Genomic DNA, 56,283 nt, shown 5'->3' with positions numbered 1-56,283 from the left:
AACCCGGCGCCCGGCTTCCCCGACGCGAAGACACGGGCGGCGATCCTGGCGGCCGGCGACGCGGCGAGGAAGGCCGCGCGCTTCACGGTGAAGTCCGATCCCGCGAGCGGCGTCGTCATCGGCGTCCCCGAGCGGCTGCTGGCCAGGCGCAGTCCCCAGGGCGGCGGCACCCGTTGGCAGAGCGCAGACGGCCACGTCACCCTCGACACCAAGTCCTTCGGGACCGGGGAGGCCGATCTCGACGCCCTCTTCGCCCGCGTCACCGCACCGGGCCCCGACCGCAAGGTGACCTACAAGATCAAGCGTGCGGACTTCCTCGTGGTCACCGGCGAGACGGCGACGGGCAAGTCCTACATCCGCTACGCGGCCGGGGCGACGGGGATACGCGGCTTCACCATCGGCTACGACAAGGCCCTCGGGCCGGATGTGGACCGGCTCGTCATCGCCATCGCCAACAGCTTCGTGCCCTTCCCCGATGCGGCGGAGGCGGCGCCCGCCCAGGTGGCGGCCAGATCCGAACCGGGCTCCGCCAAGCCCGCGTCGAGCCCGCCCGCCGGGGCCGTATCGCTCCCCGGACGGGGCGCGGCGCCGATCGCCATCGGCCTCGTCGTCGCGCCGGGCCGCGTCCTCTCCAGCGCCTCCGCCCTGGAGACCTGCGCGACGCCCCGGATCGCCGGCATGGCGGCGAGACCGGTCAAGTCGGATGCCGGCCGAGGGCTGGCGCTGCTGGAGGTGGCCGGCCTGAAGGCGCGTGCCTCTGGGCTGACCGCGCGCGACTCCGCTCTGGCGCCGGGCGATGCGGTGGTGGTTCTCGGGGCCGATGCCGGGGGCGGCATCGCCGTGTCGTCCGGGCAATCCGGTGCGGGGCCGGCCGGCGAGACGCTCTACGCGCCGCTCCAGCCCGGCTCGTCGGGCGCCGTCGTGCTCGATCGCGAGGGACGGCTGGCCGGTCTCGTCGCCCTCTATCCCTTGGCGCCGCGTCTCGTCGCCGGTGTGGCGCCGCCGATGAGCTATCCGCTGGTCGGAGGCCGCGTGGCGGCGGGGTTTCTCGCCGAGAACGCGATTCCGCCGGGTCCGTCAGGCGGAAGTTCGGGCTCGACCCTTGGTGCGGTCGCCCACGGGGCGGCCGGTTCGGTGGTCACTCTCACCTGTCCGTAGAAGCACCGGCCGGTCCCTCCGGAGGGCACCGGCCCGGGCCCGAGCGGCGGGGAGCCGGAACACCCCGCCGCCGGTCGCAATGCGCGGTCAGATTCGTCCCGTGACCAGCAGCACGATCAGGATGATGATGAGAATGCCGCCGAGACCGAAGCTCTGGCCACGATAGGCGCCGCCACCGAGGAAGTTGCCGCCGCCGAGAACGGCGAGGATCAGGATGATGATGAGAATGGTGGTCAGGGTCATGGGAAGGAAACTCCGGTCACGCCCAACCAACATTGCTTGAGCTTGACCGGTGAAACGTCCTGGCGTGGATTCCGTTCAACGTTCCGTTCCGTCATTGATGCAAAAAGATGACGGTGTGGCTCAAAGGCCAATACGGTGATGCCGCTCACGCTCTCCAGTCGGGTAGATCCTCCGGTGTCGCCGTCAGCCAGGCGGGAACCGGCAGGCCGCGCTCGGTGAGGAAGGCCGGGTTGAACAGCTTCGAGGCGTAGCGCGCCGCCCCGTCGCACAGGATCGTCGCGATGGTGTGGCCGGGGCCGAGGACCCGTGCCAGCCGGATGGCGCCGGCGACGTTGATCCCCGACGAGCCGCCCAGGCTCAGGCCCTCCTCGCGCATCAGGCCGAACACGATCTCCAGAGCCTCGGTGTCGGGGATGCGGAACGAATGGTCCGGGCGGAAGCCTTCGAGATTGGCGGTCACCCGTCCCTGGCCGATCCCCTCGGTGATCGACGACCCTTCCGCCTTCAGGGTGCCGGTGGTGTAATAGGCGTGCAGCGCGGAGCCCTCGGGATCGGACAGGGCGATGGTCACGCCGGGCTTGAGTGCCCGCAGCGCCTGGGCGGTGCCCGCGAGCGTGCCCCCGGTGCCGGCTGCGCAGACGAAGCCGTCGATCCGCCCCTCCGTCGCGGCGAAGAGCTCGGGGCCGGTCGTGTCCACATGCGCCTGCCGGTTGGCGACGTTGTCGAACTGGTTGGCGAAGAAGGCGCCGGCCGGCTCGGTGGCGGCCAGCCGCTCGGCGAGCCGGCGCGCCACGTGGACGTAATTGTCCGGATTGGAGAACGGCACGGCCGGCACCTCCACGAGGCGGGCGCCCGCGAGCCGCAGGGTCTCCTTCTTCTCGGCGGACTGGGTCTCGGGGATGACGATGACCGTGCGGTAGCCGCGCACCGAGGCGACGAGGGCGAGGCCGATGCCGGTATTTCCGGCCGTGCCCTCCACGATGGTGCCGCCCGGCCGGATCAGCCCGCGCCGCTCGGCATCCTCGACGATGGAGAGCGCCGCCCTGTCCTTCACCGACAGGCCGGGATTGAGGAACTCCGCCTTGCCGAGGATGGTGCAGCCGGTGAGCTCCGAGGCGCGCGCCAGACGGATCAGCGGCGTACCGCCGATGGCGGCGAGGACGTCGCCGGAGAGGGAAGCGTTGCGCGTGGTCATGGCGGGCCGGGCGTATCCTGCGAAGCGAGCGATCGCCGGGGGTGATCGGCGAAGCGCGAACATGACCGAGACCGCGCGCTCCGGCCACCCTCCATCGGGCTGATCGCAGAAAGGTTCGCCGTGGGACCGGGAAGGGGTTGCCAAGCTGAAAAGGAGATTCTAGACACCCCCACCGACGGCGGAGCGCACAGCTCTCCCCCGGTCAGGTCGGCGCCCGTAGCTCAGCTGGATAGAGCACCAGACTACGAATCTGGGGGTCAGAGGTTCGAATCCTTTCGGGCGCGCCAATCTTTTCCGAGCCATTGCTCGGTCGTACGATATCTCAAATTCAGGCTTCGTTCCGCTGCCGGCCACATGTCCGGCGGTGCTATCGTTCATGGGCTTAATGCCCCCCTCACCTCCGCGCCAGTCGCGTCCGAAGAGAGGGTCGATGCGCCGTCGAGGCTGGACGCCAGACCTCCCTACGGCTGGGCCGGCGCCGATCCTCCCCTCTCTCCGAACTTCCTCACACTCGCGTCGCGGCGGCCATACGGCCCCTTGTGCGTGACCTCCGGTCGTCTTACCTCAACAGAAAAATCAATGATTACAGTACATTATTCCATTTAAAAACTACACCCGCCATGGGGCCGGGAGGATGAGGACGCCGGGAGGATGAGCGTTGCCGCTGTTCGGAACGAGCCTATGTCGCTCCAGGCGGCGGATCGCGAGCCGATCCGCGGGCTCGTCACGCGTCGATCGAAACTGCTCCCCGGGGCGGTCTTGGTGAGCGGGGCCGGCAGGACGCTTCGGCGCGCATGATCGCTCATCCGCTCGATCGCCGGTCTTCCCTGCTCGCCTGGGCGCGGCCCCTGCTGCCGTTCTTCAGCCTGTACGTCACCTTCGGGACGACCCTCGGCTTCCTGTCGAGCGGCGCGCCGCTGATCCTGCGGGCGCGCGGCGTCGACCTTGTCGAGATCGGGCTGCTGCAGCTGATCAACCTGCCCGTCGGCCTGACGTTTCTCTGGGCCGTCGCCGTCGACAGGCTCCGCCTGCCCGGCCTGCCGCATCGCATCGGCTGGATCGTGCTGATGCAGGGCGCGATCATCGCCCTGCTGGTGGTGCTGAGCCGGGGCGAGGCCTGGGCGCTCCCCGTGCTCCTGGGCCTCGCGGTGGCGACCTGCTTCTGCGTCGCCACCATGGACATCGCCCTCGAAGCCCTCGTGGTCGAGACGGTGCCCGCCGACAGGCGGCCCTTCGTCGCCTCGGCCAAGCTCTCCGGCGCGTCCCTGGGCGGGATCGCCGGAGCGGGCCTGCTGGTCGGATATTACGACGTGATCGGCTGGCGGGCCGTCATCCTCGGCGTCGCCGCCCTCAACCTCCTCTGCCTCCTGCCGATGCTGCGGTATCCGGAGGCCCGGCTTCGCCGCCATGCCGCGCCGTCGGAGCGCGGGAACGGCTCCCTCGAACGCCTGCGCGTCCTGGCGCCGCGCATCCTGGTGCTGGGCCTCTACTTCGCCGCCATGTTCGCCCTCACGGGCCTGAACAACCTCGTCCTGCTCGATCTCGGCGTGCCGCTGCACGAGGTCGGCTTCGTCACCGGCAGCCTCTCGCCGGTCATCAACCTCGTCATGGCCCTGGTCTCGGGCGGCCTCGTGCGCCGGGTCGGGACGCTGCGCCTCATCACGGTCTCGGCGCTCGGCATGGTCGCCAGTGGCGTCTTGATGATCGCCGCCAGCGCGATCGGATCCGCCGGGCTCGCCATCGCCGCGACGCTCCTCGGCATCGTCGGCGGCGGGGGCCTGGGCGTGCCGGTGTTCAACATGATCTATCGCTGGGCACAGGGGCCGCGCGCCGCCACCGATTACGCGCTCCTGTTCGGCGCGGCCTTCTTCGCGGCGATGCCGCTGCGGGTCGCCGCCCCGGCTCTGGCGGCGCATGCGGGCTGGCCGGCCTATTTCGCCGCCGCGATCCTGTTCTACCTCCTCGCCTTCGCCGGCCTGCATGCGGCCATCGGCCGGACCCTCGCGGCGGACAGGGCCGCGGGGCGCGCATGATCGACCGGATCGCCGCACTGGTCCCGCCGTCGCTGCAGGCCTTCGGCTGCCGGATCGCCACGACCCCGTCGCGGCCGGGGACCCGGCCGCTCTCGGTCCTGACCGGCAAGGCCGCCTTCGACGAGGTGGTGGACGGGTTCGGCAGGGCCTACGGCAAGGCGGCGGGCGAGGGACAGGGCGAGACGTTCGAGACCGCCGACCGGCGCGCCCTGGTCTCGCTCTGGACCCAATACTACCTCCCCGCCCTCATCGTCCCCTATTTCACGGCGCTCAGCCGCCTCGGCCGGGCCCTGCCGATCGGCTTCGACCGCGTCCATTTCGAACTCGACGAGGCCGGCACCGTCTCCCGCTTCATCGTGGCCGAGGAGGACGCGTCTCGCGCCGACCCGGAGCCGGGTCTCGATCCCCTGATCGAGGGCCACCTGCGGCCGTTCTTCGACCTGTGCCATGCGCATTACGGACTGTCCCGCCACGTGCTCTGGTGCAATGCCGGGGTGACCGCCGACGTCGCCCTGCGCGCGCTGAGCGGCGGTGCGGTGCCCGAGCCGCCGCTGGCCTCCCGTGCGGAAGCCTGCCTCGGCCGGTGCGGCGGGGATGCGTTCGGCCGCTGCCCCCTGGCGAAGGCCTTCAGCGGCGGCGAGGAGCGGCGCCGGCGCGTTTGCTGTATGCGCTACCGGCTGCCGGGCGTTCCGTCCTGCGGCGCCCTCTGCCCCGTCGATCATCCGAAAGCATCATGCTGAAGGCCTTCCTCGCCTATTACCGCCCGCACCGGACCCTGTTCCTCGTCGATTTCGGCTGCGCCGTCCTGTCGGGTCTGCTCGAACTCAGCTTCCCGATGGCGGTGAAGGCCTTCGTCGACGTGCTGTTGCCGCGCCAGGATTGGCAGCTCATCCTGCTCGCCGCCCTCGGCCTCGGGCTGATCTACGTGGCCAATGCCGGCCTGATGGTGGTGGTGACCTATTGGGGGCACGTGCTCGGCATCAACATCGAGACCGAGATGCGCCGGCGCGCCTTCGACCACCTGCAGAAGCTCTCGTTCCGCTATTTCGACAACCAGAAGACCGGCCACCTCGTCGCCCGCGTGACCAAGGATCTGGAGGAGATCGGCGAAGTCGCCCATCACGGCCCGGAAGACCTCTTCATCGCCGTGATGACGCTGGTGGGTGCCTTCGCCCTGATGGTCTACGTCCACCCGCCGCTGGCCTTCCTCACCGCCGGCATCCTGCCGGTGATCGCCTTCGTCACCCTGCGCTACGGCGGCCGCATGACCCGCAACTGGCAGGCGCAATACGGCCGCGTCGCCGCCTTCAACGCCCGGATCGAGGAGAATGTCGGCGGCATCCGCGTGGTGCAGGCCTTCGCCAACGAGCCGCACGAGCGGCGCCTGTTCGCCTCCGACAACCGTAAGTATCGCGAGACCAAGCTCGAAGCCTACCGGATCATGGCGGCCAGCCTGTCGATCAACTATCTCGGCATGCGGCTGGTGCAGATCGTCGTCCTGCTCGGCGGGGCCGCCTTCGTCGTGCGCGGCGATCTCTCGCCCGGAGGGTTCATCGGGTTCCTGCTGCTGGTGGGCGTCTTCTACCGGCCCCTGGAGAAGATCGGCGCCGTCGTCGAGACCTACCCCAAGGGCGTCGCCGGCTTCCGGCGCTACGCCGACCTCCTCGCCACCGAGCCCGACATCGTCGATCGTCCGGGCGCCATCGACGTGCCGGCATTGAGGGGGGACATCCGCTTCGAGGGCGTGAGCTTCGGCTACACCCCCGGCCAGCCGGTCCTGTCCGGCCTCGACCTCGACATCGCGGCCGGGGAGACCATCGCCTTCGTCGGCCCGTCGGGCGCCGGCAAGACGACCCTGTGTTCGCTGATCCCTCGCTTCTACGAGGTCGAGAGCGGCAGGATCACCATCGACGGGACGGACATCCGCGACCTCACCCTCGCCTCCCTGCGCCGGCAGATCGGCATCGTCCAGCAGGACGTCTTCCTGTTCGCGGGCACGATCCGCGAGAACATCGCCTATGGCCGGCTCGATGCCGGCGAGGCCGAGATCGCGGAGGCCGCGCGGCGAGCCAAGCTCTCCACCCTGATCGAGAGCCTGCCGAACGGGCTCGACACCGTGGTCGGCGAGCGCGGGGTGAAGCTCTCGGGCGGCCAGAAGCAGCGCCTCGCCATCGCCCGGGTGTTCCTCAAGAACCCGCCGATCCTGATCCTCGACGAGGCGACCTCGGCCCTCGACAGCGAGACCGAGCAGGCGATCCAGGCCTCCCTCGTCGAATTGTCCGAGGGCCGCACCACCCTCGTCATCGCCCACCGCCTCGCCACCATCCGCCAGGCGGACCGGATCGTCGTGGTCGGGGCGGACGGCATCGTCGAGCAGGGCCGGCACGAGGCGCTTCTCTCGGCGGGCGGGGCCTACCGCCGCCTCTACACCGCCCAGTTCTCGCAGGGTCGGGACGGTGGATCGGCGGCCGATGTCGCGGCCGAGTGAGGAATCCCGAGCCCATCCCCGCCGCGGGAGAGGCCGCCGAGACGTCGATCGGGGGGCGCTGCCGGGAGTTGTCCTGCCTCGAAGTTGTCCTGCCTGGAAGTTGTCCTGCCTCCTCACGCCTGCCATGGTCGCGCCATGGCACATCCCCTCCCCGCGCGTTACTCCCCCGACGAACTGATCGAGCAGCTGCGGGAAGCCGCGGAAGAGATCGCTCCCGAACTACCCGGCATCCGGGCGGAAGAGACGTTGGAAGGCGAGGCCGCCCAGACGATCGAGGAGCTGGCGGACGCCCTGAGGCGGATCGCCGGCGGTGCGCCGCGGCCCCAGGATCTCGCCCGCGCCGCCTTGGAGGCCAAGGCTCCGCTCAAGCCGATCGGCCGCCCCAAGAGTACCGTCGTGAAGCTGCAGAAGCCCCGCCGGTAGGGCCCGCGAGAGCGGGGCGGGCGACGCCCCTGCGCCTTCAGAACAGGGCCGGTACGAACATTTCCGGCGGTACCGGCTGACGGGCGTAGTCGTCGTGGCGCATGCGCTCGGGCAGGTGCACCGGCGGATGCTCGACGTCGCCGTAGGGAATCTGCGCGAGCAGGTGGCTGATGCAGTTGAGGCGGGCCTTCTTCTTGTCCACGGCCTCCACCACCCACCACGGCGCTTCCGGAATATGGGTGCGCGCGAGCATCACCTCCTTCGCCTTGGTGTAATCCTCCCACCGGCGGCGGGATTCGACGTCCATCGGCGAGAGCTTCCACTGTTTCAGGGGATCGTGGATGCGCAGGTTGAAGCGCAGTTCCTGCTCTTCGTCGGTGATCGAGAACCAGTATTTCAGCACGATGATGCCCGACCGGACCAGCATCCGCTCGAATTCCGGCGCCGACTGGAAGAACTCCTCGTACTGATCCGGGGTGCAGAACCCCATCACCCGCTCGACGCCGGCGCGATTGTACCAGGACCGGTCGAACAGCACGATCTCGCCGGCGGCGGGAAGGTGCGCGACGTAGCGCTGGAAATACCATTGCGTGCGCTCGCGCTCGCTGGGTGCGGGAAGGGCGGCGACGCGGCAGACGCGGGGGTTCAGGCGCTGCGTGATCCGCTTGATCGCGCCGCCCTTGCCGGCGGAATCCCGGCCCTCGAAGACCACCACCACCCGCAGCTTCCGGGTCTGCACCCAATCCTGCAGACGGACCAGCTCGTGCTGGAGACGGAAGAGCTCGCGGAAATACACCTTCCGATCCATCGAGGGCGCGCGCGGCTTGGCACCGATTTCGCTGGCGAGCTGTTCCATACGCTCGTCCTCGAGTTCCATCTCGAGTTCTTCGTCGAAATCGTCGGCCATTTCTCGACGTATGGCCTCGATATCGAAAGGGCGTGTCCCGGCGCGCGTGCCGTCCATAATATTACCTTCCTGATGGAGGGGAATCATCGGGATGCTTGGATCACAGCTGCATGACAGTAAGGAGACCCCGGCGTCACCAGCACCGAGTTGCTCATATTCAGTCCACAGGTTCGGCGTTGGCTGCCGAAAGCTGGAGAATCACTGGACTCTCGGCCTGCTTCTGATATCCGCCGTTTATTGAATCGATACGATTCTTGCTGATAATGAAGCGGTCGGGTAGTGAGACGAACTGAATTATAAAGCGAAACTCGCTAGTGATCTGCAGTAAATACCCTGTCGCAAGCTAAAACAGCCCTTCGACGGCCTCGTACTAGGAGATAAAGTGCAATGGAACGCTATATCGTTCGCTTCATCAAGCCGGTCTCTTTGGCTGTCATCACGTTCTTTTCGGTCTACTTTCTGACGGGCAGTTCGTTCATCGGACTCGCCGTGAGCAGCATTCCGCTCCTGCTCGGATGGCTCGGAATCATGGAAATGTTCGCCTACGGCATGGCCGCCACGGTGTTCATCTTCGCCGTCATCTGGGCGGTGGTGCCGGTCGGCATGAAGAGCTTCGTCGGCACCCAGGCGACGGCTTTCGCGGAGGAGCTTCGCCGCGAGGCGGACAAGGGAATGAATCCGCAGGACGCGAACAAGACCGTCAAGGACGGCGACAAGAGCATGGCCGTCCGCTGAGGCCGAGCCATCGGCCGGCGAGTACGCGGGGTCGCACGAGCCGCCGGCCCGTCATCGATCGGCGCAGGCCGCGACTCGGTCGTCACCGCCTCGCGTGATCGCCTCTTCCGTCATCACACTGTCGCCCGGCGTTGCGATCCAGCGCGAGAGTGGGCCGGTACTTTGCCGGCCACGATCGCCGCGATCGCACCATGCAGCACCTTCTCATCGAGGAATCGTCCCTGCCGGGGCTGATCTTCGCCCTGCGCTTCGGCTCCGACGGACGGGGACGCCGTATCGAACCGGGGGATGACCTCCCCTCCCTCGACGGGGCGGAAGACGGCTTCGTCTGGCTCCATATCGATCTCGTCGATGCCCGTACCGAGGCGCTGATCACCGAGGGGCGTCTCGGCCCGCCCCGCCTCGCGGCGGCGACCTTCGCCCGGGACGAGCATCAGCGCGTCGTGGTGGACGGCGCCCATGCGGGATTCGTGATCGCCGACCGCGAGCGCGCCTTCGACGGCTCGTCGAGTGAGGAACCGAACGGACGGCTCCACTGCGTCCTCGGCCCGGGCTATCTCGTGAGCGGGCGTCGCCACGCCACCGCCTGCGCCGTCACCGCCCGCGACGCGGTTCTGGCCGGCGCCCTGGTTCCGGGACCGGCGAAACTGCTGGAGCGGTTCGTCGGCAGTACCATCGAATCCCTGAACGCCACGGTGGAGCGGCTGTCCTCGGCGCTCGATGCCATCGAGGACGACATGCTCGACGAGGCCAGAGCGGAGGATCCGAGGCCGCTGGGCCCGATCCGCCGCCAATCCGTGCGCTCCCACCGGCAGCTCGCCGGCTTGCGCGCGGTGTTCCACCGCCTCGAGGACGAGGCCGGCACCGAGGGCGACCAATTGCCCGAGGCCGTGGCGGCCATGGCCGCGCGGGTGGTCCAGCGCCTCGATTCGCTCCACCGCGACATGCATGTCCTGTCCGAGCGCAGCCGCCTGTTGCAGGACGAGATCGCCGCCCGCACGACGGCCCTCACCAACCGCCAGCTCTTCACCCTCTCGATCCTGACGGCCCTGTTCCTGCCGCCGACCCTGGTGACGGGCGTGTTCGGCATGAACACCAAGGGCCTGTTCTTCTCCGATTCCGACAGCGGATCGCTGATCGCCCTCGCCATCGGCCTCGCCGCCGCCCTCGCCGTCTACCTCGTCATCCGCCGCCTCGGGCTTTCCGGCCGCCCCGGTTGATCCGGGGCGCGAACACGCCCACACCGCCCTCCAACGACCCGACAATCCGGAGCCTTCCCCCGCATGGACTTCTTCCGCCGCTTCACCGTGCTGATGTGCGCGCCCAATTTCGACCCCGACGATCTCGAGGGCGTGCGCGTCCAGCAGATCCTCACCTCCATCGAGAAGCTCGGCTTCGAGGTGGTCCGCGCCCGGCGCGTGGAGGATGCGGCCATCGCGGTCCAGACCGATGCGGCCATCGGCTGCATGGTGGTGGATTGGGGCAAGCGCGGCCTCGACGGCAAGGCGGCGGCGCTCATCAACCTCATGAGGAAGCGCGGGCTGGAAATGCCCATCGTGATCATGGTCCGCCGCAAGCGCCTGGAGGACATCCCCGTCGAGGTGCTCGACTTCATCGACGGCTACATCTTCCTCGCGGAAGAGACGCCCGATTACATCGCCCGCGGCCTGGTGAGCCGCGTGAAGCAATATGCCGAGACCCTGAAGACGCCGTTCTTCGGCGCGCTCGTCGATTACGCCGAGCAGGGCAACCAGCTCTGGACCTGCCCGGGCCATAACGGCGGCATCTTCTACAACCGCTCGCCGATCGGGCGCATCTTCGTCGAGCATCTCGGCGAGGCGGTGTTCCGCGACGATCTCGACAATTCGGTCCTCGATCTCGGCGATCTCCTCGTCCACGAGGGCCCCGCCCTCAAGGCGCAGAAGGAGGCGGCCGTCATCTTCGGCGCCGAGAAGACCTATTTCGTCCTCAACGGCACCTCGGCCTCCAACAAGATCGTGCTCTCGGCTCTCGTCGCCGAGGGCGACCTCGTCCTGTTCGACCGCAACAACCACAAGGCGGCGCATCACGGCGCCCTGTTCCTCGGCGGCGCGGTCCCGATCTTCCTCGAGACCGACCGCAACTGCTTCGGGCTGATCGGCCCGATGTACCACGAGGCCCTCGACGAGGCGGCCATCCGCGAGAAGATCCGCACCAACCCGCTGGTGACCGACAAGGAGGCATGGAAGCGCGAGCGCCCGTTCCGCGTCGCGGTGGTCGAGCAATGCACCTATGACGGCACGATCTACAACGCGCAGATGATCATGGAGAAGATCGGTCACCTCTGCGACTACATCCTCTTCGACGAGGCCTGGGCGGGCTTCATGAAGTTCCACCCGCTCTTCGCCGGCCGCTTCGCCATGGGGCTGAAGAACCTCGACGAGACCTCGCCGGGCATCATCGCCACGCAATCGACCCACAAGCAGCTGGCGAGCTTCTCCCAGGCCTCGCAGATCCACACCAAGGACAGCCATATCCGCGGCCAGACCCGGCGCATCGAGCACCGGCGCTTCAACGAGACCTTCCTCGTCCACGCTTCGACCTCGCCGTTCTACCCGCTCTTCGCCTCCCTCGATGTGGGCGCGCAGATGATGAAGGGCCGCTCCGGCGTGGTCCTGTGGGACGACACGATCCGCCTCGGCATCGAGTGGCGCAAGAAGGTCCGCGCCATCCGCCGCGAATTCGAGGAGAAGGAGGGCGATCCCCTGCGCCGCTGGTTCTTCGACCCCTTCGTGCCGGACACGGTGAAGGGCCCGGAGGGCAAGGTGCCGTGGGAGAGCATCTCGACGGACGAGCTCGCCAGCGACGCGAAATACTGGGAGCTGACGCCGGGCGCCGCCTGGCACGGCTTCACCCATGTGGCGCCGAACTACGCCATGACCGACCCCAACAAGCTCACCGTGCTGACCCCCGGCTTCGACCGGCGCACCGGGCAGTATGCCGAGCACGGCGTCCCGGCCCCGATCGTGGCTCAGTACCTGCGCGAGAACCGCATCGTCGCCGAGAAGAACGACCTCAACTCGCTGCTCTTCCTGCTGACGCCGGGCGTCGAATCCTCGAAGGCCGGCACGCTGATCTCCGGCCTCGTCGCCTTCAAGCGCCTGCACGACGAGAACGTGCCCCTCGAAGAGGCGATGCCGGAATTCGTCCGGCGCCGGCCCAACCGCTACAAGGGCGTGCGCCTGCGCGACCTCTGCGCCGATTTCCACGCCTTCCACCGCGAGGCCGGCACCAGCACCCTCCAGCGCAAGCAGTTCGAGCCGGGGCACCTGCCCGAGATGGTGATGACCCCCAAGGAGGCGGTGCAGCAGCTCACCCGCAACAACGTCGATTACGTGCCGATCGCCGAAGCCGAAGGGCGCGTGGCGACGACCTTGCTTCTGGTCTACCCGCCGGGCATCGGCACGGTGCTGCCGGGCGAGCGATTGGACGAGCGGGCCAAACCCATGCTGGACTATTTCAAGATGTTCGAACGCTCGGCGAACCTGTTCCCGGGCTTCGAGGCCGAGATCCAGGGCGTCTTCCGCGACGTCGCGGCGGACGGCACCATCCGCTTCTACACCTACGTCATGCGCGAGAACCGCGCATGATCCCGGAGGGTCCGCCGGCGCCGTCCGAACCCGACATCGTCATCCGGCCGTCCTCGGATGCGGACGTGCCGGCGATGGTGGCGATCTACGCCCACCACATCCGGCGCGGCGTCGGCGATGTCGGCGATTTCGAGGAGGACCCGCTCCACCCGGACGACCTGAAGAAGCGGCGAAAGGCCATGCGCAAGAAGCGCCTGCCGCATCTCGTGGCCGACCGCGACGGGGTGGTGGCGGGCTATGCCTATGCGGTGCCGTTCCGCAAGCGCCCGGCCTATCGCTACACGCTCAAACACTCGATCTACGTCCATCACGAGCACCTGAATGCCGGGATCGGCCGGCGCCTGCTGCCGGCGCTGATCGAGGCCTGCGCCGCCGGCGGCTACCGCCAGATGATCGGCTATATCGACGCGCAGAACGAGGCGTCCTTACGCCTCCACGAGGCCTGCGGCTTCGTCCGCGTCGGCCTGCTGCCGGCGGTGGGCTACAAATACGGCCGCTGGAGCGACAGCGTCATGGTCCAGCGGGCGCTCGGCACCGGCGCCACCGACCAGCCCGGCACCTGGACGCGCTCGGTGGAGGCGCTGGTCGCCGGGCACGATTGGATGGGCAAGTGATGGAAAAGTAGAGGATCCGGCGCCGGGATCACGCCTCCTGCAGGCCCGCATCGACCCGCTCGGTGACCTCCCGCGGAAGATCGAGCGCCTCGGCGAGACGCTTCAGGAACTCGCGCTCCTGCAGGGTATCGGCATCGATGGCGAGGCGGGCCGCCGCGTAGAGGCGCGCACCCTGCTCCGGATCGTCCACGCGCTCGGCCAGTTCGTCGATCTCGGCCGGTTCGGCCAGCTCGTTCTCCAGCCAGGCGCGGGTATCGGCGTCGAGACCGGCGGCCTCCACGGCCTCGTCCAGGCGTCGGCGCTCGTCCCGGTCGACGACACCGTCGGCCAGGGTCGCCGCCACCATGGTGCGCAGCATCAGGCGCGCCTCGTCCTCGCCGACCTGCTTCAGGTCCGCTGCCTCGTTCGGGGCGGACGGACGGAGCGCCCGCAGCGCCAACCCCGCCACGAGGGCCAGGCCGCCGAGGGCGGCCGTGGCGGCGATGCCGCTCCGGCGTGAGCGCACGAGCGCGTCGACGATCTGTCTTGCATCGGCCATGGAGGTGTTCCTGCGGGCATGTGGCGTCGTCCCGGCGGAAACGGCCGAGACCCCGTGCGGGTTCAGGTTCATCCTCCCGGACCCGGCCAGGCCTTCGCTTGCGCCGGCACAGCCAAAACCCATCTTCGACCGGCAACCCGCTTCCGAAGGGACGCCGCCATAGGGACGCCGCCATGACGATCACGCCCATCGATTCCCGCCTGTCGGTCTCAGACCAGCCGGACGAAGCGGCCATCGCCGCCATGCCCGGACGCGGGTTCGCGCTGCTGATCAACAACCGCCCCGACGGCGAGGAGCCGGGTCAGCCGGGCAGCGCCGCCGAGGCCGCGGCGACCGAGGCGGCGGGGCTCTCCTACCTCCACCTTCCCGTCGAAGGTCCCACCATCACCCGCGAGGACATCGCGCGGTTCCGCGAGGCGGTGGAGACGGCATCCGGCCCGGTCCTCGCCCATTGCCGCAGCGGCACCCGCTCGCTCACCCTCTGGGCCCTGAGCGAAGTCCTGGCCGGGCGCCTGCGCCGCGACGAACTGGCCGCCTATGGGCGGGAACGCGGCTTCGACCTCGCCGGCGCCGTGCGCTGGCTCGACGCGCACGGGACGTAGATCGCCGGATGGCGGGCGCCGCGCGTTCGCGCGCCGTGGTGGTCCGGCCGGGGGACGAAGCCGGCGGCCTGCGCGGCATCGTCGAACCGATCAGGTCCGGCGCGGCCGGGGCTCGCGATACGGTCCATCGGCCTCGGTGCCGCCCGCCTCGCGGTCGGACGCCTCGATCGTGCGGCGGTCGACCTCGTCCCGGACGCCGCGGCCCGCCATCAGGATCTCCACCAGGAAGGCGGCGATGGCGGCCACCGTGCAGACCAGCGCCACGCCGAAGCAGCCGAACAGGACGGAGGCCGTGGCGGCGTCGCGCAGGGCGCCCACGAACAGCGTCAGCACGGCGATGCCGGTCATGATGCTGCCGATCGAGGCGAGAACGACCGCGATGTCGAGGACGAACGAGCGCTTCCGCAGATAGGAGAGCTGGCCCGCCAGACGGGCGGCCTCGTCCGCATCCGCTTTCTGCAGGCTCGCGGCGGCGTCGTCGACCCGGTCGGCCACGCGCGCGAGCCGGGTGGAGAAGACGTTGAGGAGCGTCGCCAGCGCCGTCAGCAGGAAGGCCGGCGCCAGCGCGATCTGGATGACGTGAGCGATGTCGTCGGGAGCGAGGAGGGGAGCGGTGGCGACCATGCCATGCCGTTACGCCATGCCGGGCGGAGCCGGAAGGCGAGGCGGCTTCACCTCGCCGCGATATCCAGGCGCCCGTGATGCGCGGGGGCGGGCGAACGAGCACCTCCCGTTCTGCGACCGACTTTCTCCAAAAGAAAAATTGTTGCTCTCTGGTTGACGAAATCGGCATGTCATGCGACCGGTATCGCAAGTGCTTGGCCCCGCTTGGGAGTGCTTGGCCCCGCTTGGGAGCGCGTGATGTGCGGTATCGTTGGGCTGTTTCTGAAGAATCCGAAGCTTGAGCCGCAGCTCGGGTCGCTCCTGTCCGGGATGCTGGTGACGATGACCGATCGCGGTCCCGACAGTGCGGGCTTCGCGATCTACGGCTCCGGCAACGCGGGAGTGAAGCTGACCCTTCGCGCCACCGGCCGGGCGGTCCTCTCGGAGGCCGTGGCGGCGCTCGAAGGCGAGCTCGGACGGGGCGTCGAGGTGGTGGAGCGCGACACCCATGCGGTGATCGGCGTGCCCGAGGAGGCCGAGACGCGGGTCCGCGCCTGGCTCGCGGCGAACCATCCCGAGATCGACGTCGTCAGCGTGGGACGAGTGATGGAGATCTACAAGGAGGTCGGCCTGCCGGGCGAGGTGGCGGAGCGGTTCGACCTCGCCGGCATGCACGGCACCCACGGCATCGGCCATACCCGCATGGCCACCGAGAGCGCAGTGACCACCAACGGCGCGCATCCCTTCTCCACCGGCGCCGACGAGTGCCTGGTCCATAACGGCTCGCTCTCCAACCATAACGGCCTGCGCCGCGTGCTCCAGCGCGAGGGCCTGCGCTTCGCGACCCAGAACGACACCGAGGTCGCCGCCGGATACCTGAGCTGGCGCATGCGCGAGGGCGATTCCCTCAAACAGGCCCTGGAGGCCGGCCTCCGGGACCTCGACGGCTTCTTCACTTTCGTGGTCGGCACCCGCACCGGCTTCGCGGTGCTGCGCGATCCCATCGCCTGCAAGCCCGCCGTGATGGCCGAGACCGACGATTACGTCGCCTTCGGCTCCGAATACCGCGCGCTGGTCGGCCTGCCGGGCATCGCCGCCGCCCGCGTCTTCGAGCCCGAGCCCGCCACGGTCTATGCCTGGGAGCGCCATTGATGCCCGTCTTCGACCTGAACCAGGCGCCCCTGCGCGAGCTCAACCGCACGCTCCACGGCCTGCGCCCCGACACCAACGAGACCCACTGGACGGTGACGGGCCCGGACGGGCGCCACGCCATCGCGGCGGGGCTCGACGCGCCGGTGAGCGTCGAGATCGAGGGGCATGTCGGCTATTACTGCGCCGGCATGAACAAGCAGGCCCAGGTGATCGTCCACGGCAATGCCGGGGTGGGGGTGGCCGAGAACATGATGTCGGGCTTCGTCCACGTGCAGGGCGATGCCAGCCAGGCGGCGGGCGCCACCGCCCATGGCGGCCTCCTCGTCATCGACGGCAATGCCGGTGCCCGCTGCGGCATCTCGATGAAGGGCATCGACATCGTCGTGAAGGGCTCGGTGGGCCACATGTCGGCCTTCATGGCCCAGGCCGGGACGCTGGTCGTGCTCGGCGATGCCGGGGAGGCGCTCGGCGATTCCCTCTACGAGGCGCGGCTCTACGTGCGCGGCACGGTCAGGAGCCTCGGGGCGGATTGTATCGAGAAGGAGATGCGGCCCGAGCACCTCGCCGAACTCACCGAGAAGCTGGCCGCCGCCGGCCTGTCCGGCGAGGTCGGCGCAGGGGAGTTCCGACGCTACGGCTCGGCGCGCACGCTCTACCATTTCAACGTCGACAACGCCGGAGCCTATTGATGAGCGCCCCTCCTCGCACCCGGCCCCGTCTCTCGGCGACCTTCACGCCCGATGTCATGTCGGAGATCCGGCGCGCGGCCGCCACCGGCATCTACGACATCCGGGGCGCCGGCGCGAAGCGCAAGCTGCCCCATTTCGACGACCTGCTGTTCCTCGGCGCCTCGATCAGCCGCTACCCGCTGGAGGGCTACCGCGAGCGCTGCGACACCCAGGTGGTGCTCGGCGCCCGCCACGCCTCGAAGCCGATCGTGCTGAAGACCCCCGTCACCATCGCCGGCATGAGCTTCGGCTCGCTTTCGGCCCAGGCCAAGGAGGCGCTCGGGCGCGGGGCGACCCTGGCCGGCACCTCCACCACCACCGGCGACGGCGGCATGACGGCCGAGGAGCGCGGGCATTCGCAGACCCTGGTCTACCAATACCTGCCCTCCCGCTACGGCATGAACCCCGATGACCTGCGCCGGGCCGACGCCATCGAGATCGTCATCGGCCAGGGCGCCAAGCCCGGCGGCGGCGGCATGCTGCTCGGCCAGAAGATCAACGAGCGCGTCGCCGGCATGCGCTGCCTGCCGCCGGGCATCGACCAGCGCTCGGCCTGCCGCCACCCGGACTGGACCGGGCCGGACGACCTCGAGATCAAGATCGAGGAGCTGCGCGAGATCACGGATTGGGAGAAGCCGATCTACGTCAAGGTCGGCGCGAGCCGTCCCTATTACGACACCGCGCTGGCGGCGAAATCCGGTGCCGACGTGGTGGTGCTCGACGGCATGCAGGGCGGCACGGCGGCGACCCAGGACGTGTTCATCGAGAATGTCGGTATCCCGATCCTCGCCGCGATCCGGCCCGCCGTGCAGGCGCTGCAGGATCTCGGCCTGCACCGCACCGTGCAGCTCGTGGTCTCCGGCGGCATCCGCTCGGGCGCAGACGTGGCCAAGGCGCTGGCCCTCGGGGCGGATGCGGTCGCCATCGGCACGGCGGCGCTGATCGCGCTCGGTGACAACGACCCGGCCCTCGAGGCCGAGTACGAGGCGCTCGGCACCACGGCGGGCGCCTATGACGACTGGCACGAGGGCAACGACCCGGCCGGCATCACCACGCAGCGCCCGGAGCTCGCCTCGCGGCTCGATCCGGTGCTCGGCGGCCGGCGCCTCGCCAATTACCTCGCCGTGATGACGCTGGAGGCCCAGACCATCGCCCGCGCCTGCGGCAAGAGCCACCTGCACAACCTCGAACCCGAGGACCTCGTGGCGCTCACCATCGAGGCGGCGGCCATGGCGGGGGTGCCCCTGGCCGGGACCAGCTGGGTGCCGGGCAAGGGCGCCGGCGCCGCGGGATTCTGAGGGCCCCTCCGAAGGCCGCGCCTCCGCACCGGGGCGCGGCCTTCTTCGTAAAGAGCGGCCCTATGGGCTACCTGTCTCCATGGGAAGGTCGACGCCATGACCCACGATCTCGAAGCGGCCGCACAGGAGCGCGGCATCAAGTATTTCCTCGTCTCCTATACCGACCTGTTCGGGAGCCAGCGCGCCAAGCTCGTGCCGGCCGCCGCCATCGCGGGGGCGGCCAGGAACGGGGCGGGGTTCGCGGGCTTCGCCACCTGGCTCGACATGAGCCCGGCCGATGCCGATCTCCTGGCGATGCCGGATCCGGTGGGGCTGATCCAGCTGCCGTGGAAGCCGGAGGTCGGCTGGCTTCCGGCCGATCTCGTGATGAACGGCGCGCCGGTGGAGCAGGGCCCCCGCAACATCCTCAAGCGCCTGATCGCGGAGGCGGCCGAGGACGGCCTGCAGATGAAGACCGGCGTCGAATGCGAGTTCTTCCTGATCACGCCGGACGGCTCGGCCCCCGCCGACCTGGCCGACCGGCAGATGAAGCCGTGCTACGACCAATCCGCCCTGATGCGCCGCTACGACGTCATCACCGAGATCTGCGACGCCATGCTGTCGCTCGGCTGGAAGCCCTACCAGAACGACCACGAGGACGCGAACGGCCAGTTCGAGATGAACTGGGACTATGACGACGCCCTCGTCACCGCCGACCGGCACGCCTTCTTCAAGTACATGACCCGATCCATCGCCGAGAAGCACGGGCTGCGGGCGACCTTCATGCCCAAGCCCTTCATGGATCTCACCGGCTCTGGCTGCCACGCCCATGTCTCCCTGTGGCGGGACGGGCGCAACGTCTTCTCGGACCCGTCCGACGAGGTCGGCCTGTCGCGCGAGGGCTACCATTTCATCGGCGGGCTGATCCATTCGGCCGACGCGCTGGCGGCGATCACCAACCCGACGGTCAATTCCTACAAGCGGATCAACGCGCCGCGCACCACCTCCGGGGCGACCTGGGCGCCCAATACCGTGACCTATACGGGCAACAACCGCACCCACATGATCCGCATCCCGGATGGCGGCCGCTTCGAGTTCCGCCTCGCCGACGGCGCCGCCAATCCCTACCTGCTGCAGGCGGCCCTTCTCGCCGCCGGCCTCGACGGGCTGCGCAACCGGCGCGATCCGGGCCAGCGCCTCGACATCAACATGTATACCGACGGGCACACGGTGGAGAACGTGAAGCGCCTGCCCCTGAACATGCTCGACGCCATGCGGGCGCTGGAGGGCTGCACGGTCCTCAACGAGGCCCTGGGCAGTTTCGTGCCGAGCTACCTCAAGCTCAAGACCGAGGAATGGAACGCCTATTCCCGCCACCTCACCCAGTGGGAACGCGACACCACGCTGGATTGCTGAGCCGGCCGGGCGCCGTCGAGATCCCGTCTCTTCCGCGTGTCGCCTGAGCCGAGTCCGGCGGCGTCCCGTCCCCGGCATGCCGATTCGGGCCGTGAGCGTCACGGGTCCGGGTTCACCCACGCCCGCGTCTCGCCGAGGATCTCGTCCGAGAGCGCCGGGTCCTCCACCGCGCGCGCCAGGATCAGGGCGCCGATCATGGCCGCGTAGGTCCCGATGGCGTCGCGGCGGCGCTCAGTGGTGACGCTGTCGGGGAGAGCCCGGGTCAGGCGGTCGATCTGCGCGCGGATGCCCGCCGTCATGGCCGCGCGCGCCGCCGGGGGACGGTGACGGACATCCGCGGCCAGGGCGGCCATCGGGCAGCCATTCGCGGCGTCGTTCCGGTGCGCGGGCGACAGATACGCCGCGAGGAAGCCGCCGACATCGTCGTCCCGTCCCGACAGCTCCGTCGTGGCATGGGCGATGGCCTGCGCCATCAGGTCTTCCTTGGATTCGAAATGGCCGTAGAAGCCGCCATGCGTGAGGCCCGCGGCCTTCATCACCTCGGCGACCCCGACCGCGTCGAAGCCTTTCTCACGATACAGGCGGCTCGCCGCCGCCAGGATACGCCGGCGGTTCTCCCGCATCTGCTCCTGCGTGACCCGCATCCCGAACCATCTCCGCGACCCCGTCGACACTCATATGATCGCGATCATATTTGGATTCGATCATGATAGCGATCATGATTGGCGATGCGGCGGGGTCGGCCATGGGGAAGGCGACTTCATCACGCGGGGAGCGCCCCGACGCCTCCCGCCGGAACCCACGATGGTGGCCGGCGACGTCCTGTAGGCCAAATCTACGACGACGCGTTCAAGCGGCTCCTGCCGGACACGCTCCCTTCGTCCTGCAGCAGGACTACGATCACTCCGTTTCCGGTTCCAGAAAATCACCCGTCAGATCGATCGCGTGCCAATGCACGCCATCGCCGATGCCGCCCATGACATCTCCGGACGTGAAGGACGGCGTCGTCTCGATGAGGGTCAGCATCGAAGAGCCATAGTGAGCCAGGACGTCGTTCAGCGGGTATCCCATCGTATAGAGAACCGAGGGGATAATCGCGAAGTGATCCGCTCTGCCGAGATTGATCTCGGCGCCCTTGCGGAATTGCCCCTGGAGGCGAGCGTCCGAGGCGGCGACCAGCAGGGGCACCAGCGCCTCGCGCGCATCCGGATCGATGACGTTGCAGTGGCTTGTCTTTCCAGACTGAAGCCTCTGGCCGTGATCCGACGTGTAGAAGACGACGCTGTCCCTCAGATCGGCCGAGTCGAAGAACGTCTTGAAGAATTGGCTCACGGAATGGAAAACGGCGTTTCGATAATGGTCAAGCAATGTCCGTTGCGGTGACGTGTCGGGAGAGGATGACGGATCGGGGTTCCTGCGGGGATAGGCATTTTCGTAAGGAAAATGAGCGCCGTTCTTGTTGGCGTAGACGAAAACCTTCTCATCGGCTTTTATTTCTCGGGCGATGATCTCGGCGACTTTCTGATCAGCGTCAGAGTCCGGAACATCGTCGAATGTGTGCAGGTCATCGATGTCCAAAGTCTCGGCGAGACTCATGTGATTCTGCAGCTTGCTTCGTCCGCCGACGGCGCCGAGCATCCGGATATGCGAGGACTGACCGTCGATATAGACGGTGCGATATCCCGCCTGTTTGGCATAGCGCCAGATCGACGGGCTCGTCTGGACCGACCGTGGCAAGTCGTGGCGCGTCGCGGTGAATCTCAGGATCGCGTTGGATGACGCGCTGCAATTCCCTCCGGAGGCGGCGGGTCCGAAATCGACGAAGCGCGCGCGATGATCGGCCAGATGGGGAGTCGCGCTGTTGCCGGGGCTCAGGCTGATATAGTCGGCGCGAATGCTTTCATCGACGATCAGCACGATGCGCTTTGCAAGCTCAGGGCCCGCGGCCATCTCCACCGGGGAGCGCGTCGGAAGTGTCGTGGTCATGATCCGCGAGCCGACGAACAGGAAATTCGCGGCTTGGGCGAATTGCTGCGGCAAGGCGGTGAGCCTGCGGCCGCCCTCCATGAGCAGCATCGAGAAGCAGAGACCGATGGGCAGGATCGGCAGAACGCCGACGAGCCGTCTCGGCCATTGAAACAACGATGTGGGTCTGGGCGGCCATGCGAACAGAGTGATCGTCGCGATGAACACGAGCCCGGCGGCGAGGGACAAACTCCAATAGGCCTGGAAGGCGCGCCCCGCTTCGTGGCGCACATGCCAAAGGGTCATCATTTCAACGGATGTGAGGTCGGAATCGGCCACGTGCCGATACGCGACGGCCGCCGTCGTGCCGGCGGCGATGACGAACGCCCAAGCACATCGAAGACCTGTGCGTCGTTCGAGTGCCACGGTGACCAGCGCCAGGATCGACACCGACCACAAGACGAGGAAGGCCGCCAATTTCAGCGGCGAGCGCGCCTCCGTCACCAGGTAGACGATCCGATCGATCAGTCCATAATTCGTCGCAGACAGCAAAACGAGAATGCCGCAATCTTTATGTCGTTGATGGTGATGCGTTTTATTGAAAAACGATCCGACAAAGCGAACATAGGCAATCCTCGTCGAGGCGTGCAATGTGGCTAGGTCCAATCAGGTGCATCCATTGCCGACTATGCAATGGAGCGAAGGGATTACCTCCAAGGGAGGAGGGCGGCGGCACGGAACTCCGTATCATCTTTTATGACGAAGCTCGTCGGACGGATCTTTGACCCCATTACCAGGCAACTGAGCCGGCTGGTGACGGAACGCTAGGGCCCTGCGGTCACCGACCCGGCCCGTGCTCCACCCCATATCCGAATTCCGCGGCGGCATGGCTCAGCCAGGACCAGAAGCTGCCGGCAAAGCTGCGGGCGACGGCGAGGTCGTAGGTCGGGGCGTCGTCCCGCTGCCAGAGCTGGGCACCGATATGGGCGATGCTCGTCACCGCCGCGCTGCCCGCCCGGAAGGCGCGCGGATGCAGGTCGATGGCCACGCCCTTCGACAGCATCTCGCGCGCGCAGGGTCCTGAGACCCGCACGAGGGCACGCCCGTCGCTCTGGTCGGTGACGGAGGCGAGCCCCGTCACCGCATCGGCGAGGCCGTCGAGACGGCGGCGTGTCCCGGCGATGGCGAGCCATTGGCCGGGGCCGGACCAGATCAGGCCCTCCTCGCCCGCCAGCGCCGCCCTTCCCGCCTCGGGCAGGGACCAGCCATGGCTCGCCTCCAGGGCCCGATCCAGGGCGGCCTCCTTCCCGTCTGCGACGATGAGGGTCGCGAGGCCGACCTCGTCGCGCAGGGTCAGGGTGATGCCCGCCTCGCCGCCGGTGCGGCCGTGCCGTCCGGCCCGGGCATATCCGGCCCAGGCGCTCCGGGGCTTCCAGATGCTTTCGAGCTTTTCTGCGCCCACCATCGCGACGTCAGACACGCAGCTTCTCCTCGTTCGGGTCCACGAAGACTGGCGAGCAGATCTCGACCTCGATGTCGCCGTTCCGCACCGGATCGTAGGCGCGGACGCGCTGGCCGTGCCGTTCCGGCCCCCGGCGGATCAGGCCGAGGCCGATCCAGTGCCCGAGGCTCGGCGAAAAGGCGACCGAGGTCATGCTGCCCTCGTCGGCCTCCAGGCTCGGCGCGGCGCCGATGGCGAGGAAATGCGCGCCTGCGCGCAGGCGCTGGCCCGGATCGACCGGGCGGAAGCCGACGAGGATCGGCCGGTCCGGATCGGTGAGCGCCGGGCGCTCCTTCATCAGGCGGCCGATATAGTCCTTCTTCCGGGCCAGCATGCCGCCGAGGCCGAGGTCGCGGGCGGTGGTCTGGCCGTTGATCTCGGCCCCGGCCGCGTGCCCCTTCTCGATGCGCATCACCGAGAGCGCCTCCGAGCCGTAGGCGGTGATGCCGTGACCCGCGCCCGCCTGTAGGATCGCCCGCCAGGCGGCATCGCCATGGGCGGCCGGGACGGCGAGTTCGTAGGCGAGCTCGCCGGAGAACGAGATGCGTAACAGCCGCGCCGGGATGCCGCCGCCCACCGTGACGTCGGCGCAGGCGAGGAACGGGAAGGCCTCGTTCGACAGGTCGAAACCGGGGTCGATCACCGCCCGCAGCGTGTCGCGGGCGCGCGGCCCGGCGACGGCGTATTGCGCCCATTGCTCGCTCACCGAGATCATCTGCAGGTCGAGCTCCGGCCACAGCCATTGGCGGCAGAATTCGAGGTGCTGCATGACCCTGGCGGCATTGGCCGTCGAGGCGGTCATCACGAAATGGCTCTCGCCCAGCCGCGCGACGGTGCCGTCGTCGAGGACGAAGCCGTCCTCGCGCAGCAGCACGGCGTAGCGGGCCTTGCCGACGGGGAGCGTGCCGAACGGATTGGCGCAGACCCGCTCGATGAAGGCGAGGGCGTCCCGGCCCTGGATATCGATCTTGCCGAGGGTGGTCACGTCGCAGACGCCCACATGAGCGCGCACGGTGTTCACCTCGCGATTGACCGTTTCCAGCCAGTCGCTCTCTCCCGCCCTCGGGAAATAGGCCGGGCGGAGCCAGAGGCCGGTCTCGACGAAGACCGCGCCCTGCTCCTCGCACCAGGCATGGGAGGGGACGTGCCGCGTCGCGCGGAAATCCTTGCCGCGGTGATGGCCGGCGAAGGCGCCGATGGCGACGGGGGTGAAGGGCGGCCGGAACATCGTGGTGCCGACGCTGGGGATCGGCTGGCCGGTCAGCTCGGCCATGATGCCGAGCCCGGCGAGGTTCGAGGTCTTGCCCTGGTCGGTGGCCATGCCGAGGGTGGTGTAGCGCTTCAGGAGCTCCACCGCGCGGAAGCCCTCGCGATGGGCGAGCTCCACGTCCGAGGCCGCGACGTCGTTCTGGAAATCGACGAAGGCCTTGCCCTTCGATCCCGGCACCCGCCAGAGCGGGGCATGGCCGACGCTCTCCGGATCGGTCCTCGGAACCTCGGGCGAGGTCCCGGCGAACCCGCATGCGGTCGCGGCCTCGGCGCCGGCCCGGCCGCCCGTCTCCAGGCAGGAGGCCAGGGTGAAGGCCCCGCTCGCGGCGCCGGCCGCGGCCATTCCGGAGGGCAGCGCGTCGGGCACGAAGGCGTGGATCGCCGCGTCCCAGACTGGCCGCCGCGACAGGTGCGAATCGAGATGGACGATGGGGTTCCAGCCATTGGCCATGGCGAGGCAGTCGCAGGCGATGGTCTCGCCCCGGCCGTCGGCAGTCACCACCTCGATCGCGTTGAGGGCGAGATGTCCCTTCGTGCCGATGACGGCGCCGCCGAGGATCACCCGCGCTCCGGCGGCTTCCGCCCCGTGCCGCAGGCCCGGCGCGACGGAGGCGCGCGTATCGATCACCGCCGCCACCTCGGCCCCGGCCGCGACGACGTCGGACACCGTGCGCCAGCCGTCGTCGCTCGACGTGAACAGCGCCACGCGCCGGCCGGGCAGCACGCCGTAGCGGTTGAGATAGGTCCGCACCGCGCCGGCCAGCATCACGCCGGGCCGGTCGTTGCCGCCGAACACGTGCGGCCGCTCGATGGCGCCGGCGGCGAGCACCGCGCGCCGCGCCGTGATCCGCCACATCCGCTGGCGCGGCGCATGGGCGGGGGGCGATGCGAGGTGGTCGCTCACGCGCTCCACCGCGCCGTAGGCCCCGTGATCGTAAACGCCGAACAGGGTGGTCCGGCCGAGGATGCGGACGTCCGGCATGCTGTCCAGTTCGGCGAGGGAATCCGCCACCCAATCGGCTCCCGATCGGCCCGCGACCTCGCGCCGATCCGCCACCAGGCGCCCTCCGATCCGGTGATCTTCGTCGACCAGGATGACGCGGGCGCCGGCGCGTCCGGCCGCCAGGGCCGCCGACAGGCCGGCCGGTCCGCCGCCGATGACGAGCACGTCGCAGAAGGCGAAGGCCTTGTCGTAGGTGTCGGGATCCGGCGCATGCGCCGCCCGGCCGAGGCCGGCGGCGCGGCGGATCAGCGGCTCGTACAGCTTCTCCCAGAAGGCCGCCGGCCACATGAAGGTCTTGTAGTAGAACCCCGCCGCGAAGATCGGCGCCGCCAGGGCGTTGACGGCGAGGGCATCGTATCTCAGCGACGGCCAGCGGTTCTGGCTGAGCGCCTCCAGGCCCTCGTACAATTCGGCCGTGGTGGCGCGGGTGTTGGGCTCGCGGCGGGCGCCCGAGCGCAGTTCCACGAGGGCGTTGGGCTCCTCCGAACCGGCCGTGAGGATGCCGCGCGGGCGGTGATACTTGAACGAGCGGCCGACGAGGCGCACCCCGTTGGCGAGCAGCGCCGAGGCCAGGGTGTCGCCCTGGACGCCGCCGTAGCGGGCGCCGTCGAAGGTGAATTCCAGCGGCCGGCGCCGGTCGATCAGGCCTCCGGCGGCGGTGCGGAAGGGTTGGACGGGGGCGGACCCCGGTGTGGCGGCGGTGGCGGAATCCGTGTCCCGCAGGCTGATCGTGGTCATGCGACCTCTCCCCTCCGGCGGCTCAGCGCGACGTCGCGTGCGGGCGCCACCTCGTGGATCTCGTGGCTGCGGGTATCGCGGGTCACTACCAGCCAGCTCCGGCATCCTGCGGCGTGGTACCAGAGCTCGCGGTGCAGGCCGGCCGGGTTGTCGCGCAGGTAGACGTAGTCGTGCATCGCCTCGGCCGACGCGTTCGGACCGTCGGGTCGGACCGGGGCGGCGTCACCGAGGTAGCTGAACTCGCCGTTGTCGCGCTCGCCGCAATGGGGGCATCGGATGCGCATGATCGTGTCTCCCTCAATGCAGGTTCGGCTGGGCGCCCATGCCCTTCTCGTCGATGAGACGGCCGGTGGCGAAGCGGTCGAGGCGATAGGCGGCGGCATCCGCATGCGGCGCGTCGCGGGCGACGAGATGGGCGAAGCAGTAGCCCGCGGCCGGGGTCGCCTTGAAGCCGCCGTAGCACCAGCCCGCGTTGAGGTAGAGGCCGTCCACCGGGGTGCGGTCGATGATCGGGCTCCCGTCCATCGACATGTCCATGATCCCGCCCCAGTGGCGCAGGAGCCGCAGGCGCCCCAGCCCCGGCCACAGGGCCATGCCGCCCTCCATCACGTCCTCGATCGTGGCGAGGTTGCCGCGCTGGGCGTAGGAATTGTAGCCGTCGATATCGCCGCCGAAGACGAGGCCGCCCTTGTCCGACTGGCTGACGTAGAAATGCCCGGCCCCGAAGGTCACCACCGTGTCGATGAGCGGCTTCACGCCCTCGCTGACGAAGGCCTGGAGCACGTGGGCCTCGATCGGCAGGCGCAGGTCGGCCATGGCGGCCAGCAGCGAGGTCGAGCCCGCCACCGAGAGGGCGACCTTCTTCGCCCTGATGAAGCCGCGGCCGGTCTCGACCCCGACGACGCGGCCGTTCTCCCGGCGGATGCCGGTGACGGCGCAGTTCTGGACGATGTCGACGCCCCGGTCGCTGGCGGCGCGGGCATAGCCCCAGGCCACGGCGTCGTGGCGCACGGTGCCGCCCCGGCGCTGCAGCAGGCCGCCCTTCACCGGGAACCGCGCATTGTCGAAATCGATGAACGGCACCATGGCCCGCACGCCCTCGCGGTCCAGGAGCTCGGCGTCGATGCCGGCCATCCGCATGGCGTTGCCGCGCCGTGCATAGGCGTCGCGCTGGGCGTCCGAATGGTAGAGGTTCAGTACGCCGCGCTGGCTCACCATGGCGTTGTAGTTGATGTCCTGTTCCAGGCCCTCCCAGAGCTTCATCGACCGCTCGTAGAACGGGATGTTGCCGGGCAGCCCGTAATTCGAGCGGACGATGGTGGTGTTGCGTCCCACATTGCCCGAGCCGACATGGCTCTTCTCCAGCACGGCGACGCTGGTGATGCCGTGCTCCTTGGCGAGGTAATAGGCCGTGGCGAGCCCGTGGCCGCCGCCGCCCACGACGACGACGTCGTACTCGGCCTTCGGCGCCGCATCGCGCCATTGCGGGCGCCAGTCGCGCTGGCCGCGCAGGGCCTGTCCGAGAACGCTGAGGACCGAATAGCGCATGGGTGAGACGTCCTTCGGCTGACCGCCCGGTGCTCCTTTCCTCTGGATACCCGACGATTCCCCAAGCGGGCTTGCATTTTGCGACACGTTTCCGGCAAATCGCGCGGAAATGCGTGATCTCGCCGATGGCACGAGGACGGTCGGAGCGGAGAGCGGATCGCTTCCCGCCGGGGACGCGCCGCCCGTGATCGTCGGGTTCGTCCTCGTCCCCGACTTTCCGCTCATGTCCTACACGGCGGCGGTGGAGCCGCTCCGCGCCGCCAACGTCCTGTCGGGCCGCGAACTGTACCGCTGGTGGCACGCGGTGCCGGGGGGCGGGGTGGTGAAGGCCTCGAACGGCGTCTCGATCCTGGCCGATGTCGAGGTCGGAATGGCCGGGGCCGTCGCGGACCGGGTCTTCGTCTGCGCCGGCGGCAATCCGGCCACCTTCGACGACCCGGCCCTGTTCGCCTGGCTGCGCGATCTCGCCCGGACGGGCGTGACCATCGGCGGCATTTCCGGCGGTCCCTATCTCCTCGCCCGTGCGGGCCTGCTGGCCCATCGCCGCTGCACGCTCCACTGGGAGCACGTGCCGGCCTTCGAGGAGCGCTATCCGGAGATCGAGGTGGTCCGCTCCCTCTTCGAGATCCAGGGCGATCGCGTCACCTGCTCGGGAGGAATCGCCGCCCTCGACCTGATGCTCCACCTGATCGAGCGCGACCACGGCGCCGGTCTCGCCGCCGGCGTCGGCGACTGGTTCCTCCACGACCAGATCCGCGAGGGCTTGAGCCCGCAGAGGATGGACCTGCGGCTCCGGCTCGGCATCCGCGATCCGAGGCTCCTGCGCGTCCTCGCCACCATGGAGGCCAACCTGGAGCTTCCCCTGGCGCGGGAGGTGCTGGCCGACCAGGCGCGCCTGTCCGTGCGCCAGCTCGAGCGCCTGTTCCGGTCGCTGCTCGGGACCGGGCTGCACCGGCACTATCTCGATCTGCGCCTCGACAGGGCGCATCGGCTCCGGCGGGAGAGCGCCATGAGCGCGTCGCAGATCGCCGCCGCCACGGGCTTCGCCAGCGCCGACGAACTCTCCCGCGCGAGCCGCCGGCGACGCCTCGGGGCGCGGGCGCCCGACATTTCCAAGGGCGAGGCTTTCCGATAGCGTGCCGGCCGGCCCGGCGACGCCAGCCGGCCCATTGCGGGCGGGTCGGCTCGACCCTTCGGCGCCCCATCCCGAGCATGCGGATCTTCGAAAAACACCGATGGACATCTCCTCCGCGCAGGGCGGCACGCACGCCACGATGACCGATACCGCCGGCGAGGCGCCGCGAGGCGGCCCACGCCTCGTTCTGGCCTCGGCCTCGCCGCGCCGTCTGGCGCTGCTGCAGCAGGTGGGCATCGAGCCCGACGCGCTGCTGCCCGCCGATGTCGACGAGACGCCCCACAAATCCGAGGCACCGCGCGAGCTCGCCCGGCGTCTCGCCCGCGCCAAGCTCGACGTCGCCGGCGATGCCGCCCGGCGCCGGGACGACATGCGCGACAGCTACATCGTCTCGGCCGACACGGTGGTGGCCGTGGGCCGGCGCGTCCTGCCGAAGGCGGAGCTCGCCGACGAGGCCGCCGATTGCCTGCGCCTGCTCTCGGGCCGCCAGCATCGCGTCTACACGGCGGTGTGCGTGCTCTCGCCCAAGGGCAACCGCCGCGAGCGCGTGGTGGAGACGCGGGTGCGGTTCAAGCGCCTGTCCGGCCGCGACATCGAAAGCTACGTCGCCTCGGACGAGTGGCGCGGCAAGGCCGGGGGCTACGCCATCCAGGGCCTCGCCGGCGCCTTCGTGGTCAAGCTCGTGGGTTCGCACAGCGCCGTGGTCGGCCTGCCGCTCTACGAGACGATCAGCCTTCTCGAAGGCGAGGGGTTTCCCGTGCGCCGGGCCTGGGGAGCGATGGCATGAGCGACGGCGTCCCCACCAAGCCGAGCACGAAGCTCAAGGCCGAGCCCTGCCCGATCTGCCGCAAGCCGGTCCGGCCGGAATTCCAGCCCTTCTGTTCGGCCCGCTGCGCCGACATCGATCTCGGACGCTGGCTCACAGACCGTTACGCGATCCCCACCGACGAGGACGAGAACGAGGATGACGCCACACCGCGTTCATCCTGAATCGATCCGATTGCCGGATGCGTGAGAAGGAGGCTGGACAGGGCCCCGCCACCTCACTATACCCCCGCTCCAGTCGACGGCGCACAGCGCTTCGACGGATGCCCAGGTAGCTCAGTTGGTAGAGCATGCGACTGAAAATCGCAGTGTCGGCGGTTCGACTCCGTCCCTGGGCACCATTTTTTCCTTATTTTTGAATAGCTTACAGCGAAGCAGCCCTCGCGGTCGCTGCTTCGTTGAACCTTCGGGTCACACTGGGGGCACAAATGTGCAGGGTGGAGGTGTCGCTGCCGGTAACCGCCCAAGCGCCGGCTCCTCATCGAGATTAAGTCTGGCCCCAGCCCCCCGGAATCGACCGATAAGGTCTCTTAGGAGCAACCACCCCACTGGGCATAAAGCGAATCGCGCGACACCTTGTGTCCGAAAATTGTGCGTTCACGCTTCTCCTCATTACGACAGCCACCGCGTCGATCAGATTGAGACTCCCATCGTGCTCCGAGCCCTTTCGCCGATCTCGCTGATGAAGCGGGAGACAACGCGGCGGGTACGCCAGTGAAACGGAACTCTGCTCGATTGGACTAAGGCTGCGGCCTGTTGCAGCGGGGACAAGCGGCTGGGCAGGGACTGATTCTTCGGAAAGCGATAAATTATAAGGCTCAGACCGCTTATTGGGCCGCCGAAGCTCGAGTACGTGCCTATGAAACTACCCGATTGAGTCTGGCGGCAGACCATAGACGGGGTGGGCAACGTTAGTGTCTGAACGGTCGCCCATTTCAAAGAGCGAGCCTGCCGGGAGGCTGAACGATAGCCTCTGACCCGGTCTCGTAAAGGGTTGGCGCTGCTCGCAGCAGCCCCAGCCACGAGGACCCAATTCCATGTCAGCACAGCTCCTTTCCGAGATAGAAGCCATCAACGGCGACGTCGTAGCCGGCAAAGGCAGCGGCCCGGGCGCAACCAACCTCTGGCGTGCAGGTCTCCACCACCGCGCCCGCCATTCCAGCCCCACTCCGGCGCTGCGCCAACTCGCTAGCCATCAGACCCTTCTTGCGCGGTACCTCAGTGACGAACTTCCCGGTGCGCTTGCTCAGCGCGGAGGCCGTCGTCTCGCCGGGTGCAGCGGTAAGGCCGCCTGCACCTCGGCTGCCTGTCCCGTTTGTCGAGCCTTCGGCGACGCTTGGCTGGCCAGAACCTGCGGGCAGCTTCTCCAAGCAAAGCCACACGGCTGGGTCGCCTTTGGCGGCATTATCTTGGACGAGGACCCCATTGAGGCGCTCGAGGGCTACACCCCGCGGAGGCTCTCGGACGAATTCAATCGGTCCCTGCAGCTGCTCGGGCTTGACCATTTGGCGTGGCACGGCCGCTTCGCTGTTTCGGTCCAATCGAGCCTTGCCACGCGAGAGGACAGCATCACGATCACCGTGGCTGCGGTTGCGACCACCGGCCCGTATCACGACCTCTCGGGTCGCTTTGACGAACGGCCGCTTGGAACTCTCATGGCCTTTCGGGCGGCGGCGGCAGTCGAGGCTGGAGCCGAGGGTATCGGTGACGCCTGCAGATTGGCCCACCACCAGTGGAACGTCCCGACGGCGACCCAACAGGGTTGCACTCGCCTCTCTCAGTTCGCCGCACCTCCAGCGCACAACCTGCCGGGCGACCTGCGAGCGATTGAACTTGAACTGGCGGTCGCTTCGCACGTCGCAACTTGGGGATACCGTGATCTGCTACTGCCCGCATCCGCCGCCCGTTTCGACCACCTGATCGGGTCGGACTGGGTGCTATAGGGTGACGATAAGGCGGCTTCCGTCAGGGTAGCACCGCGAGACTTCAGGGAAGGGCTGTCCTGCTAGTATGTTCGAGCGCGCGAGCCCCCCACAGATGGACACGCAGCACGATCTCCGTCGATACTCCAGGAAGGACGCGCCAGACGTCCACTGGAGGATGTCGATGCGGAAGTTGACGCTGCTCGGGGCCAGCGCCCTGTTCATTCTCACTACGGCCGCCCAAGCCGAGCCCGCTTCCGTACCCCCCCGACGTACCAGCGACCTTCAAGCCAGCTCAACGTGAAGGCTACTTCTTCGTCGGCGGGCGCTACGAGACGGTCGGCGGTAAGGAGTTTGCCACCGGGCAGATGTTCGTCCAGTTCCACTCCCCGACGCAGGTCACGCAGCCTTTCCCAGTGGTCATGGTGCATGGCACCGCGCAGACTGGAGTGAACTTCCTCGCCACGCCCGATGGCCGAACCGGATGGGTAGATCACTTCGTAGAGCGCGGCTTTGCCGTCTATGTTGTCGATCAGGTCGGCCGGGGTCGGTCGGGCGACAACCCAGAGGTATATGGCCCTTACGCTCGATTATCGCCTGGCGATTTGGAAAGCATATTCACAGGGCAGGAGCGGTTCGAACTCTTCCCGCAGGCCAAGCTCCATACTCAGTGGCCGGGCGGCCCTGGGGTGAAGGGTAACGCCACCTTCGACCAGTTCTACCTCTCGCAGGTCCCCTACATCGCGAATGCGCTGAAAAGTGAGGAGCTGGTGAATCCGGCGCTGATTGCACTGCTCGAGAAGATCGGTCCCTCGGTCGTTCTAACTCACTCGCAGGCGGGAGTGTTCGGCTGGGCCGTTTCTGACCAGCGGCCGGATCTTGTGAAGGCGCACGTGGCCGTCGAGCCGAACGGACCAACTTTCTACGACATACGGTTCAAAGGCGGCGCTGAGTGGTACGAGCGCGTCGGTGACGCTCGCGCTCGGCCCTACGGCATCACCCGGGTGCCACTCAAATTCGAGCCCCCAGTGAACTCCCCAACCGACCTGACGGTCATGCAGGCCGATCAGCCAGTTCGGCCGTATCAGATCCGCTGCTGGTTGCAGGCAGAACCGGCCCGGCAGCTTCCAAACCTCGCGAAGGTGCCGGCTGTCATCGTCACCGGCGAAGCATCGTTCCGGGCGACGATGGACGACTGCACGGGTGCTTTTCTGGCTCAAGCCGGCGCGAAGCCGGATCGTCTGGCGCTCGCAGAGCACGGCATTCATGGCAACGGCCATATGATGATGTTGGAGGCGAACAACGGCCCGGTCGCCAACGCAATCATAGACTGGATCGTGGCTAAGACACACTAAACGGGTGCGATGGGTAGTCGAACTGGACCGAGCACGCTCCTATGCTTCCCATCGCTCGCCACGCCTAACTATCCCGAGTGCGCCATCGGGCGGCGGCCGTCCCGGGGCTGCCGCTTCTGACCACGGAGCGCAGCCACGACTCGAGCTCCTCGTCGGTTATCAGGATCCCCCGCGTAGCATTTGGGTTGCGCTATCTATGTCAGAAATGGCCTTGGCCCATGCCGTGGAGAACCGGGTTGAAGCGGCCTACCGGCGAGGCGATCTGCTGGCTAAGTGGCGCGAGATGATGGAAACAGAGCTACTCTACCACCAGTGAAAACCCGATTGCGTTCAGGGCCCCCAGCATGAAATCAGAAGCCACAGCTAAGGGTGACGCCCGAGCGGTGATCGAGCAGGCGTGGGCAAAGATTGCTGCAACCGACAATAAGCGTCATCCAAATCGGCTTCCACCCGGATTCCCTCCGTTTGTAGACTACGCGTGGAAAAACTTTGATCCTAAAGTCGTCCTGGCGATCCTCGTTGATGATGCGGCCTCATATAAGGGTCATAAGCCAATCATTTTTTCGGGTCTATGCACATGGACCGTCTGCCCCGAGCTAGCCGTCTTAAGACGGCAGGGCATGGTCCTGGTCGGAATTGAACACCTTCGCTTCGCTGAAGCTTTAGGCAGGGCGGCATTTAAAGGGAACAATCTACTTGGCGATATGGTTGGTCGAACCCTAGCTTTAGGGCAGGATTTTTACAATGACTTCTATTATCCGGTCGGCGGTCTTAGCAGCTTACTAAAATCATCATCGCCAGCAACTTTCGAGACAAGCGTATTTAAGCGCTCAAGAGAAGCCATGACAGTTTTGGCACTTATGCAAGTATTTCATTACCATGCCGACAAGCTAAGACAAACTGGCAAACACCTTCCTGGGTCTCTTGAAAAAGGGGCTGAACTTGTCCAAGAAATTTGGAGATCGCGGGGTGAAAAGGCTGGAGTCGCAAAAGATAATGTAAAACCGCGCTGGCGTCGTTTAGGAGGGTCTGCAGCCTTAATATACGCAGCCTCGACCATTAATGTAGATGGAGGCGAAACTTTATTGGACCATATTTGCAATGGCACGGCAAACTATGATGAACACGCACCGCTATTGTCTACCTAGCTAGGTCGGTCACGTTTCATTACAGAATCAATTATTGCACATCTCGCAGAACCACGTTTCGCTGTATACACAGCTTCATATCTACCGCCCTGCGACGCCATCCCGGTAGATCCACCAGCATTCGCCCCAGCTGAGCAAAAGCTTATTAGTAAGGTTTTTCTACGGTAGCTGCTGGGTCAAAAAACCCGGATACGCGGCGATAGAAGGTTGCCGTGCGTGTGCCTATGCCCCTGGGGTATTTCAAATACCTCCGGGGCATTTTTGATAACCCAATCCCGCGCAGCGGTCTGCCTCGATAGCTGAACCTCCGTTCAAACACGAACGGAGAGAACCAATGGAAACCACTGAAATCTTGGGCGGAGAGGGGTGCTTACGCCTCTCCCAGTTCGTCGGCCCCGCGCTTGCCGTCCCGATGAGCAAGAGCAGCTGGTGGGCCGGCGTCCGCGCCGGAATCTATCCGCAGCCTGTCAAGCTCGGTCCGCGGATCACGGCGTGGCGCAAGGCAGATATCCGCGCCTTCCTTGAGCGGGGGGTCAGCTGATAATGGCCAAGCGTTCGATGAGCTATCAAACGACAATGAGGCGGCGCATGAAGCATCGCCCGCCTGTGCCCGATGAGTGGAAGCTCGACGACGACGGCAACCTTCCACTTGGTCGTCATCACACCTTCGTAATCGTTGACCCGGTCCAATTGTTCGATTTGGCGGCGGAAGCGCCAGTTCGAGCTGCACAGTTGGCTCGGGAGGGGTGGACTACTCTTAACAATGGACAGCACAGGTTACGTAGGGAATTCGTCGCAGCAACTTACGCAATCGCGTACCACTTGCTGATGGACGAGTTCGAGATGCGGCGGTTCTTCGACCAAACTGCTTGGGGAAAGACCAAACCTAATCCCAGATCAGACAAGGTCCTTCCGAGACTGTTGAGCTACGTTTTTCGGTTCATGGTTTCGATAAAACAGACCGGAACTGACAACCGAGCTTACGTTTATGCGGCATCTCTGCAGCCGTACTTCAACAAGGGCACCAAACCTCTCGAGATGCGGCAGATTATAATGGAATTAGGCCTTGAGAAAATTCGGAACCTGGGTGTCAAGCAACGGAAACAAGCAAAGGAGGAAGCGATGAAGCCGACCCGTGGCGAGTACGACGATCTGAACGATAATATCGGCTCCGGTGACCACAACGCCGACATGAACGATGCTTATGAGCTGAACGATTTGGATATCGATGCTGATAACCAGATCGACTTGCGTACGACTACTCCGATAGACGCGGCTGACATAATGGACGACAACAACGAGGATGACGACGATGAAGCAGGTGAGTTAGAGAAGCCCCGGGGACCGCGGGAAATCGCAATTGACAAGCAACTGCGGGAATTAATCCGCCTTACCGCCGAAATGTTCAAGGTGCAGGTGAAGCTTCGCAAGCTGATGAAGTAAAAAAATCTAACTGTCAAAACGAGGCCGGCAACAAAAACGTTGCCGGCCTTTTATTATATGTACCTGCTATTGGAATTTTGCGTAACGCAAAAAATCGTCGAGCAGCGAGCGAGAATGGAGCCCGCAGCGTTATAATCGAAGATGACAACTGAAACCAATAACGCAGTATTTCATTATCTCAGTCAATTATTTGCTGTAAATAGTCGATGAAGTTAGCCAGGAATATTGCAATGATCAAACTGCTCGTCCCTCAGCATCTGATAAATAGCGTCTTTCCTCAGACCGCTTTTCGAGGCAGCGTGAGCACTCCAAATGTCGATGAGGGGTGCTTACCCCTTGTAACACGCCCCACCGCCGTAGAACGCCCCGCAGCAGCCCCCAGGGCCCCGTCTACAGCCTCGGGCAGCCTGCCGAAGGCACCTTTGCCCGCCTCACCCCCGCGCACCCCCACCCCGCGTTCAAAGCCCGAACCTGACTCAGCACCCAAGACTCAGCGGAAGCCGGTTACCACCTGGGTCGAGTTTGAGCGGCAGCACCGGGAGACCGATGGCCGCTTGAAAGGCTACATGCACGTGGGTCGTCGCGGGTCGGTCGTTCTCGATAGAGAAACCGCGACCGAACTCGACCCGGCCAACGCTCGGTTTCAGCTGGCCAACAATCTGCAAGCGCGTTTGCAGTTCGCCCGCATCACGGCCGAGCACCTGGACCGTTCGGTCCGCGCGCTCCCCCCAGATGAGCCGTTGTTTTTCGTTACACTCATCGAGCGGCGGTTCACGGTCCGCGAGGACCAGGCCGCCGCATTCAAGGTTCACCCCCTTCACAGCTGGACCCATCAGATCCTCCGCGGCTGCAGCTACGTTGGTATGGTCGAAGCCGCTCACTACTCAAACTTGGACGTCACGGGCGCTGGGTACCAGCTCGCCGTTTCGTGGCACACCCATGCCATTGTGTGGGGCGTCTCGGAGAAACGGTTGAGGGAGATTTGCGACGCTGCGAACCGGCGCTACCAGACCTTTGTCCCTGGGATCGATGCTGCACACGTTCGCCCCCTCAAGCGATCTGAGGTTGGGGGCCAGGCCCTCTATATGACGAAGGGCCAACTCTCTAGCACTCGAGTTTGGGCGCTCAAGGATACGGTCGTCGATGCGGTGACCGGTGAGGTTACGACGCCGACCACCGGTGAGTTCACGCAGAAGAAGGATGTTATCAGGCCTGGCGCTTCAGCGCGGATGGCTCAGGTCTTCGCCGGTCGCCCCCTCGGCGAGCTTGCCTTCGCGGGCGGTAAAGGGCGGACGGTCCTCAAAACCATTCGTCATGAAGCTGGTGCCGAGCTTCGACGCTGGGAGAGCCAGCGGGCTTCCCGGGCGGCAGGCTCACGGCAACCGAGGGCGCGGTAGCCGCAGCCCCTGTACAACCCCTACCAAGGTGATGCCAGCGAGCCGGAGGACTTAGGTCGGCTGTGTATTGGGGCCGCGTACGCCCGTTACGTTGTAACCCCAAAGTCCCCCTACGGGGCGCCCCCTTTCCCTCGCTACCGGAGGCGGCTGCAGGCAGCAAGAAGCCCCTACAAGGGTATTGCCCGGCCTTTCGGTGGAGATGGCCTGCCTAGGCCGCCTGTGATGCCTCCAAGGGTATGGCGCCGATATGGGTGGCCCGAACCCTCGAAAATCGGTCGCATCGGCTTCTCTCTGCCGCGCGCTAGCTCATGGTCATGGATCGTATTTTCCCTATGACCCGCGCCGCCGGGCTCGAACGCTTCGCCGCCTTTCTTGCGAATGAAGGAGCCGAGTATGCCGGGTCCCGCAATTTCGACCTCGGACCCCAAGCGCGCTCAACGACTTCGGCGCTTTCGCCCTATCTGCGCCGGCGCCTGATCACCGAGGACGAGGTCGTTGCTGCGGCAGTCGCGGCTTTCGGTTACGAGGACGCCGAGAAGTTCGTCAGCGAGGTGTTTTGGCGGACCTACTTCAAGGGGCATTTGGAAACCCATCCCGCCGCGTGGACAGGCTACCTTGCGCTGGCCGCTGAGGGCCATGAGCGCCTTGCCACCGAGCCGGGCCTGCGGCGGACCTATACGGCTGCGACTGAGGGGCGGAGCGGAATCGATTGCTTTGACGCCTGGGCCCTCGAACTCGTCGAGACAGGGTGGCTCCACAACCACGCGCGCATGTGGTTCGCCTCGATCTGGATCTTCACTCTTCGCCTGCCTTGGGCCCTCGGCGCTGACTTCTTCATGCGCCAACTGGTCGATGGCGATCCCGCCAGCAACACGTTGTCCTGGCGCTGGGTCGCCGGCCTGCACACTCGGGGCAAGCACTACGTTGCCCGAGCCGAGAACATCCGGCGGTACACCGATGGGCGCTTTGACCCGGTCGGCCTCGATGAGTACCCCGATGCCCTCGACGAGCCGATGCCGCCCCGAGAGGTGCTGTTGCCGCCGGCCGACGCCGTGCCCGATGGCGAAGTGGCGTTGCTCCTACATCTCGATGACTTGTACCCGGAGAGCCTCCCCCTCGGCACCGCACGGGTCGCCTGCGTCGGCGGCTTCGTTGCCCATGCGGACGGCGCGTCTGAGCTGGTTAAGGCTGCGGACGAGGCTGCGATGGCCGATGCCCTGGTGCGAGCCGAAGCCTATTTCGGATGCCCGGCATCCCTGATCGAAAAGGACTGGTTCGGCGGCCTGCCGATTGTGACCGCATCGGCCCCGGTCGGACCATCGGCGATGGTGCTGCCACAGGGGTGTTTGCGCCTTCGCCGGGCCTGGGACGAACAGGCGTGGCCGTTGGCCACCGGCGGCTACTCCCGGCTGAGGAAAGCCATCCCTCGACTCATATGACAGCGATCCGCAGATCGGTTGGCGGAGACGCGTGATATAGTTCGCTTATGCAAACGGTAGTTGGTGTCTGCTATGTGCCTTTGCGCCCCGCTGCCCGTTTGGGCGTCTGGCTTCAGCCAAAAAAATGGCGGGCCCGAAAGCCCGCCGATCCATTACCGTACGGCGACAAAGTGAAGGACATACGCCCCACGCAGGTTCGGATCAGTTACTGTCGCAAACAGCCCTCTTCGTCGTTGGCGCGAGGGCGACACGCCATTCCTCCGGACAGCGGTCACTGCGCGGGAGAACAGTGCTTGCATCCGCCCCGACAGAGCGGATGCATCGAGTTGAGGTTGGTCAGTTCGGCAGCGTGAAGACCGTCAGCTGACCGCCGAGGTTGGTGTAGCTCGACAGGGCAGCGTAGCCACCCACCGCGCCGAGCCCGGCATTCGGGTCCGTGAGACCGGCCGCGAGGCCGATACCGGCCCAGCCACCGACACCTGACAGGATGGCGAGGTGCTGCTTGCCCTTGTGGGTGTAGGTCATCACGTTGCCGATGATGCCGGAGGCCGTCTTGAACTTGTAGAGTTCCTTGCCGGTCTTCGAATCGACGGCCTTCAGATAGCCTTCGAGGGTCCCATAGAACACCACGTCGCCGGCGGTGGCGAGAGCACCCGACCATACCGAGAACTGCTCCTGGTTCGACCACTTGATCTGGCCCTTCAGGTTGTCCCAGGCAATGAAGTTGCCCATGCCGCCGTGGCTGTTGGGAGCCGGGTACATCGAGACGGTCGCACCGACATAGGGCTGACCCGGCGTGTAGCTCACGCGGAACGGCTCATAGTCCATGCAGACATGGTTGGTGGGCACGTAGAACAGCTGGGTCTTCGGCGAGAATGCAGCGGGCTGCTGATCCTTGGTGCCGAGCGCGGCTGGGCAAACGCCCTTCGTATTGGTGTCCTCGCCGTTCTGGTCGGTGGAGAACTTGGCCTGGACGAGGGGGCGGCCATAGGTAGGCGACGCCTTGTCCAGGTCGATCTTCGAGGCCCAGTTCACCACCGGATCGAACTTCTCGGCCACTAATACCTCACCCGTGGCGCGGTCCAGGGTGTAAGCGAAGCCATTACGGTCGAAGTGGGTTAGGAGAGGGCGCTCCTTGCCGTCGATCTTCTGATCCGTGAGGATCATCTCGTTGATGCCGTCGTAGTCCCACTCGTCGTGCGGGGTCATCTGGTAGACCCACTTGGTCATGCCCGTATCGGGATTGCGAGCGAAGATCGCCATGGTCCACTTGTTGTCGCCCGGACGCTGCTTGGGGTTCCAAGTCGAGGGGTTGGCGGTGCCGTAATAGACGAGGTCGAGCTTCGGATCGTAAGAATACCAGCCCCAGGTCGCGCCACCGCCGGTCTTCCACTGATCGCCCTCCCAGGACTTCAGGGAGGAATCCCGACCAATCGGTTTGCCGAGCGACGTCGTCTTCGCCGGATCGACGATCATGTCGTCATCGGATCCGACGCTGTAGCCGCGCCAGACGCGATTACCGGTCTTCGCATCGTAGGCGGTGATATGGCCGCGAATGCCGTACTCGGCACCGGAGATGCCGACGATGATCTTGTCCTTCACCGGCAGCACCGTGGCGGTGTTGGTCTCGCCGATTTTCGAATCCCCGTTTTTGACCGACCAGTTCACCTTGCCGGACTTGGCGTCCAATGAGACCAGGGTGGTGTCGGCCTGATGCAGGATGATGGCGCCATCCGCATAGGCCAGGCCGCGATAGACCGTGTCGCAGCACATGACCGGGATCACGGACGAATCCTGCCTCGGCTCGTACTTCCAGAGGATCTTGCCCTCGTTGTTGAGGTCGAGGGCATAGACGATATTGGGGAAGGGAGTGTGGACGAACATCATTTCACCGACGACGAGCGGTGAACCCTCGTGGCCGCGCAGGACGCCGGTTGAGAAATTCCATGCGACCTGCAGGTTCTTCACGTTCCCGGCGTTGATCTGGTCGAGCTTCGAGTAGCGGGTGTTGGCGTAGTCGAGCGTCTGCAGCACCTGCTGGTTGGGGTCTTGGCTGCGCTTGAGCACGTCGTCATTGGCGAGCCCGGCGGTGGCACCCGCAACCGCGAGGCCCAAGCCGAGAAGGCAAGCATGTTTCATGGAATTCCTCCCGTCGCCGGCTGCCTTCTTCGACTGTCTCGCGGAGCAGCCCGACGACGGAAACGCTATTGGCCCGCCCGGTCCCCTGGTAGGGCAGGATCCCCGTCGTCAGTCGGGCATTTTGCCTGATCGCAGCCTTGCCCACTTGCCAGCATCCGGCCGTTGCGTCCCTCTCCCTCGCTGGATGCGGGGAACACCACGGCATGGGTCTGCTCATCGGATTGATCCTGCGCGTCCTTGGCGTAGTGCTGCTTTGCCTGGCCTGTGCCACAGCCTGGGTCGTCGCTGAGGTGCACCAAGGCATCCGGGAGGAGACCGCGGCCTCGGCCGACCGGGTCGTCCGGGAAGCGCAGGAACTCGCCTGGCGGGAACTGACTTGGCGCGGCAGCGCCGGTCGCTCCGCCAAATATGCCTTTCCGGATTGGCGCAGCTCGCACACCCTGCGATTCATCAGCCCCGGGAACTGCGTCGCCCTGACATGGGAGGGCGAGGCCACGCTTCAGCAATGCAGTGGCCTGGAGACCGCGGGTAGGCCAGCTCCGGCGTGGTTCGAAACGTTGTATCGCGAGGCTTTCGGAGTGATCCCGCCGATCCGCCGCGCGGTGATCCTGAATCGCAGGGAAGCGGGGATCGTGGTCACTACGCCCGACCGGGGCGCGGCCGTGCGCCAGGTCTGGCGACAGGTGCGGGTGCTGATGGCCGCCGCCGCCGCCATGGCTGGCGGTATCGCCATCCTGGCCACCTTCGTGATCGGTATCGCACTACAGCCGGCGCGGGTGATCACCCGTGGCCTCGGCAAGATGGAGAGGGGCGATCATTCCACCCGCCTACCCCCGTTCCGAGCCGGGGAATTCGACCGCATCGCGCGTGCCGTGAACGCCCTGAGCGAGCGTCTCCAGCACACTACGGCCGAGCGGACGGCGCTGACCCGGCGTCTTTTTGCCGTTCAGGAAGAAGAGCGCCGTGCACTCGCACGTGAGCTTCATGATGAGTTCGGACAATGTCTGACCGCCACGGGAGCCCTGGCGAGCGCAATCGAAGCCGAGGCCGGCGAACGTTCGGAGTTGCGTGACGACGCTCGCTCGATCAGCCGGATCACCCGTCATATGATGGGTACGCTGAAAGGGGCGCTGGCACGCCTGCGGCCTCCCGACCTCGAAGAGTTCGGCTTGGAACATAGCCTCCGCCGCCTCGTCTCTACATGGGAGGGACGAAGTGCGAAGCCCGCCGCTTTCAGCCTGAGCTTCGCCGGTGACTTCTCGACATTGAGCGCACCGGTTGCGCTCAGCATCTACCGGATCGTGCAGGAGTGCCTCACCAATGCAGTTCGTCACGGAAAGCCGACTCAGGTGAATGTCAGCCTTGTTCGGACGCCGGACATGGTAACGCTCGGCATCGTGGATGACGGCGGTGGCGACGCGGCGCTGGTGGAGACCGGCAGCGGCCACGGCGTTCTCGGCATTCGTGAGCGGATCGGGGCTCTCGGCGGGACTTTGGCCATCGTCCCCGCCCAAGGCGGCGTACGGATCGAAGCGACGATTCCATGTCCGTCGGAGGCCGATCATTCTAGCCCACGGAACGATAGGAAGATCCCTCCCGGAATGAAGCTAGAGGGGCTTGCCGCGTGAGCGAGATTGGCATCCTCCTCGTCGATGACCATCCTGTCGTTCGGGAAGGGTATCGTCGGCTACTGGAGCGTCAACCTGGATACCGCGTTGTGGCCGAGGCAGAGACGGCATCCGATGCCTACCGGGCGTATAAGGCCATGAAACCGACATTGGTGATCATGGATCTGTCGCTGCCGGGTCCTAGCGGCCTCGAGGGAGTCCGTCACATCAGGCAATGGGACTCGCGCGCCCGCATCCTAGTGTTCACCATGCATCAGGGGGCGGCCTACGCCCTGAAAGCCTTTGAGGCGGGAGCCTCGGGTTACGTCACCAAAAGCAGCGCCCCCGAGGAACTGGTTAGATCGGTGGCCATCGTGGCACGTGGCGGACAGGCAGTCAGCGCCGACATCGCACAGGAGCTTGCAGCGGAACGTCTCAGCGGCAAGCGCTCGCCGCTCGACGAGCTCGGCCCCCGGGAAGTCGAGGTACTTCAACTCGTGGCATCCGGCATGGCCACGGAGGCCATCGCCAAGGCGCTCAACCTAAGCCCCAAAACCATTCAGAACTACCACTATGGCATCAAGGCGAAGCTGGGTGCCCGCAATGACGCGCACCTCGTCTGGCTGGCAATTGCCGCGGGCCTCATCCGACCAAGTGGATTACCTGACAACGCCTGACGCAAAAGCAAAACGACAAGAGTTTGCTCATTGCTGTGACTGCTCCGCTAATATCAAAGAGACCTGGCGGCATAACTCATAGGTAGCTGCGCCAGCTGAAAACCAACCCAAGCTTGACATTAGGATGATAATCTTATAATGTGAGGTTCGCTGCGGGCTGTTTCGCAGCTAACCGGATGCCCCCAATGCCGCTGCTGTTGCGACGCCTGCCACCACCCAAGCCTCACCGGCAGCAGGCGGGTGCATCCTTCCCCTCACACTCAACGCAAGGCGGCCTCCGGGCCGCCTTCGTCGTTTCTGGAGCCTGCTCATGACGCTGAACACCGCAATCAGCCCAGCTGCCACCATACCGCCCAGCCTGATCCTGTTCGGCCGCGACGAACGGCACCGCCCCCACGCCTCGCGCTTTGCCGCCGGGGAGAAGGCCGAGGCCGAGCGCGCCGCCGGCCTGATGGGCATGCATGTCCTCGAGATCAGCGATGACACTCATCAAAGCCTTGCCGCCGGCCTGCCGCAGGGACGCTTGTTCGGGAGCGGCAAAGCCTTCGTGCCGTTCGTCAAAGGCGAGGTGTTTGACCGGCTCATCGCAGCGGCGGGCCTGCCCGATGTTGCCCCGCCTGTCAGGGCCGCAGGGAAAGCCGCCAGCGCCCCTCCCGGTTCGGGCGGTGCTGCCGGTGACGCTTCGGGCAGCGGAGGCCCTGGCGGCCGTTTCAAGGCACCCGCCGATTGGCCCGGCATCGAACGCGGTTGCCTCGTGCTGGCCTGTGCCGGCCCGCAGGAGGGCTGGTTCGAGGCAATCATCATGTACACCAAGGCCGACGACGCCTTCGAGCTTCAGTGGCGCGACTGGCCAGACGATGGGCTGATCACCCGGCACCGCAGCGAGCTTGGCTTGCTCCCGCCCGGCGCGGTGCAGAGCGCAAAGCCGGGGGCATGAGCCGCCCAGCCCCCATCAACGTCGAGGCGGATTCCGCCTCGACCACCCGCACCAACCGGGTGCGCGGCCTCAACGATGCCTTCCGCCGGAGCTTTGCCGGCGGGCATGTGATGCTGTCGCGCGGGATCGCTACCCTGCCCGAGGAGCAGCGTCTCAAGGCCGAAGCGGCGGTGCAAGCATTCGAGGCCTTCAGCGTCGCCAACGACCCGCATGGCGAGCATGATTTCGGCGCCTTCGATCTCGCTGGGCAGCGGTGCTTTTGGAAGATCGACACCTACGACCGCGCCATGGTCGGACACTCGCCTGACCCGGCCGACCCGGCGGTGACGGTGCGCATTCTCACCATCATGCTCGCTGAGGAGTACTGACGATGAATCCTCGGTGCTCAGGCTTTGGGCTTGCGCCCTGGACGAAGCGAGGCTGGCTTCTCGGCGCCGGCTTCGGGGGTGACGAAAAACGCCGAGATGTGGGCATCGAGCACAGCTGCCAAGCCTTCGAGCGTTTCGATGGTGGTGTTCTCCCGACCGCGTTCGATACGCCCGATATAGGACGGTTCGCAGCCCGCGAGCAGGCCGAGCGCCTCTTGCGACAAGCCTTTGGTCACCCGCAGGCGACGCAGATTCCAACCGACCATGTCGCGCGCATTCATCGGCGGCGACAGCGCACCGGTTGCAGTCCATCAATCCAGGCAATAGAAGTTCAGGAAATAGCGGCGTCGCTTGGATGACCGAAAGCTCGCTGCCTTTCCACCTGACCCAAAAACCCCTCCGGAGATCTGACGCTAATGAACTCGTACCTCAGTGCGATGCGGAGCTTTCGCGACTTCACCGGCCGTACCTCGCGCGGCGACTACTGGCGCTTCATTCTCGTGTACCTCGGCATTGCGGTCATCGCCCTGATGCTCGATGCGGCCTTCGCCACGGGCAACAAGGATGGCGGCCTGTTCATCGGCCTCGTCCACCTGATCCACCTCGTGCCCCAAGTGGCCGCCGGCATTCGGCGGATGCACGACACCGACCATTCGGGCTGGTGGTTGTTGCTCAGCCCCGTCGCGCTGGTCTTCGCCTGCTTTGCCGGGACGCCGGGGCCGAACCGGTTCGGGCCGCCCCCGGTGGCCGGTGCCGTGCCCGCTTCAATTGGCGCTGCCCCCGCAGGCCCGGTGCCGGCTCGCCCCGTCGCACAGCCGCAGCGTGATGTGATCGCCGAGATCGAGCGGCTTGCGCAGCTTCGCGCTGGCGGCAGCCTGTCGGAGGCCGAGTTCGAGGTCATGAAGGCTCAGGCCCTGTCGCAGGCGCGCGGCGCGTGACCGACGACACCGTCTGGGTGCTGGTCGCGGTCACCGTTTGCATCGCGATCTACGGCCTGCCCTCGATCATCGCCTTCCACCGCCGTCACCCCAATCGCTGGGTCATCCTGGCGGTCAACGGCCTGTTCGGCGGAACGCTCGTCGGGTGGGTCGTGGCGTTGGTCTGGGCGCTGCACGCAGTGCATCGGCCTGATCAGACCGGCGCTTCGCAGGGCGGCGAGTCGGGGCTGAATCTATTCGTCAATGACACCCGGTGGGTCGCCCTCGTGGCGGCCCCTCACGGGGATGGTGGCGGACACGCGCGGCCCGCCCTTTCGCCGGCCGATGCAGTGCGGGAACTCGAACGCCTTGGCGATCTCCGCACCGCCGGCCACATCGACGAACCCGAGCATCGCGCGCTGAAAAGCGCGGTCCTTCGCGGACTGTAGCCCGCTTGAGGTCAGCGCGTCGGTCAGACCCAATCCCCCGTGAGATGAGAAGGAAACCGAATGCCGTACCGTCTTGGCCACGCCGCACTCATATCAGCCGTCGCACTGGCTGCCTCGATCAACTTCGCCTCGGCGCAGTTTGGCCCATCCACCGCGGAGGAGAAGCAGCGCGCCCTCGAAGAAATGCTCGCAGAAGCCGCCAAGCCCACGACAATGTTGCTTGATGCCTACCGCAACTACCTCGCCGCCCGGCAGTGCTTCGATAGCCGCACTGGCTTTGCCCTCGTTTATCTCACGCCCCAGCAGATGGAGGAGGCGAAAGCGCAGGTGAAGGGCATTGAGGCGGCGCTCCTGAAGAAGGAGCCCACCCTCGCCACCGACGAACGGTGGGAGACCGCCAATCGCGAGGAGGCCGCGGCGAACGACGACATCGCCGAGTTGGCCTACACCGGTCGGGGCAACGTCAAGGAACGGACCTACACCGAACAGGGGCGCCGTTTTTGCGCGATAGCCGTGGGCTGGTTGCGCGAGCGATACGGCGATTTCTACCCCGACAGCCGCACCGTGAAAAAGGACTTCTGATGCGCGCCGCCTTGAACCGAGACGGCGTTGGGGTGGTCGTGACGCACACCCTGCACGGGATGCACGGGGTCACTGTCATATCGGCTCGTGCCAAGATCGCGCTGCTCTCGGTCGCCTTGACCGGGGTATTCCTTCCCGCACAGATCGCCAGGGCCGTCGAGTCAGTCGCTCCCGCTACAATGCCACCGACTTGCGTAGCCGGGTCCGAATGCCGCCTGCCGGAGGCGACCTTTGCGTGCAGCCTCGATACCGCGCTGGCGATTGCCCAGGCCGGGTCGGATCGGGGGCAGCAGGCAGGCCTTTCCGCGGTCCAGGCTGGGACCTGTGAGATCGTACCGGCCCATCGGTGGTTCGCCGTGGAGGCGACGAAATCGGCGCAGGTCATGTACGCGACCGACAAGGGAAAGCATCTCGGCTACATCCCGATAGGCATGTTCGCGCCGGCCGGCAGCACGACGACATGCCAAGGGCCGGGCTTCTGCGCCGTGCGGGCGGGACCACCGGTATGGGCATGCCCGAGCGCGACCGATCTCGCACTCGGCTCACCAGAGGCCAAATCGGCGGGCAAATGCGTTCAGGTCGGCGAGGGCAATACGGGCGAGGTCGGCTCGGCCGTCGCCAGCACCGGACCCATCGCCTTGTCGTTTGGCAGTGGCGGGCCATTTCAATCGAGCTACTACCTTGCGCGCGGAGATGTCATCGGCATCGGCGTCACACCGCGACCAACGCCGGCCGGGCGCGGCTGGTGCAAGCCGGGCGATTTGTGCGTGACGAGCGCGCCGACCCTGTTCTGCGCGGACAGGGCTGCCTACGAGCGCATCCTAACGACGCCGGTGGGCGAACCGCGTCGCACCGCCATCACGAGCGAGCCTGGCTGCCGCATCGTGATCCGGGGCAACCCAATGAAACCGAGGGGCGTCCCTGCGGCCGGCGACCCTACCAAGCTCGTGGCGGTCGAGCACCCCGTGTTCAAGATCGGCTGGGCGAGCGCGGGAGCATTCAAAGTCGTATCGTTCAAGCTGCCGCTACGCTTCACGGAGCGCCTTTCCGACATCAGGATCGAGCCCGATCACAGCCCAGCGCTCGCGGCGACTGCTCTCACGGGTCAGGGTTCCGGCGCGGCCACCGGCGTGTTCCGTGCAGGGCCGAAAGAACGACTAAGCTATTGCAAAAAGGTCAAAGGGGACAAGAACCGGGACGATGCTTCTGCCTGCGTCGCGAGCATGCCCGACGAAACGCGAACGGCCAAAGCGAACTGCTACAGAAAGACGGTTACGCTCGATGGCCGAAGCTATCGCCTCGCCGAGAAGCCGTCGGGCTCATCGGCCGACATCCATATCGATGCAGATCGGCAATGGCTGTTTCAGGATATCGCCAGCAGTGAGTGGCTCGACGGCTCGACCCGATCCGATGAGGCGACCGTCGCGACCGCCTACAACGCCCTGTGCCCCGGTACGATGCCCGAGGCGTCATGGAGCGTCGTCTACCGCGATCCTGGGGCAGAGTACCCACGCGAGCTCATAGGACGCTGGTTCAATGACCGACGCGCCTGCAGAGACCCCAAGCGGAATCAGCCTGACTATGACGAGTATGGCGTGCTGACGATCTCACTGCAGGAACGAACCGGAACGCGCGACTTCGAGTTTCCTCAGAAGGTCAACGCCGTGCGGCGCGTCGGCCAAGCCGCCTGGGAGGTCGATGGCTCACACGCCATCGACGATGTCGAGCAGCCGGAGATTTTCGCGACCACCACTTATTCCCTCACGCGTGGTGGACTGTCCCTGAAGAGGGACGGCACAACATCGAGCTGGGTTCAGTGCCGCTGAAGGCTAGGCTGTCATCCCCCCGTGCGAGGATCGGACTGGCGGTAGAATTCTGACGGTCGGTATCGTCTGCACTCGATCCTTCACAGATCCTCGGAAGGTCCCCTTCCGGGCCGTTGAAATCGACGCTAACGACCGGGTCGGGTGGGAAGCGGAAGTCAGGCGGCGAGCAACTTCACCAGGATCTGCCCACTTTCGAAAACTCGGCGGTCTTTCCGTTCTCTTTTGCAGACAAGCTGAGCCGAACGTCACACGGCGAGTGACCGCACGCCAGACCCATGTCGAGCAGCATTCGACGAGAATCATTCCGTTCAGAGAAAAACGGGACGGCAGAACCTGCACGCCGTTGACGGTGACTCGGGTGCGTGAAACATTCTGGCCATGGCCTCGCTGTCCCAATTGAAGCCGGAGATAATCATGGTGAAAGCACTCTGTTTTAGCTTTAGCTTCATCCTATTGACTTCTATCGCATACAGCCAGGACTTCCCTGACGCGCCCAATAAAGTTACACCTCGGTTTGCGATTACACTTTTAGAAGAGAGGGAGTCAAATAGCCTTGGAGCGGCCCCCTCCTCGACTGATGCCCGCGCGATATCGAATCTTGGACTGGCTCTTTTGATTGATTTCGAGGGATCTGTTAAGAAAGCAGATATTCATATACCTTACAATGATGCAGCCGGCTATTGTACTATTGGTTATGGCCGCCTGATCAAGAAGGATCGTTGTGGTAATATAAACCTCGAGAGCTTGAAGGATGGGATTAGCGAAGGCCAAGCGATCACGTTTTTAAAGGAAGATCTCTCATTCGCGAGTCTGGCCGTTAGAAAGTCCACATTATATAAAGAGGACAAAGACGGTGATGGAAAGCTGGATCCAATTGAGACTAACATTGATCAGTTTTCTGCTCTAGTGTCATTCATTTTTAATGTTGGTGAAGCAAATTTTGCAAAATCAACACTTCTTCGCCACATGCAGAGAAATCGGAATGATCTCGCAGCGCGTGAGTTTCTGAGATGGGTTCGCGCCAACGGAACGATCTACGAGGGTCTTATTGCCCGACGAGAATGTGAGCAAACATTATTTCGGGGAGCGTTGGCTTTTGGCAATGACGGCAAGTTCACGCGCTCAAATTGCTCGTCTCTGGGGATCGCATCCACTGCCGGCGACCTGATCGATATCAAAACTGGCGAGTCGGCTCAATGAGCGAGCAAATATTAGCCCCTATCTCGCGCCTCCTGGTGACCGCAGCCTTGTTCGTACCTGTCGCTTGGTCTGCCGCTGCGGCCGTGGCAGATGTTAAGGTCTGTCTTGAAGAGCACGCCAAAGGACGAATAAGTGGAACAGCGAAGGTCAGTGATACTGTCGATGATGCCGAGGAACTTCTGAAAACCATTGGCTCATATTTTGGAATGCAACGTGATATCTCGATTTTATCTTGCGGTATAATTGAAAAGGTCGAGTCATGGGCGGCTAGTGAAACGGAGATCACGAAAGAGCTTGGCTCGGCCGGGATAAAACCCGGTAGATTCATTGTATACAATCCAACATGGGTACGCGAGGTGATCGGCAACGACCGAGATCAAGCGATCTTTGTCTTTGGGCATGAGTTCGGACATTTCGTTCAAGGACACTTCTTTGAGAGAAGGGAAGTTGCGCGGTATATGAAAGAGCTTGAGGCAGATCAATTTGGTGGATGCGCTACAGCACGGATGAAGAGCAACTGGTCGTCGGTTCAGAGCCTTGTGTCGCGTTTACGTCCAAGTAAAGGAGACGGGTTCTACCCATCGGCTGAAGACTCCCTTTCGGTTGTGAAGAAGGGATTTGAAAGCTGCGGCGGGAACGTCATTTCTATGTGTCGCGTTCTCGAGAACGGCGTTGCATCCTGGGGTTTCCAGAAAACGATATTTAAGGCGTCAAATTGGCGAGGCGGCGGCGGCAACCAGCCTGGTTATTGCGCTGAAGCTGTAGCTGAATTGAAATCGTCTTACCCTAATGCCTCTGAGTTCGAAGTAGTAACCTCCGATGAAGTTGAGCGGGATACTTGTACACCCTTTCGATGCATTGAGCGCAAATACTCCTGCACGATAAATGTGAAAGGTAAACCCACTTACCTTGAAGCAGCTTGCAAATAGTACATGCAGGTATTAATTCCTTAATGGCTATCACCATGCCGCCTGTGCGGTTACTGCAATCTCGGCGATCCGCGTCGATCAATGTCCGCAACGGGTCGCATGCCGAACGTCCGTTTCTGGACGCAGGGCCAGTGTCCGCTCACCACCCTTCTCGGACGCACAGCGTCAGCGCTCGCTCTCGGTTTCTAGGCCGAGCAGAGTGATGGCGACCACGGATTTTGTCACTTCGCCTGCTGGGTAGGTACGGTGAGCTTGTTTCCATCGGGATCGCGAAGGTAAGCTACAAAGGACCCGTTCGGGCGCTCTGCGGGAGGGCTTTCGATGGCGGCGCCACCATGCACGGTGCCGGCCTCATGCCATGCCAGGACATGCTCGCGGCTTCATGCGGCGATACCGATGGTTCCGCCGTTGGCCACTGTCGCCAGCTTGCCATCGATGGGCTTCGTGATCATCAGCCGCCCGCCCTCGTGGTCGTATATCAGCCGGCCCCTGGGGTCCATCACGCCGGGCTTCCCTCCCAATGCGACGAATGTAGCATCGTAGAAGCACCGTGCCCGCTCCAGGTCGTTGCTGCCAATCATGACGTGAGTGAACATACTCTCTCTCGAAAAGGAGCGGCGCGAGATAGCCGTGGTCGAGCGCGGCAACGAGCCGTTGCCGATGGCATACCCACATGTATCGGGTAGCTCAGCGACCGCTTATCAGCCGTCCAGGACATGGCATCGTTGAATACAGTTTGCTGATCATGATTCCCGCAGCACCCGATAAACCTGCATGCGGGAGCAGCCCAAAGCCGTCGCAATCGCAGCGGCCCCATTGCCGGCCTTCGATAACGTTATGATCCGGTTGCGGTCGAGGCGGCGCTTACCGCCGACATAAGCACCGCTGCCCTTCGCGCGTTCGATGCCTTCGCGCTGGCGCTCCTTGATGAACCGTCGCTCCATCTGCGCCACCATGCCGAGTACCGTCAAAACGACGTGACCCATTTCGCCTCGGGTCGAGACATGCGGGTCGAGTACGGTGATATAAGCGCCGCGCTGCTCGGCCTCGTGAATGAGGTTGAGGACGTCACGAGTGTCGCGGCCGAGCCGGTCAAGACGGGTGACCATCAGTTCGTCGCCGGGCCGAAGGAACTCGATCACGGTTGCCAATTCAGCTCGGCCGTCGCGGCTGCCGCCAGAGACCTTCTCCGAGCGAATGACACTGCAGCCTTCGACCTTCAGCCGGGTGACCTGCCCTTCGAGGTCCTGATCGAGGGTGCTGACGCGGGCGTAACCGATGCGGGTCATAGTTTGTAACCTCAAGCTTTAGGCCCGAGGCTACCTTGTCACAAATAGCCGGTGTCAACCCAGTTGTTACGATGACCGACGCCGACGATGTTACGTCACAGCAGGGTATACCCTAATGTACGTTTTTGGCGAAAAATAATATGATCGAGCACTACAACGACACATCTTCGCTCCACTCTCTGGACTATATCTTTAAAATCTCAGGATTAGACATCGTCAACCTATTCGTACTCGGTATGATCACCATTTGATTCTGATCTATTCCAAGCAAATGGATTAAATAGAGCCAATTTATCCGAGGACGACTCTATTGCACTAAGAAATTCATTTACTTCCAAATTATGATCTTCGTCTGATCGAGCATTGATGTCTCGAATGTAACTTTCGACTTCCCGAACTGTTGATGGCTGACCCGCGGCCCGATAATCATTAGGCGCAAAAAGAGCCTCGCAATAAACAGAAAAAGCTCTTATATCATTGATCTGGTCAGAAGTGGCAAATTTTATGAGATACTTCTGAAGCGGTGTCCCAGGAAGAATATATATCCTAGACCCCAACGAAACTGCAAAATAACGATCCAACCCAGACAACGGTACATCGTCTACGGCGACTAGAAGAGATCCATTATTAAATGAACGTCGCCGTTGTCTCATTCGCCGCGAGCGATTATAGTCTAGTCTTACGGATGCTGACAGAGCCTCCTGTGCTTCATCTCCGGATATCCAAGCTTTTTTCACTCCGATTGGACGCCAGCGTGCGTCAAGTCTCCGATCAGTTTCGGACGCCCTCAATTCACAAACTTCAAATTCAGTTTCAAGAACGCCCCGCGATATAATTGATGAAGTTGCGTTGGTAAGTATTCTACCAGATGGAAGGGCTGATCCGCGAAATGCACAAAACTCCGATACTTGTCGTGCAGTTACATCTGCTTTTGTATCTCTTAAGAGCTCCATAAGAGCCGATAGTGTCTTACTTTCTACAGTCCAAAACTCACCACTTTCGGCAAGGGCATGCGCTGATATCTGCTCTCTATTGTTGCCATTTTCAACAATGAACAGCGGAAATTTGCGAAGGACATCCCTTTTCGTTGGCTCATCAGTTGGAGTATGCAACAGAGCCGAAGCCACAAAAGGAAACTGCTCAACAGCATATGACAATGAAAATCCTTCGTCTTTTTGAAGACGATCAATTTCATGCTCAACTTGCTTAAAATAGAGGCGATAGACTAGCTCTTGGATGCTCTGCTGATCCCCGCTTTCTTCAAGCGCAGAACGTGAAACGTTTGTTCGTGGGGCACTTGACCCCGTACAATCAGCAATAGATAAAATCTGCGCTCCCGAGCTAAAACCTGGAGAGGGAAATTGAACTCGAATGCCTTCGACGCAAAGACCTAAAGGAGCGATGAACCTTGGGTCACGGCGCGACTCGTCTGATAACTGCACGAAGGCGCTATCTCGGAAGTGTCGATTATATTTTGTTGCGAAAGCTAGATTTAAACCCGAATCGATTATTTCATGTACAGTCGAACCTGCACTCGCTCCTCTAAACTCGGGAGCACTATCAATATATGCCTCTATCGCCTGTTTAGGACTGTCAAAGCCGATAGATTTAGGCTCTCCACCATTGATACTTAGCGTCATTTTGCACCGGGGAAAAACGATCCAGCGGTTGATTGTAGCTAAGATACTGATTTTCTTCGAGCTCGGTCGCATTCTAATTGAAACGGACGTCCCATGCGGGCCAATCGCCACGGCCTCAGGATCGATCTCTTTGTTTAGTAGCCGAATGAGATACTTTCCATGGACGGAACGTAAGGAAATCTGACGTCCGGCTTCATCGTCAGGATGAATTGTGACTATTTTAACGCTGTCAGCAACCATGAATGCCGACAAAACGCCGATGCCAAACCGGCTTATTGGGGAAAACTTGGGATATTGTTCCTTAAACTTTGGTTCTTGATATCTTGAGGAACCGACACTTAAAAAATGTCGCTCGATAACCTCTTGAGTCATTCCGGTTCCATTATCAATAATTTTTAATTCAAGAGTATTTGTATCCCAGGTAATATCTATTTTGCCAAATTCGCGACTATCGATTTGATCAATGTGGCATTGTAATCTAACAGCATCAATCGAGTTTTGGATCAGTTCACGTACTGCGACTGAACTATCGTTGTACAGTGTATGACCAGTCAAAAGGTCAAGTATCTTAGCTTGATCTATACGGAATTCAAAAGGGTTCGGAATAAAACCATTTGCTTCCACGTGCGAGTCGTCTATTTCTTTCCAAGGAAAGACGTATTTTCGCGTTAAGGAAGGGAATGCTTTTGCAGATAATCCATATGATTTTTTAATCTCGGAGCGAGCGTATCGCAAATATGAAGTCAGGCCAAAGAAACCATTCTCGTTGTCAAATTTTGCATAGACTGAAATTGTGTCTGGTTGCTCGTCAGTTGCCTTACCCTCGGTATCGAGAATTGCTTTAGGAAAGATACCTCTCACCGAGTTTTGCTTGGCCCATTCAACTTGGCTTATTGGATCGGTTGGACTTATGAATCTATGCAGAACTGATGGAGCTCGCTGTTTAGTTATTTGAAGCAAATCTGTAGTCCGAAGAAGGACGGCAACATAAAGCAGGTTGCATGCCTCGTCGTTCGTTCGCCCATAGGGTTGGAAGGTCTTGTACTTTCGCAGATCTTGTAGATCGTCTAAATTATGACTTTCACAAATATTCCCCAAGTCATGCCTAAAGTCATTGCTAAGCCGGTTCAATAGCTGACCTAATTCTTTTGCGCTGGTATCAGCACTACCTAATTTCGTAGATGCTATTCCGTGAATCCAATTTTTAACCCGAGCGGCGTGGTTATATCTGACAAATTCCGAGTAATAAAAGCGCTCTGCTCGGTCAGGACCTAATTCATCTACTTTTTGTTTATAATCGGATCCATCATCGCGACCAAAAAGTACGTTACTGCAAAAATCATTAAATTGAGAGGCTCCTCTTTGTTGATACTCCTCCTCTGTTACTATAAGCCCCAAATCATGAAAGTAAGTTGATAGTGTTATCATGAGCCAATCCGCTGACGTCATCGCCTCCTTAGTGACGTCAGGTATAATCCACTCAAGATCTTGCAGCATAGCATGGACATGATCGTAGCTATGAACAGTGTATTCAGGGAAAAAGTTGTTCCTACCGAATAGGGATAGGATATGCTGAACTGTCCTCCGTATCTCATGTAGTTGGATAGGAAAAGCTTCAAGGGTTGTCGCCTTAATGGCTCGCGTTTCTGCTTGTGTTAAGTCGTTCAATGATGTTCCCCCTAGAGGCCTTTTTTCATTAAAATCCTGCGGATAGATAATTCATATGCGCAGGGCGTGTCTAGCACCGATCCGCCTATGCAGTTTCTTGAACCTGGGTTCGAGCTAAGGGCGAGCTAGCGCGGTCTTAGCGAGCAACGGTTGACGACGAACACCTGCGACTATCCGACGCAAGTGATCGCCCCTGCTGCCGGCTGTAGCCGTGCCCCGTCGGGTTAAAGCGGTTGGGGTAGGCGTTTGGATCGCGTGCGAGTCACTGGACGGGCTCGTGAGGGAAGATCACGATACCTTCAGTCCTGCCAGGTGATCTGTGCGAGCGTGTGGTTGCCTCGATTGAAGCGGGCGCATCACGGCGCCACGCGGTCAAACGCTTCGGTGTCGAGGCAGCCAGCGCAATCCGGTGGTACGAGCGCTACCGGCAGGATGGGTAGATCGCGCCCAAGCCGATGGGCGACGACCGCGATTTGCAGCGCCTGGAAGCGCAGGCCGCCCTTGATCATTCGGGCCAACGAAGGGCACCCGCAATCCTTCCTGCGTGAACTCCGCTACGTCCTCTCGGAACGCGGTGTCTGAGCGAGCACGAGCGGCCTGTCACGCTTCTTCGCCCGGCACCGCATCACCCGTAAAAGGGGCGCTCTACATAGCTGAATACGAGCGGCCTGATGAGAAGGTTGCACGAAAGGATAGATTCGGACGCAAAACCGACCTCAATCCAAATTGCCTCACCCAGACGATACACCCCGCCAGGGCACGGCTCTTGCCACCGGATTGGAATACCAGCCAAACCGCCGCGATTTTCAGTCCACTCCGTTGCCGACGTTTGCTGCCAATGGAGGACTAGCCGTGCGGACAAGCTCAGTGAGTGCGTCAGACCACGAATTGAGTGCACGACGCTTCTCTTTAGCGCGATCATAAAGATCGTAGTGGCGGCCGGTAACATCGCGTCGCTTATGGTTCAGTACCGCACTAACATCCTCGGCCGGATAGCCAAGGCCTGCGAGGCGAGTAGCAACGGTTCGCCGCAGGTCATGGGGGGATGGCAGTTCGGACGCCCAGCTCCGCGAAGCTTCTGATGCGCTCCCTACATTGCCACCAAAGCGTTGCATGGCAACACTGAGAGCATGCCCCGTTATTGGCTTGCTGCTTACTGAAGGAGAGGGGAACAGAAACTGACTTGCGTCGCCAGACAAAACTATGGCCTCAGACACCGCTTTGCGGGCAAGCTCAGAAAGAGGTGTGAAATGTGAGCAACCGTTCTTTGATCTCGCTGTTGGCAAAACCCACGCAGCACGTTCTGGATCTTCAATGTGGGTGAACTCTCGGCGTTCTGCCTGCGCAATTTCGCTAACACGAGCGCCGGTGAGAAGTGCGATCCTGAGCGCCAGCCCAACACGGCGAGAAACTGGCGGCCTAACAATTCCGTGCCAAAACAGGACTACCTCTTCGTCCGAAAGCACTCTTCGACCGATGTTCTCCGCCGCTCGCTTACGCAGCCGCACGCACGGATTTACCGCAATTAGCAGGGTGTTGAAGAAGCCGGCCAACGGCGGGCGATGAAGGGTATTTCGTCGCCGCGGTGGGCGCGGATTTCGCCTCGAAGCGATCCGTCAGCCTGGA

The 56,283-nt window shown here is 64.2% G+C and carries 49 protein-coding genes, 2 tRNA genes and 3 pseudogenes (1 of these 54 only partly in view); 37 read left to right on the top strand and 17 right to left on the bottom strand.

Features of this window, described 5'->3' with window-relative positions; all coding sequences use genetic code 11:
- A protein-coding gene (locus tag ACFQ4G_RS01710) for a serine protease (RefSeq protein WP_238203034.1) crosses the window boundary here: on the top strand, positions 1–1,158 show its 3' portion. 300 nt of this gene lie to the left of the window's left edge; 1,158 of the gene's 1,458 nt are visible here — the last part of the coding sequence; its start codon lies off the left edge, out of view; its stop codon occupies positions 1,156–1,158.
- 87 nt (positions 1,159–1,245) lie between these two features.
- Here the strand turns inward: ACFQ4G_RS01710 and ACFQ4G_RS01705 are convergent, their stop codons facing one another.
- Positions 1,246–1,401, bottom strand: coding sequence for a DUF3309 domain-containing protein (locus tag ACFQ4G_RS01705; RefSeq protein WP_163639227.1), 156 nt, complete (start codon positions 1,399–1,401; stop codon positions 1,246–1,248).
- 145 nt (positions 1,402–1,546) lie between these two features.
- Positions 1,547–2,596: a cysteine synthase A gene (locus ACFQ4G_RS01700; protein ID WP_238203032.1), complete on the bottom strand. Its 1,050-nt coding sequence runs from the start codon at positions 2,594–2,596 to the stop codon at positions 1,547–1,549.
- Between the two features lie 210 nt (positions 2,597–2,806).
- Between ACFQ4G_RS01700 and ACFQ4G_RS01695 the strand changes: the two genes are divergently transcribed.
- The 5 genes from ACFQ4G_RS01695 (at position 2,807) to ACFQ4G_RS01675 (ending at position 7,540) form a co-directional block, all read left to right on the top strand.
- Positions 2,807–2,883 (top strand) — tRNA-Arg (locus ACFQ4G_RS01695).
- A 507-nt stretch (positions 2,884–3,390) separates the two neighbouring features.
- Entirely contained in the window at positions 3,391–4,629 is a 1,239-nt protein-coding gene (locus ACFQ4G_RS01690) for an MFS transporter (RefSeq protein ID WP_238203030.1), read from the top strand.
- Positions 4,626–5,369, top strand: coding sequence for a siderophore-iron reductase FhuF (gene fhuF / locus ACFQ4G_RS01685; RefSeq protein ID WP_238203029.1), 744 nt, complete (start codon positions 4,626–4,628; stop codon positions 5,367–5,369). Before ACFQ4G_RS01690 ends, fhuF begins: the two co-directional genes overlap by 4 nt.
- Positions 5,363–7,117 carry an ABC transporter ATP-binding protein gene (locus ACFQ4G_RS01680; protein WP_238203027.1) on the top strand — a complete coding sequence of 585 codons (1,755 nt, stop codon included), beginning with the start codon at positions 5,363–5,365 and terminating at the stop codon, positions 7,115–7,117. The genes fhuF and ACFQ4G_RS01680 overlap by 7 nt, the downstream gene beginning before the upstream one ends.
- Positions 7,118–7,252: 135 nt before the next feature.
- On the top strand, positions 7,253–7,540 hold the full coding sequence (locus tag ACFQ4G_RS01675; protein ID WP_238203025.1) for a hypothetical protein: 288 nt from the start codon (positions 7,253–7,255) through the stop codon (positions 7,538–7,540).
- A gap of 37 nt (positions 7,541–7,577) precedes the next feature.
- On the opposite strand, the gene ppk2 is transcribed toward ACFQ4G_RS01675, so the two are convergent.
- A complete protein-coding gene (ppk2, locus tag ACFQ4G_RS01670) occupies positions 7,578–8,504 on the bottom strand; it encodes a polyphosphate kinase 2 (protein WP_238203023.1) in 927 nt (308 codons plus the stop codon).
- 330 nt (positions 8,505–8,834) lie between these two features.
- Between ppk2 and ACFQ4G_RS01665 the strand changes: the two genes are divergently transcribed.
- From ACFQ4G_RS01665 to ACFQ4G_RS01650, 4 genes are all read left to right on the top strand, one after another.
- Positions 8,835–9,182, top strand: coding sequence for a hypothetical protein (locus tag ACFQ4G_RS01665; protein WP_238203021.1), 348 nt, complete (start codon positions 8,835–8,837; stop codon positions 9,180–9,182).
- A 191-nt stretch (positions 9,183–9,373) separates the two neighbouring features.
- Positions 9,374–10,402: a CorA family divalent cation transporter gene (locus ACFQ4G_RS01660; RefSeq protein ID WP_238203013.1), complete on the top strand. Its 1,029-nt coding sequence runs from the start codon at positions 9,374–9,376 to the stop codon at positions 10,400–10,402.
- 63 nt (positions 10,403–10,465) lie between these two features.
- Positions 10,466–12,811 (top strand): Orn/Lys/Arg family decarboxylase, encoded by a 2,346-nt coding sequence (locus ACFQ4G_RS01655; protein WP_238203011.1) that lies wholly within the window; start codon positions 10,466–10,468, stop codon positions 12,809–12,811.
- Positions 12,808–13,425, top strand: coding sequence for a GNAT family N-acetyltransferase (locus ACFQ4G_RS01650; protein WP_238203009.1), 618 nt, complete (start codon positions 12,808–12,810; stop codon positions 13,423–13,425). The genes ACFQ4G_RS01655 and ACFQ4G_RS01650 overlap by 4 nt, the downstream gene beginning before the upstream one ends.
- A 28-nt stretch (positions 13,426–13,453) precedes the next feature.
- Here ACFQ4G_RS01650 and ACFQ4G_RS01645 read toward each other — a convergent pair whose 3' ends face one another.
- The gene (locus tag ACFQ4G_RS01645) at positions 13,454–13,963 is read right to left on the bottom strand and encodes a DUF533 domain-containing protein (RefSeq protein ID WP_238203007.1); all 510 of its coding nucleotides are present in this window, start codon (positions 13,961–13,963) and stop codon (positions 13,454–13,456) included.
- A gap of 173 nt (positions 13,964–14,136) precedes the next feature.
- Between ACFQ4G_RS01645 and ACFQ4G_RS01640 the strand changes: the two genes are divergently transcribed.
- Complete coding sequence (locus ACFQ4G_RS01640) at positions 14,137–14,565, top strand: TIGR01244 family sulfur transferase (protein WP_238203005.1); 429 nt, start codon at positions 14,137–14,139, stop codon at positions 14,563–14,565.
- A 90-nt stretch (positions 14,566–14,655) separates the two neighbouring features.
- Here the strand turns inward: ACFQ4G_RS01640 and ACFQ4G_RS01635 are convergent, their stop codons facing one another.
- Positions 14,656–15,189, bottom strand: coding sequence for a DUF2721 domain-containing protein (locus ACFQ4G_RS01635; protein WP_238203003.1), 534 nt, complete (start codon positions 15,187–15,189; stop codon positions 14,656–14,658).
- Between the two features lie 237 nt (positions 15,190–15,426).
- On the opposite strand from ACFQ4G_RS01635, the gene ACFQ4G_RS01630 reads away from it, so the two are divergent.
- The 4 genes from ACFQ4G_RS01630 to glnT all read left to right on the top strand — a co-directional run bounded on the left by ACFQ4G_RS01630 (position 15,427) and on the right by glnT (position 19,741).
- Positions 15,427–16,320, top strand: coding sequence for a class II glutamine amidotransferase (locus ACFQ4G_RS01630; protein WP_238203001.1), 894 nt, complete (start codon positions 15,427–15,429; stop codon positions 16,318–16,320).
- A complete protein-coding gene (locus tag ACFQ4G_RS01625) occupies positions 16,320–17,009 on the top strand; it encodes a GltB/FmdC/FwdC-like GXGXG domain-containing protein (RefSeq protein ID WP_238202999.1) in 690 nt (229 codons plus the stop codon). Before ACFQ4G_RS01630 ends, ACFQ4G_RS01625 begins: the two co-directional genes overlap by 1 nt.
- The gene (locus ACFQ4G_RS01620; RefSeq protein ID WP_238202997.1) at positions 17,009–18,346 is read left to right on the top strand and encodes an FMN-binding glutamate synthase family protein; all 1,338 of its coding nucleotides are present in this window, start codon (positions 17,009–17,011) and stop codon (positions 18,344–18,346) included. The genes ACFQ4G_RS01625 and ACFQ4G_RS01620 overlap by 1 nt, the downstream gene beginning before the upstream one ends.
- Before the next feature lie 96 nt (positions 18,347–18,442).
- Complete coding sequence (gene glnT, locus ACFQ4G_RS01615) at positions 18,443–19,741, top strand: type III glutamate--ammonia ligase (protein WP_238202990.1); 1,299 nt, start codon at positions 18,443–18,445, stop codon at positions 19,739–19,741.
- Between the two features lie 98 nt (positions 19,742–19,839).
- Here the strand turns inward: glnT and ACFQ4G_RS01610 are convergent, their stop codons facing one another.
- The 6 genes from ACFQ4G_RS01610 to ACFQ4G_RS01585 form a co-directional block, all read right to left on the bottom strand.
- Positions 19,840–20,385, bottom strand: coding sequence for a TetR/AcrR family transcriptional regulator (locus ACFQ4G_RS01610; protein ID WP_238202989.1), 546 nt, complete (start codon positions 20,383–20,385; stop codon positions 19,840–19,842).
- Between the two features lie 256 nt (positions 20,386–20,641).
- Complete coding sequence (locus tag ACFQ4G_RS01605) at positions 20,642–22,372, bottom strand: sulfatase-like hydrolase/transferase (protein WP_238202987.1); 1,731 nt, start codon at positions 22,370–22,372, stop codon at positions 20,642–20,644.
- A gap of 172 nt (positions 22,373–22,544) precedes the next feature.
- Complete coding sequence (locus ACFQ4G_RS01600) at positions 22,545–23,171, bottom strand: sarcosine oxidase subunit gamma (RefSeq protein WP_238203353.1); 627 nt, start codon at positions 23,169–23,171, stop codon at positions 22,545–22,547.
- Positions 23,172–23,178: 7 nt separating this feature from the next.
- Positions 23,179–26,217: a sarcosine oxidase subunit alpha family protein gene (locus tag ACFQ4G_RS01595; RefSeq protein ID WP_238202979.1), complete on the bottom strand. Its 3,039-nt coding sequence runs from the start codon at positions 26,215–26,217 to the stop codon at positions 23,179–23,181.
- Positions 26,214–26,501, bottom strand: a complete 288-nt coding sequence (locus ACFQ4G_RS01590) for a sarcosine oxidase subunit delta (protein ID WP_238202977.1) — start codon at positions 26,499–26,501, stop codon at positions 26,214–26,216. The genes ACFQ4G_RS01595 and ACFQ4G_RS01590 overlap by 4 nt, the downstream gene beginning before the upstream one ends.
- A 13-nt stretch (positions 26,502–26,514) precedes the next feature.
- Positions 26,515–27,765, bottom strand: coding sequence for a sarcosine oxidase subunit beta family protein (locus ACFQ4G_RS01585; protein WP_238202975.1), 1,251 nt, complete (start codon positions 27,763–27,765; stop codon positions 26,515–26,517).
- 223 nt (positions 27,766–27,988) lie between these two features.
- Here ACFQ4G_RS01585 and ACFQ4G_RS01580 point away from each other — a divergent pair, with 223 nt between their 5' ends.
- From ACFQ4G_RS01580 to ACFQ4G_RS01530, 11 genes and pseudogenes are all read left to right on the top strand, one after another.
- Complete coding sequence (locus ACFQ4G_RS01580; RefSeq protein WP_238203351.1) at positions 27,989–28,900, top strand: GlxA family transcriptional regulator; 912 nt, start codon at positions 27,989–27,991, stop codon at positions 28,898–28,900.
- A gap of 139 nt (positions 28,901–29,039) precedes the next feature.
- The gene (locus ACFQ4G_RS01575; protein WP_238203349.1) at positions 29,040–29,687 is read left to right on the top strand and encodes a Maf-like protein; all 648 of its coding nucleotides are present in this window, start codon (positions 29,040–29,042) and stop codon (positions 29,685–29,687) included.
- The gene (locus ACFQ4G_RS01570; protein WP_238202973.1) at positions 29,684–29,890 is read left to right on the top strand and encodes a DNA gyrase inhibitor YacG; all 207 of its coding nucleotides are present in this window, start codon (positions 29,684–29,686) and stop codon (positions 29,888–29,890) included. The genes ACFQ4G_RS01575 and ACFQ4G_RS01570 overlap by 4 nt, the downstream gene beginning before the upstream one ends.
- A 100-nt stretch (positions 29,891–29,990) precedes the next feature.
- Positions 29,991–30,066, top strand: a tRNA-Phe gene (locus ACFQ4G_RS01565).
- Positions 30,067–30,762: 696 nt separating this feature from the next.
- On the top strand, positions 30,763–31,668 hold the full coding sequence (locus ACFQ4G_RS01560) for a hypothetical protein (protein WP_238202971.1): 906 nt from the start codon (positions 30,763–30,765) through the stop codon (positions 31,666–31,668).
- Positions 31,669–31,913: 245 nt separating this feature from the next.
- A pseudogene (locus tag ACFQ4G_RS01555) lies at positions 31,914–33,002 on the top strand (alpha/beta hydrolase); the annotation flags it as partial.
- Between the two features lie 344 nt (positions 33,003–33,346).
- Positions 33,347–34,150 (top strand): hypothetical protein, encoded by an 804-nt coding sequence (locus ACFQ4G_RS01550; protein ID WP_238202969.1) that lies wholly within the window; start codon positions 33,347–33,349, stop codon positions 34,148–34,150.
- A 334-nt stretch (positions 34,151–34,484) separates the two neighbouring features.
- Positions 34,485–34,691 carry a helix-turn-helix transcriptional regulator gene (locus ACFQ4G_RS01545; protein WP_238202967.1) on the top strand — a complete coding sequence of 69 codons (207 nt, stop codon included), beginning with the start codon at positions 34,485–34,487 and terminating at the stop codon, positions 34,689–34,691.
- Positions 34,692–34,693: 2 nt separating this feature from the next.
- Positions 34,694–35,593 carry a hypothetical protein gene (locus ACFQ4G_RS01540; RefSeq protein ID WP_238202960.1) on the top strand — a complete coding sequence of 300 codons (900 nt, stop codon included), beginning with the start codon at positions 34,694–34,696 and terminating at the stop codon, positions 35,591–35,593.
- 554 nt (positions 35,594–36,147) lie between these two features.
- The gene (locus ACFQ4G_RS01535) at positions 36,148–36,990 is read left to right on the top strand and encodes a hypothetical protein (RefSeq protein WP_238202958.1); all 843 of its coding nucleotides are present in this window, start codon (positions 36,148–36,150) and stop codon (positions 36,988–36,990) included.
- A gap of 332 nt (positions 36,991–37,322) precedes the next feature.
- Positions 37,323–38,429, top strand: coding sequence for an FAD-binding domain-containing protein (locus ACFQ4G_RS01530; protein ID WP_238202956.1), 1,107 nt, complete (start codon positions 37,323–37,325; stop codon positions 38,427–38,429).
- A gap of 336 nt (positions 38,430–38,765) precedes the next feature.
- Here ACFQ4G_RS01530 and ACFQ4G_RS01525 read toward each other — a convergent pair whose 3' ends face one another.
- Positions 38,766–40,568 carry a methanol/ethanol family PQQ-dependent dehydrogenase gene (locus ACFQ4G_RS01525; RefSeq protein WP_056455041.1) on the bottom strand — a complete coding sequence of 601 codons (1,803 nt, stop codon included), beginning with the start codon at positions 40,566–40,568 and terminating at the stop codon, positions 38,766–38,768.
- A gap of 203 nt (positions 40,569–40,771) precedes the next feature.
- Between ACFQ4G_RS01525 and ACFQ4G_RS01520 the strand changes: the two genes are divergently transcribed.
- From ACFQ4G_RS01520 to ACFQ4G_RS01505, 4 genes are all read left to right on the top strand, one after another.
- Complete coding sequence (locus ACFQ4G_RS01520; RefSeq protein WP_056455038.1) at positions 40,772–42,196, top strand: HAMP domain-containing sensor histidine kinase; 1,425 nt, start codon at positions 40,772–40,774, stop codon at positions 42,194–42,196.
- Positions 42,193–42,852, top strand: a complete 660-nt coding sequence (locus tag ACFQ4G_RS01515; RefSeq protein ID WP_056455035.1) for a response regulator — start codon at positions 42,193–42,195, stop codon at positions 42,850–42,852. Before ACFQ4G_RS01520 ends, ACFQ4G_RS01515 begins: the two co-directional genes overlap by 4 nt.
- 310 nt (positions 42,853–43,162) lie before the next feature.
- Entirely contained in the window at positions 43,163–43,789 is a 627-nt protein-coding gene (locus ACFQ4G_RS01510) for a hypothetical protein (protein WP_238202954.1), read from the top strand.
- A complete protein-coding gene (locus ACFQ4G_RS01505) occupies positions 43,786–44,157 on the top strand; it encodes a DUF3768 domain-containing protein (protein WP_238202952.1) in 372 nt (123 codons plus the stop codon). The genes ACFQ4G_RS01510 and ACFQ4G_RS01505 overlap by 4 nt, the downstream gene beginning before the upstream one ends.
- A gap of 17 nt (positions 44,158–44,174) precedes the next feature.
- Here ACFQ4G_RS01505 and ACFQ4G_RS01500 read toward each other — a convergent pair whose 3' ends face one another.
- On the bottom strand, positions 44,175–44,438 hold the full coding sequence (locus tag ACFQ4G_RS01500; protein ID WP_238202950.1) for a helix-turn-helix domain-containing protein: 264 nt from the start codon (positions 44,436–44,438) through the stop codon (positions 44,175–44,177).
- Between the two features lie 135 nt (positions 44,439–44,573).
- Between ACFQ4G_RS01500 and ACFQ4G_RS01495 the strand changes: the two genes are divergently transcribed.
- From ACFQ4G_RS01495 to ACFQ4G_RS01470, 6 genes are all read left to right on the top strand, one after another.
- Positions 44,574–45,095 (top strand): DUF805 domain-containing protein, encoded by a 522-nt coding sequence (locus ACFQ4G_RS01495; RefSeq protein ID WP_238202948.1) that lies wholly within the window; start codon positions 44,574–44,576, stop codon positions 45,093–45,095.
- Positions 45,092–45,523 (top strand): superinfection immunity protein, encoded by a 432-nt coding sequence (locus ACFQ4G_RS01490; protein ID WP_238202946.1) that lies wholly within the window; start codon positions 45,092–45,094, stop codon positions 45,521–45,523. The genes ACFQ4G_RS01495 and ACFQ4G_RS01490 overlap by 4 nt, the downstream gene beginning before the upstream one ends.
- 60 nt (positions 45,524–45,583) lie before the next feature.
- Entirely contained in the window at positions 45,584–46,105 is a 522-nt protein-coding gene (locus ACFQ4G_RS01485) for a hypothetical protein (protein ID WP_238202944.1), read from the top strand.
- The gene (locus ACFQ4G_RS01480) at positions 46,105–47,931 is read left to right on the top strand and encodes a hypothetical protein (protein ID WP_238202941.1); all 1,827 of its coding nucleotides are present in this window, start codon (positions 46,105–46,107) and stop codon (positions 47,929–47,931) included. Before ACFQ4G_RS01485 ends, ACFQ4G_RS01480 begins: the two co-directional genes overlap by 1 nt.
- 414 nt (positions 47,932–48,345) lie before the next feature.
- Positions 48,346–49,131, top strand: coding sequence for a lysozyme (locus ACFQ4G_RS01475; RefSeq protein ID WP_238202939.1), 786 nt, complete (start codon positions 48,346–48,348; stop codon positions 49,129–49,131).
- Complete coding sequence (locus ACFQ4G_RS01470) at positions 49,128–50,060, top strand: M48 family metalloprotease (protein ID WP_238202937.1); 933 nt, start codon at positions 49,128–49,130, stop codon at positions 50,058–50,060. The genes ACFQ4G_RS01475 and ACFQ4G_RS01470 overlap by 4 nt, the downstream gene beginning before the upstream one ends.
- 221 nt (positions 50,061–50,281) lie before the next feature.
- On the opposite strand, the pseudogene ACFQ4G_RS01465 reads toward ACFQ4G_RS01470, so the two are convergent.
- The 3 genes and pseudogenes from ACFQ4G_RS01465 to ACFQ4G_RS01455 all read right to left on the bottom strand — a co-directional run bounded on the left by ACFQ4G_RS01465 (position 50,282) and on the right by ACFQ4G_RS01455 (position 54,657).
- Positions 50,282–50,656 (bottom strand): annotated as a pseudogene (locus ACFQ4G_RS01465) (VOC family protein).
- A gap of 147 nt (positions 50,657–50,803) precedes the next feature.
- On the bottom strand, positions 50,804–51,349 hold the full coding sequence (locus ACFQ4G_RS01460) for a recombinase family protein (protein WP_238202935.1): 546 nt from the start codon (positions 51,347–51,349) through the stop codon (positions 50,804–50,806).
- A gap of 221 nt (positions 51,350–51,570) precedes the next feature.
- A complete protein-coding gene (locus ACFQ4G_RS01455; RefSeq protein ID WP_449288985.1) occupies positions 51,571–54,657 on the bottom strand; it encodes an HD domain-containing protein in 3,087 nt (1,028 codons plus the stop codon).
- Between the two features lie 293 nt (positions 54,658–54,950).
- On the opposite strand from ACFQ4G_RS01455, the pseudogene ACFQ4G_RS01450 reads away from it, so the two are divergent.
- Positions 54,951–55,390: pseudogene (locus ACFQ4G_RS01450) on the top strand (IS630 family transposase); the annotation flags it as partial.
- Between the two features lie 73 nt (positions 55,391–55,463).
- Here the strand turns inward: ACFQ4G_RS01450 and ACFQ4G_RS01445 are convergent.
- A complete protein-coding gene (locus ACFQ4G_RS01445; protein WP_379039646.1) occupies positions 55,464–56,123 on the bottom strand; it encodes a site-specific integrase in 660 nt (219 codons plus the stop codon).
- Positions 56,124–56,283 lie beyond the last annotated feature (160 nt).

Source organism: Methylobacterium marchantiae, assembly GCF_042679825.1.
Classification (GTDB): domain Bacteria; phylum Pseudomonadota; class Alphaproteobacteria; order Rhizobiales; family Beijerinckiaceae; genus Methylobacterium; species Methylobacterium marchantiae.
Note: the sequence above shows the minus strand (reverse complement) of the source record. Positions and strands in the feature narration are given on the sequence as shown.

Excerpts from the sequence above, each read along its gene's own strand:
- ACFQ4G_RS01495 (WP_238202948.1), top strand. The coding sequence starts at position 44,574 with ATGAACTCGTACCTCAGTGCGATGCGGAGCTTTCGCGACTTCACCGGC.
- ACFQ4G_RS01625 (WP_238202999.1), top strand. The coding sequence starts at position 16,320 with ATGCCCGTCTTCGACCTGAACCAGGCGCCCCTGCGCGAGCTCAACCGC.
- ACFQ4G_RS01580 (WP_238203351.1), top strand. The coding sequence starts at position 27,989 with ATGTCCTACACGGCGGCGGTGGAGCCGCTCCGCGCCGCCAACGTCCTG.
- ACFQ4G_RS01540 (WP_238202960.1), top strand. The coding sequence starts at position 34,694 with ATGGCCAAGCGTTCGATGAGCTATCAAACGACAATGAGGCGGCGCATG.
- ACFQ4G_RS01560 (WP_238202971.1), top strand. The coding sequence starts at position 30,763 with ATGTCAGCACAGCTCCTTTCCGAGATAGAAGCCATCAACGGCGACGTC.
- ACFQ4G_RS01655 (WP_238203011.1), top strand. The coding sequence starts at position 10,466 with ATGGACTTCTTCCGCCGCTTCACCGTGCTGATGTGCGCGCCCAATTTC.
- fhuF (WP_238203029.1), top strand. The coding sequence starts at position 4,626 with ATGATCGACCGGATCGCCGCACTGGTCCCGCCGTCGCTGCAGGCCTTC.
- ACFQ4G_RS01700 (WP_238203032.1), bottom strand. The coding sequence starts at position 2,596 with ATGACCACGCGCAACGCTTCCCTCTCCGGCGACGTCCTCGCCGCCATC.
- ACFQ4G_RS01640 (WP_238203005.1), top strand. The coding sequence starts at position 14,137 with ATGACGATCACGCCCATCGATTCCCGCCTGTCGGTCTCAGACCAGCCG.
- ACFQ4G_RS01585 (WP_238202975.1), bottom strand. The coding sequence starts at position 27,765 with ATGCGCTATTCGGTCCTCAGCGTTCTCGGACAGGCCCTGCGCGGCCAG.
- ppk2 (WP_238203023.1), bottom strand. The coding sequence starts at position 8,504 with ATGGACGGCACGCGCGCCGGGACACGCCCTTTCGATATCGAGGCCATA.
- ACFQ4G_RS01595 (WP_238202979.1), bottom strand. The coding sequence starts at position 26,217 with ATGACCACGATCAGCCTGCGGGACACGGATTCCGCCACCGCCGCCACA.
- ACFQ4G_RS01480 (WP_238202941.1), top strand. The coding sequence starts at position 46,105 with ATGCGCGCCGCCTTGAACCGAGACGGCGTTGGGGTGGTCGTGACGCAC.
- ACFQ4G_RS01660 (WP_238203013.1), top strand. The coding sequence starts at position 9,374 with ATGCAGCACCTTCTCATCGAGGAATCGTCCCTGCCGGGGCTGATCTTC.
- ACFQ4G_RS01630 (WP_238203001.1), top strand. The coding sequence starts at position 15,427 with ATGTGCGGTATCGTTGGGCTGTTTCTGAAGAATCCGAAGCTTGAGCCG.
- ACFQ4G_RS01620 (WP_238202997.1), top strand. The coding sequence starts at position 17,009 with ATGAGCGCCCCTCCTCGCACCCGGCCCCGTCTCTCGGCGACCTTCACG.
- ACFQ4G_RS01550 (WP_238202969.1), top strand. The coding sequence starts at position 33,347 with ATGAAATCAGAAGCCACAGCTAAGGGTGACGCCCGAGCGGTGATCGAG.
- ACFQ4G_RS01525 (WP_056455041.1), bottom strand. The coding sequence starts at position 40,568 with ATGAAACATGCTTGCCTTCTCGGCTTGGGCCTCGCGGTTGCGGGTGCC.
- ACFQ4G_RS01645 (WP_238203007.1), bottom strand. The coding sequence starts at position 13,963 with ATGGCCGATGCAAGACAGATCGTCGACGCGCTCGTGCGCTCACGCCGG.
- glnT (WP_238202990.1), top strand. The coding sequence starts at position 18,443 with ATGACCCACGATCTCGAAGCGGCCGCACAGGAGCGCGGCATCAAGTAT.
- ACFQ4G_RS01675 (WP_238203025.1), top strand. The coding sequence starts at position 7,253 with ATGGCACATCCCCTCCCCGCGCGTTACTCCCCCGACGAACTGATCGAG.
- ACFQ4G_RS01545 (WP_238202967.1), top strand. The coding sequence starts at position 34,485 with ATGGAAACCACTGAAATCTTGGGCGGAGAGGGGTGCTTACGCCTCTCC.
- ACFQ4G_RS01520 (WP_056455038.1), top strand. The coding sequence starts at position 40,772 with ATGGGTCTGCTCATCGGATTGATCCTGCGCGTCCTTGGCGTAGTGCTG.
- ACFQ4G_RS01690 (WP_238203030.1), top strand. The coding sequence starts at position 3,391 with ATGATCGCTCATCCGCTCGATCGCCGGTCTTCCCTGCTCGCCTGGGCG.
- ACFQ4G_RS01460 (WP_238202935.1), bottom strand. The coding sequence starts at position 51,349 with ATGACCCGCATCGGTTACGCCCGCGTCAGCACCCTCGATCAGGACCTC.
- ACFQ4G_RS01665 (WP_238203021.1), top strand. The coding sequence starts at position 8,835 with ATGGAACGCTATATCGTTCGCTTCATCAAGCCGGTCTCTTTGGCTGTC.
- ACFQ4G_RS01570 (WP_238202973.1), top strand. The coding sequence starts at position 29,684 with ATGAGCGACGGCGTCCCCACCAAGCCGAGCACGAAGCTCAAGGCCGAG.
- ACFQ4G_RS01500 (WP_238202950.1), bottom strand. The coding sequence starts at position 44,438 with ATGAATGCGCGCGACATGGTCGGTTGGAATCTGCGTCGCCTGCGGGTG.
- ACFQ4G_RS01590 (WP_238202977.1), bottom strand. The coding sequence starts at position 26,501 with ATGCGCATCCGATGCCCCCATTGCGGCGAGCGCGACAACGGCGAGTTC.
- ACFQ4G_RS01705 (WP_163639227.1), bottom strand. The coding sequence starts at position 1,401 with ATGACCCTGACCACCATTCTCATCATCATCCTGATCCTCGCCGTTCTC.
- ACFQ4G_RS01610 (WP_238202989.1), bottom strand. The coding sequence starts at position 20,385 with ATGCGGGTCACGCAGGAGCAGATGCGGGAGAACCGCCGGCGTATCCTG.
- ACFQ4G_RS01575 (WP_238203349.1), top strand. The coding sequence starts at position 29,040 with ATGACCGATACCGCCGGCGAGGCGCCGCGAGGCGGCCCACGCCTCGTT.
- ACFQ4G_RS01530 (WP_238202956.1), top strand. The coding sequence starts at position 37,323 with ATGACCCGCGCCGCCGGGCTCGAACGCTTCGCCGCCTTTCTTGCGAAT.
- ACFQ4G_RS01600 (WP_238203353.1), bottom strand. The coding sequence starts at position 23,171 with ATGGTGGGCGCAGAAAAGCTCGAAAGCATCTGGAAGCCCCGGAGCGCC.
- ACFQ4G_RS01475 (WP_238202939.1), top strand. The coding sequence starts at position 48,346 with ATGGTGAAAGCACTCTGTTTTAGCTTTAGCTTCATCCTATTGACTTCT.
- ACFQ4G_RS01510 (WP_238202954.1), top strand. The coding sequence starts at position 43,163 with ATGACGCTGAACACCGCAATCAGCCCAGCTGCCACCATACCGCCCAGC.
- ACFQ4G_RS01635 (WP_238203003.1), bottom strand. The coding sequence starts at position 15,189 with ATGGTCGCCACCGCTCCCCTCCTCGCTCCCGACGACATCGCTCACGTC.
- ACFQ4G_RS01505 (WP_238202952.1), top strand. The coding sequence starts at position 43,786 with ATGAGCCGCCCAGCCCCCATCAACGTCGAGGCGGATTCCGCCTCGACC.
- ACFQ4G_RS01485 (WP_238202944.1), top strand. The coding sequence starts at position 45,584 with ATGCCGTACCGTCTTGGCCACGCCGCACTCATATCAGCCGTCGCACTG.
- ACFQ4G_RS01470 (WP_238202937.1), top strand. The coding sequence starts at position 49,128 with ATGAGCGAGCAAATATTAGCCCCTATCTCGCGCCTCCTGGTGACCGCA.
- ACFQ4G_RS01680 (WP_238203027.1), top strand. The coding sequence starts at position 5,363 with ATGCTGAAGGCCTTCCTCGCCTATTACCGCCCGCACCGGACCCTGTTC.
- ACFQ4G_RS01650 (WP_238203009.1), top strand. The coding sequence starts at position 12,808 with ATGATCCCGGAGGGTCCGCCGGCGCCGTCCGAACCCGACATCGTCATC.